Annotated in this window: 61 protein-coding genes and 1 riboswitch (2 of these 62 only partly in view); of the genes, 8 read left to right on the top strand and 53 right to left on the bottom strand. The window is 36.1% G+C overall.

The features are described 5' to 3' along the window. The 6 genes from scpA to lpdA form a co-directional block, all read right to left on the bottom strand. On the bottom strand, nt 1–142 hold the 5' portion of the coding sequence (scpA, locus tag MHB75_RS06225) for a methylmalonyl-CoA mutase (protein ID WP_141273383.1). 2006 nt of this gene lie to the left of the window's left edge; 142 of the gene's 2148 nt are visible here — the first part of the coding sequence; its start codon is at nt 140–142; its stop codon lies off the left edge, out of view. Next, entirely contained in the window at nt 139–1839 is a 1701-nt protein-coding gene (locus tag MHB75_RS06230) for a methylmalonyl-CoA mutase family protein (RefSeq protein WP_340996548.1), read from the bottom strand. The genes scpA and MHB75_RS06230 overlap by 4 nt, the downstream gene beginning before the upstream one ends. A 74-nt stretch (nt 1840–1913) precedes the next feature. After that, nucleotides 1914–3167 carry a dihydrolipoamide acetyltransferase family protein gene (locus MHB75_RS06235; RefSeq protein ID WP_340996549.1) on the bottom strand — a complete coding sequence of 418 codons (1254 nt, stop codon included), beginning with the start codon at nt 3165–3167 and terminating at the stop codon, nt 1914–1916. A gap of 13 nt (nt 3168–3180) precedes the next feature. After that, on the bottom strand, nt 3181–4167 hold the full coding sequence (locus MHB75_RS06240; RefSeq protein WP_340996551.1) for an alpha-ketoacid dehydrogenase subunit beta: 987 nt from the start codon (nt 4165–4167) through the stop codon (nt 3181–3183). Further along, entirely contained in the window at nt 4167–5156 is a 990-nt protein-coding gene (locus MHB75_RS06245) for a thiamine pyrophosphate-dependent dehydrogenase E1 component subunit alpha (RefSeq protein ID WP_340996552.1), read from the bottom strand. The genes MHB75_RS06240 and MHB75_RS06245 overlap by 1 nt, the downstream gene beginning before the upstream one ends. A gap of 12 nt (nt 5157–5168) precedes the next feature. Further along, nucleotides 5169–6572 (bottom strand): dihydrolipoyl dehydrogenase, encoded by a 1404-nt coding sequence (lpdA, locus tag MHB75_RS06250; RefSeq protein WP_141273373.1) that lies wholly within the window; start codon nt 6570–6572, stop codon nt 5169–5171. A gap of 465 nt (nt 6573–7037) precedes the next feature. On the opposite strand from lpdA, the gene MHB75_RS06255 reads away from it, so the two are divergent. After that, nucleotides 7038–7973 carry an IS30 family transposase gene (locus tag MHB75_RS06255; protein WP_141275137.1) on the top strand — a complete coding sequence of 312 codons (936 nt, stop codon included), beginning with the start codon at nt 7038–7040 and terminating at the stop codon, nt 7971–7973. Here the strand turns inward: MHB75_RS06255 and MHB75_RS06260 are convergent. The 19 genes from MHB75_RS06260 to aroQ all read right to left on the bottom strand — a co-directional run bounded on the left by MHB75_RS06260 (nt 7934) and on the right by aroQ (nt 25823). Further along, nucleotides 7934–8533, bottom strand: a complete 600-nt coding sequence (locus tag MHB75_RS06260; protein WP_340996556.1) for a glycerophosphodiester phosphodiesterase — start codon at nt 8531–8533, stop codon at nt 7934–7936. The two genes, MHB75_RS06255 and MHB75_RS06260, sit on opposite strands and share 40 nt — an antisense overlap. Further along, nucleotides 8526–10094, bottom strand: a complete 1569-nt coding sequence (locus MHB75_RS06265) for a DUF342 domain-containing protein (RefSeq protein WP_340996559.1) — start codon at nt 10092–10094, stop codon at nt 8526–8528. The genes MHB75_RS06260 and MHB75_RS06265 overlap by 8 nt, the downstream gene beginning before the upstream one ends. A gap of 309 nt (nt 10095–10403) precedes the next feature. Further along, on the bottom strand, nt 10404–10628 hold the full coding sequence (locus tag MHB75_RS06270) for a hypothetical protein (RefSeq protein WP_141273367.1): 225 nt from the start codon (nt 10626–10628) through the stop codon (nt 10404–10406). An 83-nt stretch (nt 10629–10711) separates the two neighbouring features. Continuing rightward, nucleotides 10712–11506 (bottom strand): sporulation transcription factor Spo0A, encoded by a 795-nt coding sequence (gene spo0A, locus MHB75_RS06275; RefSeq protein WP_087680241.1) that lies wholly within the window; start codon nt 11504–11506, stop codon nt 10712–10714. A 237-nt stretch (nt 11507–11743) separates the two neighbouring features. Next, entirely contained in the window at nt 11744–13438 is a 1695-nt protein-coding gene (recN, locus tag MHB75_RS06280; protein WP_340996563.1) for a DNA repair protein RecN, read from the bottom strand. Nucleotides 13439–13476: 38 nt separating this feature from the next. Beyond that, nucleotides 13477–13926 carry a transcriptional regulator AhrC/ArgR gene (gene ahrC / locus MHB75_RS06285; RefSeq protein WP_068452987.1) on the bottom strand — a complete coding sequence of 150 codons (450 nt, stop codon included), beginning with the start codon at nt 13924–13926 and terminating at the stop codon, nt 13477–13479. 183 nt (nt 13927–14109) lie between these two features. Beyond that, nucleotides 14110–14931, bottom strand: a complete 822-nt coding sequence (locus MHB75_RS06290) for a TlyA family RNA methyltransferase (RefSeq protein WP_068452984.1) — start codon at nt 14929–14931, stop codon at nt 14110–14112. Continuing rightward, nucleotides 14931–16835: a 1-deoxy-D-xylulose-5-phosphate synthase gene (gene dxs / locus MHB75_RS06295; protein ID WP_336663602.1), complete on the bottom strand. Its 1905-nt coding sequence runs from the start codon at nt 16833–16835 to the stop codon at nt 14931–14933. Before dxs ends, MHB75_RS06290 begins: the two co-directional genes overlap by 1 nt. 98 nt (nt 16836–16933) lie before the next feature. Next, nucleotides 16934–17818: a polyprenyl synthetase family protein gene (locus tag MHB75_RS06300; protein ID WP_141273359.1), complete on the bottom strand. Its 885-nt coding sequence runs from the start codon at nt 17816–17818 to the stop codon at nt 16934–16936. 3 nt (nt 17819–17821) lie between these two features. Beyond that, the gene (locus tag MHB75_RS06305; RefSeq protein WP_141273357.1) at nt 17822–18055 is read right to left on the bottom strand and encodes an exodeoxyribonuclease VII small subunit; all 234 of its coding nucleotides are present in this window, start codon (nt 18053–18055) and stop codon (nt 17822–17824) included. Beyond that, nucleotides 18052–19401 (bottom strand): exodeoxyribonuclease VII large subunit, encoded by a 1350-nt coding sequence (gene xseA / locus MHB75_RS06310; protein ID WP_340996571.1) that lies wholly within the window; start codon nt 19399–19401, stop codon nt 18052–18054. The genes MHB75_RS06305 and xseA overlap by 4 nt, the downstream gene beginning before the upstream one ends. A gap of 134 nt (nt 19402–19535) precedes the next feature. Further along, a complete protein-coding gene (folD, locus tag MHB75_RS06315; RefSeq protein WP_141273353.1) occupies nt 19536–20387 on the bottom strand; it encodes a bifunctional methylenetetrahydrofolate dehydrogenase/methenyltetrahydrofolate cyclohydrolase FolD in 852 nt (283 codons plus the stop codon). Nucleotides 20388–20469: 82 nt separating this feature from the next. Next, nucleotides 20470–20844, bottom strand: a complete 375-nt coding sequence (gene nusB / locus MHB75_RS06320; RefSeq protein WP_068452972.1) for a transcription antitermination factor NusB — start codon at nt 20842–20844, stop codon at nt 20470–20472. Nucleotides 20845–21101: 257 nt separating this feature from the next. Further along, the gene (locus MHB75_RS06325; RefSeq protein ID WP_340996574.1) at nt 21102–21509 is read right to left on the bottom strand and encodes an Asp23/Gls24 family envelope stress response protein; all 408 of its coding nucleotides are present in this window, start codon (nt 21507–21509) and stop codon (nt 21102–21104) included. A gap of 21 nt (nt 21510–21530) precedes the next feature. After that, complete coding sequence (gene accC, locus MHB75_RS06330; RefSeq protein ID WP_141273349.1) at nt 21531–22883, bottom strand: acetyl-CoA carboxylase biotin carboxylase subunit; 1353 nt, start codon at nt 22881–22883, stop codon at nt 21531–21533. Nucleotides 22884–22895: 12 nt separating this feature from the next. Then, the gene (gene accB, locus MHB75_RS06335; protein ID WP_141273347.1) at nt 22896–23399 is read right to left on the bottom strand and encodes an acetyl-CoA carboxylase biotin carboxyl carrier protein; all 504 of its coding nucleotides are present in this window, start codon (nt 23397–23399) and stop codon (nt 22896–22898) included. 336 nt (nt 23400–23735) lie between these two features. After that, nucleotides 23736–24293, bottom strand: a complete 558-nt coding sequence (efp, locus tag MHB75_RS06340; protein ID WP_068452963.1) for an elongation factor P — start codon at nt 24291–24293, stop codon at nt 23736–23738. A gap of 24 nt (nt 24294–24317) precedes the next feature. Beyond that, entirely contained in the window at nt 24318–25379 is a 1062-nt protein-coding gene (locus tag MHB75_RS06345) for a M24 family metallopeptidase (RefSeq protein WP_141273345.1), read from the bottom strand. Next, the gene (gene aroQ / locus MHB75_RS06350) at nt 25380–25823 is read right to left on the bottom strand and encodes a type II 3-dehydroquinate dehydratase (RefSeq protein WP_141273343.1); all 444 of its coding nucleotides are present in this window, start codon (nt 25821–25823) and stop codon (nt 25380–25382) included. A gap of 216 nt (nt 25824–26039) precedes the next feature. Here aroQ and MHB75_RS06355 point away from each other — a divergent pair, with 216 nt between their 5' ends. Beyond that, on the top strand, nt 26040–26939 hold the full coding sequence (locus MHB75_RS06355; protein WP_141273434.1) for a DUF1385 domain-containing protein: 900 nt from the start codon (nt 26040–26042) through the stop codon (nt 26937–26939). 76 nt (nt 26940–27015) lie between these two features. Continuing rightward, complete coding sequence (locus MHB75_RS06360) at nt 27016–27150, top strand: hypothetical protein (protein ID WP_340996577.1); 135 nt, start codon at nt 27016–27018, stop codon at nt 27148–27150. A gap of 88 nt (nt 27151–27238) precedes the next feature. On the opposite strand, the gene MHB75_RS06365 is transcribed toward MHB75_RS06360, so the two are convergent. Further along, a complete protein-coding gene (locus MHB75_RS06365) occupies nt 27239–27580 on the bottom strand; it encodes a hypothetical protein (RefSeq protein ID WP_141273341.1) in 342 nt (113 codons plus the stop codon). 132 nt (nt 27581–27712) lie between these two features. Continuing rightward, complete coding sequence (locus tag MHB75_RS06370; RefSeq protein ID WP_285215105.1) at nt 27713–28546, bottom strand: lipoate--protein ligase family protein; 834 nt, start codon at nt 28544–28546, stop codon at nt 27713–27715. Nucleotides 28547–28695: 149 nt separating this feature from the next. Here MHB75_RS06370 and MHB75_RS06375 point away from each other — a divergent pair, with 149 nt between their 5' ends. Together MHB75_RS06375 and MHB75_RS06380 are read left to right on the top strand one after the other, a co-directional pair. Continuing rightward, complete coding sequence (locus MHB75_RS06375; RefSeq protein ID WP_340996582.1) at nt 28696–29082, top strand: rhodanese-like domain-containing protein; 387 nt, start codon at nt 28696–28698, stop codon at nt 29080–29082. A 101-nt stretch (nt 29083–29183) separates the two neighbouring features. Continuing rightward, nucleotides 29184–30455 (top strand): AAA family ATPase, encoded by a 1272-nt coding sequence (locus MHB75_RS06380; protein WP_141273339.1) that lies wholly within the window; start codon nt 29184–29186, stop codon nt 30453–30455. A 48-nt stretch (nt 30456–30503) separates the two neighbouring features. On the opposite strand, the gene MHB75_RS06385 is transcribed toward MHB75_RS06380, so the two are convergent. The 15 genes from MHB75_RS06385 to comGA all read right to left on the bottom strand — a co-directional run bounded on the left by MHB75_RS06385 (nt 30504) and on the right by comGA (nt 45292). Next, on the bottom strand, nt 30504–31991 hold the full coding sequence (locus MHB75_RS06385; protein WP_340996583.1) for a phytoene desaturase family protein: 1488 nt from the start codon (nt 31989–31991) through the stop codon (nt 30504–30506). Between the two features lies 1 nt (nt 31992). Next, nucleotides 31993–32712 (bottom strand): hypothetical protein, encoded by a 720-nt coding sequence (locus tag MHB75_RS06390; RefSeq protein ID WP_340996585.1) that lies wholly within the window; start codon nt 32710–32712, stop codon nt 31993–31995. A gap of 15 nt (nt 32713–32727) precedes the next feature. Next, nucleotides 32728–33441, bottom strand: a complete 714-nt coding sequence (locus MHB75_RS06395) for a hypothetical protein (protein ID WP_340996586.1) — start codon at nt 33439–33441, stop codon at nt 32728–32730. Nucleotides 33442–33453: 12 nt separating this feature from the next. Continuing rightward, the gene (locus MHB75_RS06400) at nt 33454–36459 is read right to left on the bottom strand and encodes a hypothetical protein (protein WP_340996587.1); all 3006 of its coding nucleotides are present in this window, start codon (nt 36457–36459) and stop codon (nt 33454–33456) included. Between the two features lie 136 nt (nt 36460–36595). Continuing rightward, entirely contained in the window at nt 36596–38056 is a 1461-nt protein-coding gene (gcvPB, locus tag MHB75_RS06405) for an aminomethyl-transferring glycine dehydrogenase subunit GcvPB (protein ID WP_141273328.1), read from the bottom strand. After that, the gene (gene gcvPA / locus MHB75_RS06410; RefSeq protein ID WP_340996589.1) at nt 38049–39416 is read right to left on the bottom strand and encodes an aminomethyl-transferring glycine dehydrogenase subunit GcvPA; all 1368 of its coding nucleotides are present in this window, start codon (nt 39414–39416) and stop codon (nt 38049–38051) included. The genes gcvPB and gcvPA overlap by 8 nt, the downstream gene beginning before the upstream one ends. Before the next feature lie 24 nt (nt 39417–39440). Next, nucleotides 39441–40544, bottom strand: a complete 1104-nt coding sequence (gene gcvT, locus MHB75_RS06415; RefSeq protein WP_068452923.1) for a glycine cleavage system aminomethyltransferase GcvT — start codon at nt 40542–40544, stop codon at nt 39441–39443. Nucleotides 40545–40682: 138 nt separating this feature from the next. Continuing rightward, nucleotides 40683–40780, bottom strand: a riboswitch (glycine riboswitch). A gap of 156 nt (nt 40781–40936) precedes the next feature. Beyond that, complete coding sequence (locus MHB75_RS06420) at nt 40937–41449, bottom strand: shikimate kinase (RefSeq protein WP_068452920.1); 513 nt, start codon at nt 41447–41449, stop codon at nt 40937–40939. Between the two features lie 130 nt (nt 41450–41579). Continuing rightward, nucleotides 41580–41765 (bottom strand): hypothetical protein, encoded by a 186-nt coding sequence (locus MHB75_RS06425; protein WP_340996594.1) that lies wholly within the window; start codon nt 41763–41765, stop codon nt 41580–41582. Beyond that, entirely contained in the window at nt 41746–42204 is a 459-nt protein-coding gene (locus MHB75_RS06430) for a competence type IV pilus minor pilin ComGF (protein ID WP_340996596.1), read from the bottom strand. Before MHB75_RS06430 ends, MHB75_RS06425 begins: the two co-directional genes overlap by 20 nt. Further along, entirely contained in the window at nt 42186–42410 is a 225-nt protein-coding gene (locus MHB75_RS06435) for a hypothetical protein (RefSeq protein ID WP_340996598.1), read from the bottom strand. The genes MHB75_RS06430 and MHB75_RS06435 overlap by 19 nt, the downstream gene beginning before the upstream one ends. Before the next feature lie 76 nt (nt 42411–42486). Beyond that, on the bottom strand, nt 42487–42936 hold the full coding sequence (gene comGD / locus MHB75_RS06440) for a competence type IV pilus minor pilin ComGD (protein WP_340996600.1): 450 nt from the start codon (nt 42934–42936) through the stop codon (nt 42487–42489). Then, nucleotides 42908–43228, bottom strand: a complete 321-nt coding sequence (gene comGC / locus MHB75_RS06445; RefSeq protein ID WP_087680460.1) for a competence type IV pilus major pilin ComGC — start codon at nt 43226–43228, stop codon at nt 42908–42910. The genes comGD and comGC overlap by 29 nt, the downstream gene beginning before the upstream one ends. 17 nt (nt 43229–43245) lie before the next feature. Then, nucleotides 43246–44286, bottom strand: a complete 1041-nt coding sequence (gene comGB, locus MHB75_RS06450) for a competence type IV pilus assembly protein ComGB (RefSeq protein WP_340996602.1) — start codon at nt 44284–44286, stop codon at nt 43246–43248. Continuing rightward, the gene (gene comGA / locus MHB75_RS06455; RefSeq protein WP_340996604.1) at nt 44270–45292 is read right to left on the bottom strand and encodes a competence type IV pilus ATPase ComGA; all 1023 of its coding nucleotides are present in this window, start codon (nt 45290–45292) and stop codon (nt 44270–44272) included. Before comGA ends, comGB begins: the two co-directional genes overlap by 17 nt. Before the next feature lie 269 nt (nt 45293–45561). On the opposite strand from comGA, the gene MHB75_RS06460 reads away from it, so the two are divergent. Next, entirely contained in the window at nt 45562–46269 is a 708-nt protein-coding gene (locus MHB75_RS06460) for a helix-turn-helix transcriptional regulator (RefSeq protein ID WP_141273310.1), read from the top strand. Nucleotides 46270–46336: 67 nt separating this feature from the next. On the opposite strand, the gene MHB75_RS06465 is transcribed toward MHB75_RS06460, so the two are convergent. From MHB75_RS06465 to rpmG, 5 genes are all read right to left on the bottom strand, one after another. Further along, a complete protein-coding gene (locus MHB75_RS06465) occupies nt 46337–46975 on the bottom strand; it encodes an MBL fold metallo-hydrolase (protein WP_340996607.1) in 639 nt (212 codons plus the stop codon). A 71-nt stretch (nt 46976–47046) separates the two neighbouring features. Next, entirely contained in the window at nt 47047–48930 is a 1884-nt protein-coding gene (locus MHB75_RS06470; RefSeq protein ID WP_340996608.1) for an LTA synthase family protein, read from the bottom strand. Between the two features lie 97 nt (nt 48931–49027). Continuing rightward, the gene (locus MHB75_RS06475) at nt 49028–49237 is read right to left on the bottom strand and encodes a YqgQ family protein (protein WP_340996610.1); all 210 of its coding nucleotides are present in this window, start codon (nt 49235–49237) and stop codon (nt 49028–49030) included. A gap of 6 nt (nt 49238–49243) precedes the next feature. Beyond that, nucleotides 49244–49837 carry a 5-formyltetrahydrofolate cyclo-ligase gene (locus MHB75_RS06480; RefSeq protein WP_445666998.1) on the bottom strand — a complete coding sequence of 198 codons (594 nt, stop codon included), beginning with the start codon at nt 49835–49837 and terminating at the stop codon, nt 49244–49246. Between the two features lie 55 nt (nt 49838–49892). Then, the gene (gene rpmG / locus MHB75_RS06485) at nt 49893–50042 is read right to left on the bottom strand and encodes a 50S ribosomal protein L33 (RefSeq protein ID WP_068452731.1); all 150 of its coding nucleotides are present in this window, start codon (nt 50040–50042) and stop codon (nt 49893–49895) included. A gap of 165 nt (nt 50043–50207) precedes the next feature. Here rpmG and MHB75_RS06490 point away from each other — a divergent pair, with 165 nt between their 5' ends. Together MHB75_RS06490 and MHB75_RS06495 are read left to right on the top strand one after the other, a co-directional pair. Continuing rightward, nucleotides 50208–50573: a hypothetical protein gene (locus MHB75_RS06490; RefSeq protein ID WP_141273302.1), complete on the top strand. Its 366-nt coding sequence runs from the start codon at nt 50208–50210 to the stop codon at nt 50571–50573. Continuing rightward, complete coding sequence (locus MHB75_RS06495; protein WP_087680261.1) at nt 50570–51019, top strand: hypothetical protein; 450 nt, start codon at nt 50570–50572, stop codon at nt 51017–51019. Before MHB75_RS06490 ends, MHB75_RS06495 begins: the two co-directional genes overlap by 4 nt. Before the next feature lie 72 nt (nt 51020–51091). Here MHB75_RS06495 and phoU read toward each other — a convergent pair whose 3' ends face one another. From phoU to MHB75_RS06525, 6 genes are all read right to left on the bottom strand, one after another. Next, complete coding sequence (phoU, locus tag MHB75_RS06500; RefSeq protein WP_068452719.1) at nt 51092–51751, bottom strand: phosphate signaling complex protein PhoU; 660 nt, start codon at nt 51749–51751, stop codon at nt 51092–51094. A gap of 13 nt (nt 51752–51764) precedes the next feature. Continuing rightward, nucleotides 51765–52565, bottom strand: coding sequence for a phosphate ABC transporter ATP-binding protein PstB (pstB, locus tag MHB75_RS06505; protein ID WP_141273430.1), 801 nt, complete (start codon nt 52563–52565; stop codon nt 51765–51767). A 46-nt stretch (nt 52566–52611) separates the two neighbouring features. Then, nucleotides 52612–53490, bottom strand: a complete 879-nt coding sequence (gene pstA / locus MHB75_RS06510) for a phosphate ABC transporter permease PstA (RefSeq protein ID WP_141273298.1) — start codon at nt 53488–53490, stop codon at nt 52612–52614. Next, nucleotides 53490–54395, bottom strand: coding sequence for a phosphate ABC transporter permease subunit PstC (gene pstC, locus MHB75_RS06515; RefSeq protein ID WP_068457305.1), 906 nt, complete (start codon nt 54393–54395; stop codon nt 53490–53492). The genes pstA and pstC overlap by 1 nt, the downstream gene beginning before the upstream one ends. A gap of 129 nt (nt 54396–54524) precedes the next feature. Continuing rightward, on the bottom strand, nt 54525–55499 hold the full coding sequence (locus MHB75_RS06520; protein ID WP_340996618.1) for a PstS family phosphate ABC transporter substrate-binding protein: 975 nt from the start codon (nt 55497–55499) through the stop codon (nt 54525–54527). A gap of 191 nt (nt 55500–55690) precedes the next feature. Then, nucleotides 55691–57671 carry the 3' portion of a peptidoglycan D,D-transpeptidase FtsI family protein gene (locus MHB75_RS06525; RefSeq protein WP_340996619.1) on the bottom strand. The gene runs 89 nt beyond the window's last position, so 1981 of the gene's 2070 nt are visible here — the last part of the coding sequence; its start codon lies beyond the right edge, outside the window — the gene reads right to left on this strand; its stop codon occupies nt 55691–55693.

The raw sequence follows: 57671 nt of genomic DNA on the forward strand, positions 1-57671 counted from the left end.
GTAAACCTTCATTATCTACAGCTGTATAAACAGGTTTTACAGGAATTTCTTCATTCGTCATAAATGTTTCTTGCGTCGTTTCAAATGGTTCTTTCGTTAATACTTCATCGATGTCAATTTTGTGGAATGTTGGATTGCTCATCGTTGAACCTCCTTCATGCTTGCGTGAACAGTTGTTAGTTTTTCATAAATATTTAACCCTGCAAAGATATAACCATTTAAGCCTTTTTCCGTCCAGTTCGCATCAAACTTACCCGCCACATCAAAGATGACGTGTTCAGGTTTTGCAGCAAGTAATGCTTCCATAACTGCTTTTGTATCTTCATCTGTTGCTGAAAGGACAACATAGTCTGCTGTTGTTGTCGTTAACATATGCACGATTTCTGTTAAATCGGCTGTTGGTTCTGTTACTTCTGGTACGATACCAGCCGTTGCTAACACGCCTTTTACAAAGTCTGTACGTGGTTTTGTCGTTTTTAGCTCACCGTATGTTAAAATTTGTGCCTTCATCGGATGTTCTTTGAATGTCACACGTAACTCTTCAAATGGCTGTGCTAAACGATTTACTTCGACAAATGTTTCAGCAGGTACTTCTTCTGTTGCATCTGCATAATTATTTGTACCAACTAATACCGTTTTACGCTTTTTCACTTTTTCAATGCGTTCAGACCATGAAGCTTGAAGATCCGCTTCAATCATCTCGCTTGCTGCCTCGTAGCCACCTGCTTCTTCAATTTTCAAGAAGTAAGCCCATGCTTCTTTTACAAGGTCATGTGTTAATGTTTCGATAAAGTATGAACCACCTGAAGGGTCGATTACTTTCGTTACTTGTGATTCTTCTTTAATCACAAGTGCAACATTTCGTGCAATACGAACCGATTGATTCGTTGGTGCAGTTAAAATGTTATGTGGATGAACTGTTAGTAAGTCTGCTCCACCGATTACTGCTGAAAACGCTTCATTTCCAGCGCGCAGTAAATTCACGTAAACGTCTAACTTCGAAAATGAACGAAGTGATGTTTCCGTAGCGATATGAACTGGTTGTGGTGTCTCAACACCGTACGCTTTTGCAAACGCTTTCCATAATACTCTGAAAGCACGGATTTTAGCAATTGCCATAAAGAAGTGTGTATCTAATGCAAATGAAGCGAAGAACTTCTTCTCTACTTCTTCAAAAGAAGCACCTTTCATGAATTCTGCTGCTTGTGCAAGTGCAATCGCTAATTCTTGTATAGATGTTGCACCTTCATAATGTGCTGATAATACATTCGCATTGAATGTACGAACATTCGGAAAATCAGGTAAGTCAATTGGTTGTGTTGATTGTACATAACCTACTTGTTCTTTATTTGTGATGAATTCGAACACACCAAGTACAGCTTCATCTTCTATATTTAAACGGAATGGGTGAGCTGATAGTAATGCACCTAATTGCTTTAATGCATCTTCTGTCCACTCAAATGCTACCTTTCCAACTGTTACATATTGATTTCCACGTTGAAGCGCATCTTTTGCTTGTGCGATGAATGCCTCAATATTCTCACCATAGGCTGCCTGTGCTACCCCAAAAGCACCTTCAACTTTCATTGTGCGAATCGTCGAAATTTGTTCCTCCAGTTTACCATCAATCTTTTCAAACAAACTCTCTCTTGTGTAGAGTGGCTCGAGTGTAATCCCCTCGATTGTTTTAGTCAACAAAGATTCAAATGGTTTACCTTTTAATGCTCCTTCTGCTGCTTTTTTCCAGTCAGCATAAGTTGCTTGTTCAAATGTTACTTCTCTCATGTTTGTCATATGGACGCGTTGACGCTTCCCCCCTTCAATGATTCTATCTTCCATTTTACACAAGAAAAGGTGAACGGAAAAGTAAAAAAAAATCAGAAAACCGCAACAATTCGGTTTTCTGACTTTTTCTAATAAACAGAAGTGCTTGAAATCGTCATATTTTCTAGCAATTCTTTAACACGAGCTAGAAACTTCCCGCAAATCATTCCATCTAAAACTCGATGATCTAAAGATAGACATAAATTCACCATATCGCGTGCAGCGAACATACCATCGCCTATAATGACAGGTCGTTTCACAATCGATTCCACTTGTAAAATTGCTGCTTGTGGTGCATTAATAATTCCTGCTGAATGAACAGAACCAAATGAACCCGTATTATTTACCGTAAATGTTCCACCTGACATATCCTTTACATTCAACTGTTTTTTACGTCCTTTTTCAGCTAAAATCGCAATTTGACTTGCAATGCCTGCAATGGACAATTGGTCACAGTTTTGGATAACTGGAACGAATAACTCATCATCTGAAGCCACTGCAATCGACATATTAATTGCTTTCTTCTGAACGATTGTATCGCCTTTCCAAACAGAATTAAGCATTGGATATTCTTTCAACGCTTGTGCAACTGCTTTTACGAAAAAAGCAAAATACGTTAAATTATATCCTTCTTGCTCTTTGAATTGCTTCTTATGTGCATTACGTAATTTAACTAATTCTGTTACATCCACTTCAATGGTCATCCAAGCATGTGGAATTTGCGTCACGCTATCTACCATACGTTTCGCAATTGTCTTACGAATCGAAGATACCGGAATAATCACATCACCATTTTCTTCTGGAATTGCCTCTTTTACTTGTGTATCACGTGTTGTTGGTTTTTCTTCATGCGTTAATTGTGACGAAATAATGCCCGATTCAATCTCACGCAACACGTCTTTACGTGTTACACGTCCACCTGCACCTGTTCCTTCTATTAAATCAATATTCAAATGATATTCATCAATTAGTCTTCCAACAACAGGTGACACGCGCTTTTTCTGATCAGCTGAGCGTTTCGGAGCTGATTGTGGTGCTGCTGCTACAGATTTAGTTGTTTCTGATGAAGATGACGGTGACTCAGCAGGTGTTGCTACTTCTCCATGTGCAACAACAATCGAACATACGACTTCACCAACTGCAACAGTCTCACCCTCAGGAACCAAAATCTCTTGAATCGTTCCTGATAATTGAGAAGGAAGATCAGCAGTTACTTTATCTGTCGTTAATTCTGCAATGGAATCATACTGTTCAACTGTATCGCCTGGCTTTACTAACCAGCGGTCGATTGTTCCTTCTGTAACACTTTCACCGAGTTGGGGCATTTTAATATACTCTAACATGTATTCTTCCTCCTTAGAATGCAGCTAATTCGACAATTGCTGCTTCGATTTGGTCTGGTGTTACCATGAAATCTTTTTCTAAAGACTGTGCATACGGCATCGATGGGGCATCAGGTGCTGCCAGTCGCTTAATTGGAGCGTCTAAATCAAATAGACAATGTTCTGCAACAATCGCTGCGACTTCTCCAATAATACTTCCTTCTTTATTATCTTCTGTAATTAATAAGACTTTACCTGTTTTACGTGCTGCTTCAATAATCGATTCTTGATCGAGTGGATAGATTGTGCGTAAATCGAGAACATGTACAGAGATATCTTGTTCCTCTTGTAACTCTTCTGCCACCTTTAATGTTTGGTCGACCATTAAACCATATGTGATAACTGTTAAATCCTCACCACTGCGTTTCACGTCAGCTTTACCGATTGGCACAACATAATCTTCATTTGGCACTTCACCTTTAAGTAGGCGATATGCTTTTTTATGTTCGAAATAAAGAACTGGATCTGGGTCGCGAATCGCTGCTTTTAAAAGTCCTTTTGCATCTGCTGGGTTTGAAGGAACAACAATTTTTAAACCTGGTTGATTAGCAAAAATCGCCTCTACTGATTGCGAGTGATATAAACCACCATGTACCCCGCCGCCAAATGGTGCACGAACAACTAATGGACAACTCCAATCATTATTTGAACGATAACGCATTTTAGCTGCTTCTGAAATAATTTGGTTGACTGCTGGTAAAATGAAATCTGCAAACTGCATTTCTGCAATTGGTTTCATACCATACATTGCCGCTCCCACTGCTACACCTGCAATAGCTGACTCTGCTAATGGTGTATCTAAAACGCGGTCTTCACCGAATTCATCGTAAAGACCATCTGTTGCACGAAACACCCCGCCCTTTTTCCCAACATCTTCACCTAGTACAAATACATTTTCATCTCGCTGCATTTCTTCGCGCATCGCTTCATTAATTGCTTCAATATAGGAAATCGTTCTCATTATAGCTTCTCCCCTTCCGCATAGACATAACGTAGATTATCTTCTACTGAACCATATGGTGCTTGTTCTGCATACGTAGTCGCTTCATTAATCTCACGTTTTAATGTCGCTTCCATTTCTGCTTTTAATTCTTCTGTTAACAGTCCTTGTTCCACTAGATACTGCTCATAATGATGTAAACCATCTTTTTGTTTATCATCTTCTAATTCTTCTGTCGTACGATAAATACGGTGATCATCATCTGATGAATGAGGCGTCAATCGTTGGCAAAGCGCTTCAATCAATGCTGGCCTACCTGATTCACGTGCTTTTTTCACAGCAATATACGTAGCGATTGGATCTGTACCGTCCACTACCTCACCTGGCATATTATAACTTGTTGCTCGTTGTGCGACTGTTGCACTCGCTACTTGACGATTATATGGTGTTGAAATCGCATACTGATTATTTTCTACGAATGTAATAACCGGAAGTTGATGAACACCGATAAAGTTCAATCCTTCATGGAAATCACCTTGATTGGATGAACCTTCACCCAGTGAAACAAATGTGTAAAAGTCATCTCTCTTCATACGTCCTGCTAGTGCGACACCTGCTGCATGTACAACTTGTGTTGTAACAGGCGAAGAACCTGATAAAATACGATTTTTACGTTGTCCCCAGTGCGCTTGCATTTGACGACCACCTGAGTTTGGATCTTCTGCTTTCGCAAAAGCATTTAACATAACATCTTGAATTGTCATTCCAGCTTCTAATACCACACCTAAATCGCGGTAATACGGTGCTAAATAATCCTTCGTTAAATCAAGTGCATATGCAGCGCCGATTTGTGCAGCTTCTTGTCCTTGACACGAAATAACAAATGGAATTTTACCTGAACGGTTTAATAACCATAAGCGTTCATCGACACGTCTTGCGCGCAACATACTGAAATAAATATCTAATGCTTGTTGATCTGTTAAATTTGCTTCTTTATGTGAAACTGTCATAATCAAAACCTCCTAGTAATGAATTGCTTCGTTTTTAATTGCTAATGCGACTTCTTGCATCACTTCACTCACACTTGGATGCGGATGTACCGTATGTCCAATTTCAAATGATGAAGCATCTAGATTAAAGGCTAAACTTGATTCAGCGATTAATTCTGTTACATGGTCACCAATTAAATGAACGCCTAGTACATCATCTGTTTCTTCATCTACAATCATCTTCGCAAAACCGAAATCATCACCATTAACCAGTGCTTTTGCATTTGCTTTTAATGGGAATTTTTTGACGACAACTTTGTTAAACTGTTCTTTTGCTTGTTTTTCATTTAATCCAATATGGGCAATCTCCGGATAGCTATAAACACAACTTGGCATATGCACGACACGTGTATCTGGTTTTAATCCCGCCATATGTTCAACTGCATGAATGGCTTCATGAGATGCTACATGTGCTAATTGAATACCACCAATTACGTCGCCTGCTGCATAGATATGTGCTTCTTTTGTTTGCATATATTTATTCACCTTAATAAACTGCTGTTCTAACTGGATATCTGTATTTTCTAATCCAATTTGTTCTGTAATTGCTTGTCGACCAATTGCGACTAGCACTTTTTCGAATGTTTTTACTTCTTCATTCACATGGAATATCACTTGTTCATCTGTTGCTTCCACATTTGAAATTTTCGCATTTGTCACAACTTGAATGCCACGTTTTTCAAAATTTTTCACAAGTTCTTTCGCTACTTCTTCATCTTCTGAAGGTAGAATACGCTCAAATGCTTCATAGATTGTAATCTTTACACCTAAATCATGTAACATAGATGCCCATTCAATTCCGATTACACCGCCACCAACAATTGCCATATTCTTTGGTAATGTATCAAGTAGAACTAAATCATCTGAACTTAAAATCGTCGTATGATTAAATGGCATAGACGGTAGTGTGCGTGGTTTCGAGCCTGTACAAATCAATAAATTTTTCGGTACGAGCATATCATTTTCAAGATCTTCACCATATTCCACTGATACAGTTCCAGGAAGTGGTGAAAAAATAGAAGGACCTAATATGCGACCTGTACCTGTATATACATCAATCTTCCCTTTTTTCATTAATGCTTGAATACCTGCTTCTAATTGTGCGACTACAGCATTTTTCCTTTCATGTGCGATATGATAATTGAATCCATACGATGTTAATTCGATTCCGAAATCGTGCGCTTTTTTAAGAGAACGTAATTGTTCGGCACTCTTTAATAGCGCTTTTGTCGGGATACAACCTTTATGTAAACAGGTTCCACCTAGTTTTTCTTTTTCGACAATCGCCACTTTTAACTTTAATTGCGCTGCACGAATGGCTGCCACATATCCCGCAGGTCCGCCGCCCAAAATGACTAAATCGTATTCATTTGCCATCTGTCATACCTCCATAAAATCACTATTTTTACTTCTTGTCACAACTGCTTTTTTATCATTTTAGGTCAAATACCTTCACTATCTGTTATATCATAATAATACTTATTCTTCCTATCATAAATGTCATATGACATGATATGACATTTATAATATACTTGATAAAAAACATTCTTACTTGTATTTGCGTTTAATTTTTTATCATTATCCGCTCTTAAATTGTCAGAAAATTGTGTTTAAATACTTATTTTTTCTATTTTACACACATATTTTCTTCTTTGTTCTAATTCTAACTAAAAACTGTGTTCTTGACAATTATTAACTTTATTTTGTGATATCACTAGCGTTGCATTAAAATAGACGAATTGTAATATTAAGCGCAACACCTATAAGTCAAAATGAAAGAAGCTCATAACGACCTCGTATACAATGTTAGTTACCACACCAAACATAGAAGGAGGAATCGTTATGAGCTACACTCATCTTACCATATCTGAACGTTCGAAAATAGAAACTTATCTTGAATTAGGTTACTCCATCCGTGCGATTGCCAAGCGAATCCATCGGGCCCCTTCTACAATTTCTAGAGAGCTACGTCGCCATCAAAACTGTACGGCTGAAGAAGCCCAAATACGCTATCAGGTAAATAAATCAAACTGTGGTGCTAAGCGTAAGTTAACGGACGATTTAAAAAAAGCTGTTCAAGAAAAGTTGGGGAAAACGTGGTCGCCTGAACAAATCGTCGGTCGCTTATATGCAGGAAAGCTGAGTTTTAAAAGCATTTATCGCTGGATTTATGAGGGCTTACTCGAGGTACCTTTAACGATGCTTCGGCAAAAAGGAAAACGACGAAAGCTTCGTGAAACAAGAGGTCGCTTCAATATTGGTACCCCTATTTCTAAACGACCACTAGAAGTTCGGAAACGGGAGACATTTGGACATTGGGAATTAGATACCGTTGTTTCTGGACGTGGGAAAGCAAAGGGCTGCGTGGCTACATTTATTGAGCGTAAAACACGTTGGTATTTCGGTGTATTAATTCCCAATCGTTCTGCGGCTTCGATGGAGACGGCAGTAAAACGGTTACACAAACAATTACCTGAAGGTGCCATTCAAACAGCGACAACGGATCGCGGGAAAGAATTCAGCTGTTACAAAGTTCTCGAACAGGACTTAAATATTCAAGTTTACTTTGCGGATGCCTACTCGTCTTGGCAACGTGGCAGTAACGAAAATAGTAATGGTCTTTTACGAGAATTCTTCCCGAAGAAAACAAATTTCGATCACGTAACTGAAAAAGAGATGGAGCAAGCGCTTCAACTTATCAATAATCGCCCAAGAAAATGTCTTGGATGGAAAACAGCCTACGAGGCGTTTGAAGAAGAACTGTTGCACTTAATTTGACAAACTATCTTATAGAAAAAATGCTTATTCACATGTAATGCATCAATCCAAGGTAAATCATTTAAGCGCGTCCAATCAAATTTGCGTTTCGGAATAAACGCTACTTCTGCTGTTGGATTCATTACCTTTACTTGTTGTAACACTTCTAGATGAAAAGAGGAGTAATGTACACTTGATAAATGTTGCGTCTTTTTTACAACAATCTCAAGATCAGCAGTTCGTCCGATAAACGATTCTTTGAGTTCAATATTCATTGGTACTTTATTTGGGATAGCCCATGCTAATAATTCTGAAAATGTATTAATACAATGACGACTTCGCTTAATCTTCTGACTTCTTATTTCGTTAAGTGTACAATCGTTTACGCATTTAGAAATACCTAACATTCGTTTTAAATTAAGATCATGTGTAACAATTGCAATACGATCTTTCGTCAGTTGTAAATCAAACTCAATTCCATCTGCTGCAGTTTGTATCATGGCCTCCTTCATCGCCTCTAATGTATTTTCTGGTTCACATTTTGTCCAACCACGATGTGCATAAATAGGCAATCTATACATTCAATTCTCCATTCTCCATTTTAAATACACCATTTGTACGTGTTTTTAACATAGATGAACGTTTACCAATCTTAATAATCGTTCCTTCAAATGCTATTTTTGTTACTTCCACACATTCTTTTTCAATCTCACTTAATTGTTTTAAAATGGTTTGAATTTCATAATTCAACTGGATTACAACTGATTTTTTTAATTCATATTTATATTTTGTATCTTCAAATACTTCTAGTTGTTGTGCATTCATCTGTTTCGTTAATGGTTGTAATTGAATGACACGACTTTCAAGCACACCCATCTCTTGTTCAATTTCTTTTATTTTCCCTGCTTTATAGCGTACTTCACCCATTTTTTCTTTCTGGTCAATGGTATAAATAATTAACTCTGTACGTCTTTCGTGTTGATTTCCAGCGATTGCTGTATGGATATACGATGTCGCTTCTGTCACACCACCAATAATTTTCCCATTCACACCGTCTAAACGTACAATTCTTCCTGATAAATTTGAACCTATTGCATACATTTCGATACAAATTTCATTTTCAGCATAAATCGTTGCTTCATTCGCATGTTTTAAAAAGACACTTCCACCTGCTCGAATGACTGTTTTTGAATGACCAAATACACCACCACGAATATAAATATCGCCGCCTGTTGATTCAATCGAGTCAGCGCCAGATACGCCTTCTTTTGCTTCAATCGAAATATCACCTGTTGCTTTTACTGAATAGCCTGGTAAAACAGTTCCCTTAATTGCAATAGAACCATTAAACACAATATTACCAGTTTCTACACCAATATCTGTTTTAATTTCGAGATGTTGTAAAATACTAATCAGACCGTTTGAATCATCCAATACACCTGCTGTTTTAGAACGGATAATAATCTTTCCGTTTTCTTCACTTTCATAAACAGATTCTGGATTATATTTTAAAATAAGGTCTTTCCCTGCTTTTGCGGGAATCTCTTTTCCCAATACATTCATACCCGGTATTCCTTCAGATGCCGGTATTTTCTCACCTAGCCAAGCGTCTTTTTCAATTTCAAAAATAAAGTTCATATCGGAAAAATCTGCTCGACCATCTAAACCAATTTTTGGTCTGCGCGTTGGATTTTGAAAATACGTGATTTTTGCATCTACACCATCTTCAGGCTCTTTCCCTTCCGCAATCACATGTTTTTTCTTCTCAAGTTCTTCCCATAAGATTCGTTTCAGACCGTACTCAATCCCAATAGATGCAGCAATTTCTTTAATTTTAAGATTCAATTCATCTTCAGAGTTACTAATTTTTTTCGGATCTTCGTAAAATAAAATATTAGCAGTCATTGCATCTTTTGAGATTTGAATATCCATTTCAGGTAATAAAACACCTATTTCTACAAAATCACCATTCTGTTGATTGAAGAGGTTTTTTAATTCCATAAAGTTTGTCAGTTTAATTCGTGGAAATTCTTTTAACAAAGTCTCAAAATCCTTCATTGTATAATGTTCTTGATGTTTTTTCACAAAAACTTTATTGTCTCTTGAGATAATTTCCATATGCTGATCTTTATAAAGTTCCATGTTTTTCACCCTCTCCTTGTGTAAAAGTCTGTATGCTTAATATCGTGCATTTATCTAACTTCTAAAGACCTTTACACTAGAATATTTCTATATGCTTATCTGTTTTTTTATTTTTTTCAAATTTAGTTTTATTTGACTAAATAGTCCTATTTTTTCACTATTCTTATTGGTTATTATTATCCAAATGTAGTCTGTACCTATTTTTCGTATATAATAACATAGAAAAACCTAACTATCTTTATCATACCCACCTCGCAAAAAACTAATACATTTTTCACGACTCTTTCTGAAAAATGAATGCTTTTAGACCTATATTTGAGATGTTTGATTTTTCTTATCTTGTATTTTCTCTATAGCCTCTTTACTAATCATTGAAAGAACAGGTATAGCTAATAAAAAGACATTTGCACCCCAAACCCATAGAAAAAGTGTTGTAAGTACTATAACAAAACCAAGATATATCCCTAAAGAATGATGCTTCCATATACTATACAAAAGTACCATTAAACCTACTAGCGAACTAATATAAAACATATCTCTCCTCTTTCCTTACTTATATTCACAAAAAAAAGCAAACAGTTCTAATTGAACGAGCTGCTGCTTTTTCATAAGATGACTTATACTTCTACTAATTCTTCGCGTAACTTTTCTGCGACCATGGCGATGAACTCTGAATTCGTTGGTTTTTGTTTCATATGGTGTGAGGTGTAACCGAATAGCTTGGATACGGCGTCATGATTGCCACGTCCCCACGCAATCTCAATACTATTTCGGATGGCACGTTCTACACGTGTTGGTTTTGTTTCAAATATTTCTGCAATAGCTGGATACAACGCTTTTGTAATTGAACTTAATAAATCTGGATTATTATAGACTAATTGAATAGCTTCACGAATATAGCCATATCCCTTTACATGAGCTGGTACACCTATTTCCTTAATGATAGATGTAATACGTGCATCTAATGTATGCTTATCTGATGTCTCAGGTAAATCAATTTCAATAATTTCACGTGCTTTTGTTTGTTTCATTTTTGCACGTTCTGCACATTGAATAATCTTCGACTCTAAACGATCCATCTCAAAAGGTTTTAACATAAAGTAAGCAGCACCAAAGTCACTCGCTTGTTTCATAACATCTTCTTGTCCAAAAGCTGTTAACATAATCACTTCAATCGTTTTCCATTGCTCATTTTTATGTATCTCTTCTAAAACAGCTAAACCATCTAAGTGAGGCATAATAATATCTAAAATTAGCACATCAGGGATTTCTTCCTCCAGCATTTTTAAGCACTGTTTACCATTTGAAGCAGTATGAATTACTTGTATTCCTTCATTTTTTTGCAAGTATTTTTCTAATGTGGCTACAAGTTCGCGGTTGTCATCTGCAATGGCTACCTTAATCTGCGTCATCTTTTTTCCTCCTTAGGTTTTCACTCAACATTTCACAATGCATTTATTGTATCAAAATTCATTTCAAAACAAAATGTCATTACCCATTTTCTTATAAAACAATTGTTTTATTTTCATGTAATTTATATGTATTATAACACTTTTTTCGCGTGTTGAATGAAACTTTTGTTTATTTTTCAGATAAAAAAGACATTGTAAACAATTCATTCGTACTTGTTTACAATGTCTTAATAGTAGTTATATGATACGGCGTTGTTTATGTTCTTCTGCAATTTCAACTAGTTCTTTTGCATGTTGGAATGTTTTTTCCGTCACGACTTCACCTGACATCATACGACTAATCTCGTCAATTCGATCATCTTCTACTAATTCACATAACGATGTGAATGTACGATTATCTTCTTCTTGTTTCTGAATATAGTAATGATGATCAGCCATCGCCGCCACTTGTGGTAAGTGCGAAATACAAAGCACTTGTGAATTTACAGAGATTAGTGAAATTTTATCCGCAATAGCTTGCGCTACACGGCCACTTACGCCTGTATCAACCTCATCAAAAATGATGGACGTAATTCCCATTGTAGATGAAAAGATGGTTTTAAGAGCAATCATAATACGCGATAGCTCACCACCAGACGCAATTTTCGTCAGTGGCTTTGGTGGCTCCCCTACATTCGTTGAAATATAGAAGATAACTTCATCGCTACCCATCGCATCAAATGTATGTGACGGTGTGATTTGCACAATCAGTGTTGCACGTTCCATATACAACTCTTGTAATTGCGTCATAATCTTCTCAGCTAATTGAACACCATATTCTTTACGGATAACTGTTAGCCTTTCTGCTTGTTCAGCTAGTTGCTTTTCTAAGTCTTTTAAGCGTTTTTCATTCTTTTGGATATTTTCATCGCTATTTTCAAGCGTCTCTAGCTCTTTACCAATTTGATTGCGATACGCTAAAATATCCGCTAAACTATGTCCGTATTTTCGCTTCATATTTTGAATAAGTGCGAGGCGTTGCTCTACTTCATTTAATCTTTCTGGATCAAATTCCATCTCATCTAAAATATTCTTTAATGAAAAAGCAGCTTCCTGTAAAACATAGAACGCGTCTGATACGGCCATAGATTGTTCTTTGAACTGTTCATCTACATTCGCAACATCTTCTAAATCAGACATCGCTTGCCCAATCCAATCAAGCCCTTTAGATTCACCAAGAATGGCTTCATGTGCGTGAGAACTACCTTCAAAGATTTTATGGAAGTTATTTAAACGACGACGCTCTTCCATTAATTCATTTTCTTCATTCTCTTTAAACTTACATGCATCAATCTCTTTAATTTGGAATGCGTATAAATCAATTTTTTGAGCGATTTGCTGTTCACCAAGCGATAGTGCTGCTAATTCGCTTTTCAATGTACGATATTGTTCATATAGCGATGCATATCGCTCTTTTTCTCCGATTATCGCATCACCCGCAAATTGATCGAGTAAATGGATATGCTGTTTATCGTCCATTAATTCTTGTGATTCATGTTGCCCATGAATATCAATCAATGTCGAACCCACTTCACGTAACATATTCAGTGGCATCATTTTACCGTTTACACGACAAACACTCTTTCCTGTATCGTTTAGGTCGCGACGCAAAATAATGATACCTTCATCAATTTCAATTCCTAACTCTTTACACTTATCATAAGCAGGATGCGGTTCTTCAGGCAACGTAAAAAGGCCCTCAAGCTCTGCCTTTTTAGCACCATGGCGAATAAACTCTTGAGAACCTCTCCCCCCTGCTAAAAGTTGTACCGCATCAATGATGATTGACTTACCCGCACCTGTTTCGCCTGTTAATACAGTTAATCCTTCTTGAAATTCGACGGTTAATGCATCAATGATGGCAAAATTCTTTATGGATAATTCTTTTAACACGATGTGTCACACCCCTCAATACTTCTCTCTAGCAGTTCTTATAACATCTCTAGTAAACGATTTTTCACTACTTCACGCATTGATTCTTCACGACATAAAATCATGATTGTATCATCTCCACAGATTGTACCTAAAATTTCCGTCCAATCTAAGTGATCTAATAATGAGCCAATCGCATGTGCGTTGCCTGGTAATGTCTTCATAACGAGGAAATGACTTGCCCCATCAATCGATACAAAAGCATCTGCTAACGCACGATGTAGTTTTTGTACAGGATTAAAACGTTGGTCTGCTGGTAAGCTATATTTATAACGTCCATCTTGTAATGGTACTTTGATTAGATGTAATTCTTTAATGTCACGTGAGATTGTTGCTTGTGTCACGTTATAGCCTGCTTCTTTTAATAAGTCGACTAGTTCATCTTGTGTCTCAATTTCTCGATTCGCAATCATATCACGAATACGAATATGTCTTTGACTTTTATTCATATCATTCACCTCTATGCATATTTATGCCTGTCAACCTAAAGTTATCATCTATTCAATGAAATAACAAGAAAAAACGAATCTTTTATCTATTTTCTTCTTCTTTTATTTAGGCATTTATTCATGGAAAAACACCTTCAAAGAACCTTCTGATTCTCTGAAAGTGTTTTTCGATTTTTAGCTACTTTATTTTAATTGTGCATGTGCTTCTTTTACAACTGCTTGTAAATCACACGAACGTTCTAATTCTTCAGTAGTATGCGGATTGTAAAGATGGAATAAGAATTCGATATTTCCTTCTCCACCTGTAATTGGTGAATAAGAAGCATCTTTTAAAACAAACCCTAGTTCCTCTGCGAAATCCGCTACTTTTTCAAGTACTTCTAAATGAATTTTCGCATCGCGTACGACACCTTTTTTACCGACATTTTCTTTACCTGCTTCGAATTGTGGTTTAACAAGAGCCATCACATCGCCACCAGGCATCAATAATGTTTTTAATACAGGTAAAATTAGTTCGAGTGAAATGAATGATACATCGATTGTTGCCACTTCTGGTAAACCCTCGACTAAATCAGGTGCAGTTACGTAACGGAAATTGGTTTTCTCCATTACCGTAACGCGTTCATCTGAACGAATCTTCCAAGCGAGTTGATTTGAACCAACATCTAAAGCGTAACAATGACGCGCGCCGTTCTGTAACGCACAATCTGTAAAACCACCTGTTGAAGAACCGATATCTAGCATCAGTTTTCCTTCCACCGTAAAGTCGAAAATCTCAAGTGCTTTTTCTAACTTTAGACCACCACGACTGACATATTTCAGTTGTTGACCTTTAATTGTTAAATCTTGGTCTGCTGGTATTTTCTCTCCTGCTTTATCGACGCGAACTTCTTTAGAGAAAACTTGTCCCGCCATAATTAAACGTTTTGCTTTTTCACGTGTTTCACACATACCGCGTTGAACGAGTAAAATATCTACGCGCTCTTTTTGTACTTTGTCTGCCATTATGATTTTAGACCTTCTTGTTCTCTTTTTTGATGTACGAGCTTTGTAATACGTTTCTCAGCTTCTTCTGCTGTTAAATGAATGTCTCGCATTAATAAATCTACGCTTCCATGTTCGATGAATTCATCTGGAATACCCATACGTTCTGTTTGATTTGTGTCATAGCCATGATCATTCGCAAACTCTAATACAGCACTACCAAATCCACCTTGTAGCATCGATTCCTCAATTGTTAAAACAGGGCGACCTGTTTGATAAATGCGATGTAGCATTTCCTCATCCATTGGTTTAATGAAGCGAGCATTGACAATTTCAACTGAAATACCTTGTTCGGCTAATTTTTCTGCTGCTGCTTCTGCCATTGGAATTGTTGTACCAAATGTTAGAATCGTTGCATCCGTTCCTGCTTTTAATACTTCCCAACTACCGATTGGTAACGTTTTTAATTCTTCATCCATTGGAACACCTAAACCATTACCACGTGGATAGCGTAAGCAAATTGGGCCCTCATCGTATGCTAAAGCTGTTTGCACCATATGTTGACCTTCATTTTCATCTTTCGGCATCATAATGACAATGTTTGGCATTGAGCGAAGGAAATTAATGTCGAATACACCTTGATGTGTTTCGCCATCTGCTCCAACTAAACCTGAACGGTCAATTCCAACGAATACATTTAAGTTTTGACGACAAATATCATGTAACATTTGATCGTATGCACGTTGTAAAAATGTCGAGTATATTGATAAGAACGGTTTTGAACCTTCTGCTGCCATCCCTGCTGCCATCGTTGTTGCATGTTGCTCTGCAATACCAACATCAAAGAAGCGTTTCGGGAATTCCTTCGCAAATCCTTCTAATTTCGAACCAACTGGCATCGCAGGTGTAATCGTTACAACACGATCATCTTCGCGCGCAATACGTGTTACAGTATCTGCAATTAGTTTTGACCAACCTGGTGCTGTAACAGACGATTTAACAAAATCTCCTGTTTCCATTTTGTAAGGACCCGTACCATGCCAATTTCCGATTTTATCATTTTCTGCTGGTGAATAGCCCTTACCTTTTTTCGTAATCACATGAACGATTACAGGACCTTCAGTACGTTTCGCATTTAATAATGTTGACTCAAGTGCTTCAAAATCGTGACCGTCAATCGGTCCTAAGTAAGTAAAACCTAATTCTTCAAAGAACATGCCTGGTACCACTAAATATTTCAAACCATCTTTTACACGCTCTGCTGTTGAAGCTAAACGTCCACCTACTGCTGGAATACGTTTTAATAAACCTTCAAAATCATCTTTTGCACGATTATAAGGTGTGGCTGTACGCATACGAGACAGCATATTGTGTAAAGCGCCTACATTCGGTGCAATTGACATCTCATTATCATTTAAAATAACGGTCATATTTGTTTTTTCATGTCCGATATGATTCAGTGCTTCAAGTGCCATTCCACCTGTTAATGCACCATCGCCAATAATCGGAACGACATGATTATGTTTTCCTTGAACATCACGTGCAGCTGCCATGCCCATAGCCGCTGACAGAGAAGTTGAACTATGACCAGTCTCCCACACATCATGCTCACTCTCATTACGTTTTGGGAAACCACATAAACCTTTATACTGACGTAACGTATCGAATTGATCCGCACGACCTGTTAAAATTTTGTGCACATATGCTTGATGCCCAACATCAAATAAGAACTTGTCTTGCGGGCTATTAAATACTCGATGTAGCGCAATTGTTAATTCAACTACACCTAGATTTGGTCCAATATGTCCACCTGTTACAGAACACTTTTCAACTAAAAATTTGCGAATATCAACCGCTAAATCTTGCAATTGTTTTTTATTCAAATTTTTCAGAAAGGATGGACTAGATATTGTGTTTAAATCCACCACCATCACACACCTTTACTTTTATCATTGATTTTACTCACACGACTTTTTTCACTATTATAACAGTCATTAAGTCGAACAGAAAGTATTTAAACTAATTACTTGTTACGATTTATAATATAGTCTGTTAAATCTGCTAAATATTTACTATTCGATGGTATTTTCTCTAAACATGCATGTGCTTTTGCTGCATGTTCTGCTAATTTTTCTTTAGCTCCGTCTAATGTTAAGAGTGCTGGATACGTACTTTTTTCACTCGCTACATCTTTCCCAGCTGTTTTTCCTAATTCTTCTGTTGTGCCCTCGATATCTAAAATATCATCTTTAATTTGAAATGCGAGTCCAATATGGTAAGCATATTCGACAAATAAGTTGCGTTGTTCTTGTGTTGCATCTGCTAAAATCGCACCTGCTTCAATACTAAAACGTAAAATGGCACCTGTTTTATTTTCATGAACACGTACTAATTCATCTAAAGTAAGTTGACGCTTTTCTCCTTCAATATCAAGTACTTGTCCGCCAACCATTCCCTCTGCTCCAGCCGTTTCACTTAGAAGACGAATTAATTCTACTTTTTGTTCAGCTGACACATTTTTTAAGCGCGCTAAAATGCCAAATGGTAGTGTATTCAGTGCATCACCTGCTAAAATCGCTGCTGCTTCACCAAATACTTTATGATTCGTCGGTTTACCACGTCTGAAATCATCATTATCCATACTTGGTAAATCGTCATGGATTAGCGAATATGTATGAATCATTTCTACCGCTGCCCCTACTGTATACCCCGCTTTTGTTGGTTTATTTAGATAATCCAGTACTGCAATCACAAAAAGTGGTCTTACACGTTTTCCACCAGCTTTTAAAGAATATAACATTGCTTCTTTTAATGAAGTGGGTGCTGTTAAATCTTCTACAAATTCGTACATATGCGATTCAATGATTGGTAATTGTTCTTCCATAAATGTTTTTAGTGTACTTGTCATTGTTTATTCCGCCTCTTTCTGTAAATTTAACTCCGTTTCATTTCCGTTTTGATCCATCATTTTTACCAATTGCTGTTCTGCTTTTTCAAGTTGTGTATGACAGCTTTGTGACAATTTCATCCCTTCTTGGTATAAAGAGATGGCATCTTCTAATGGAACATCACCTTTTTCAAGTGAGCGAACAATTTCTTCTAATTGTTCAATCGATTCAGCGAATGATGGTTGTTTTTTTGTCATGTGGACTCCTCCTCTTTTTGAATGGACTGCACAATCGTTTGAACACGACCGTCTGTAAATTGAAGGTCTATTTTTTGTCCTTCCTCTATTGAATCTACCGATTTTACAACTTTTTGATTGTCATAAACAATTGCATATCCGCGTGTCATAATGGATAAAGGGTTTAACATTTCAAGTGTATGAACAGCTGCCGTAAAACGTTGTCGTTCTTGCTGTAATTTTTGAGCGATTGCTCTCGTTAATATTTGTTGCATCGATTCAATACGCTTCTTTTCATATACAATCTCTTTTAAAGGATTATAAATTTGAAGTTTTTGTTCAAGATGTTGCCACTTATAACGTTGCTGCTCCATTGCTTGTACAGTTGCACGTTGCATACGATCATCTAATTGTGCCAATTGTTCAACAAAAGGACGATATAAGCGCTCAGGATATAGCATAGGGTATGCGGACTGCACACGTGTCAAACGAGCACGTTCATGCTTTAATTGTGCTTGTGTCTGTTGAATAAGACGTGTACGGAGTGATTCAACATGCTGTAGTAATTCGAAACGGTCTGGGACAGCCATCTTCGCTGCGCCTGTTGGTGTCGGTGCACGTAAATCCGCTACATAATCCGCAATCGTTGTATCTGTTTCATGCCCAACCGCACTAATAATAGGAATACGACTTTCAAAAATAGCTTGCGCGACCACTTCCTCATTAAATGCCCACAAATCTTCAATCGAACCGCCACCTCGTCCAATAATAAGTGTGTCGATATTCCCTTGCTGATTCGCTAAAGCGATAGCTTGTGCAATATCATTCGCAGCTACTTTTCCTTGAACAGCAGTTGGAATAACTACTACCTCAGCAATTGGATAGTGTCTTTTTAGTGTGGACAAAATATCTCGAATTGCTGCACCTGTCTTTGCTGTAATAACCCCTATTCTTTTAGGGAATTTGGGAATCGGCTGTTTAAATTCTGATTTAAAATAACCACGTGCTGCCAACTCTTTTTTCAATTGTTCATATGCTACATGTAGACTCCCAACACCGTCTGGTTGCATCTCTTTCGCGTACATTTGATAGCGTCCTGCCACTTCATAGACATTCACATCTCCACGAATCAGCACATTCATACCATTTTCAGGTTTGAAAGCAAGTTGTTTCGCCTGCATCTTATACATGACACTTTGAATTTGTGCGTGTGCATCTTTTAACGTGAAATAAATATGCCCTGAACTATGTAGTTTCACATTGGACAGTTCACCTTTTACATATACTTCACGCAAATGAGGATCCGCTTCAAATTTCCGCTTAATATATTTGGTCAATGCTTGCACAGATAAATAATGAATGACCATTAATTCATCTCCTCTAAGGATGTGTTTCCTCTACACATTTTTTGACGTTATGATTCGCCCATAAAAAAAACTGCTTTTCCGCAGAAAAACAGCTTTCTGTCTATTCTATTTTACCTTAATCAGCTTCATTTGTCTTATGCTAGCTTTGTTTTTGCTGATTGAACTGTGTTATACATTAACATTGTGATTGTCATTGGACCAACGCCGCCTGGAACAGGAGTAATTGCAGATGTTTTTTCAACAACTGAATCAAAATCAACATCTCCGCATAGGTGATTATTTTCATCGCGATTCATACCGACATCAATAACCACTACACCTTCTTTAATGTAATCGGCTGTAATCATTTTCGCACGTCCGATTGCTACAACTAAAATATCTGCTTGCTTTGTCATTTCTTGAAGATTTTTTGTTTTCGAGTGACAATATGTCACTGTTGCATCATGTTGTAATAGTAGTTGCCCCATTGGTACACCAACAATATGACTACGCCCAATAACTACTGCATGTTTACCAGCAACTTCAATATTTGAATATTCGAGTAACTTCATAATACCATGTGGTGTACATGGTAAAAAAGTTTCTTGTCCTAGAAGCATTTTCCCAACACTATTTGGATGGAAACCATCTACATCTTTTAATGGAGAAATGGTTTCGATTACTTTTTGTTCATTGATTTGTTTTGGTAATGGCAGCTGGACTAGAATACCATCAATTTCAGATGCTTCATTTAATTGTTTGATTTGCGCTAGTAAATCTTCTTCTGTTGTATCTTCTGGTAATTTAATAAGCTTCGAATAAATTCCTAAGTCTTTACAAGCTTTTTCTTTGTTTGCTACATATGTATGTGACGCAGGATCCTCACCTACTAGAATCACTGCTAATCCTGGTGTAATTCCTTTTGCAATTAAATCTTGTACTTCTTTTTGAATACCTGTACGAATTGTGTTACTGATTTCTTTTCCGTTAATTAGTTGACTTGACATTTTCTACACTCCCGAATTCAGCTTTGATGCGTCAACAGGGTGTTAGGAAGAGCAAAACCCTTCCGTCTGTCCTATTAACGATCTAGTATTTTGATAATACGCCGTTTACGAATTTACCTGACTTCTCGTCACCAAAGACTTTAGAAATCTCAACTGCTTCATTGATAACAACGTTGTTTGGTGTTTCTGGCATATACATTAATTCAAAAGCTGCTAAACGTAAAATTGTTCTTTCAATTTTCGCTAAGCGGCTTAATGACCAATTTTCTAATTTACTTTCTAATGATGCATCAATTTCTTCTAAGTGATTCTGTGTACCGTATACTAATTCTTCAAAGAATGCCGATGATTTTTCTTCTGCAAGTGTATGCTCGATTGCATCCTCTACAGTTAATTCAGTATTCTCTAGTTGAAAAAGTGTTTGTAACGCTTTTTCACGCGCTTCACGTCGCTTCATTCTTAATAACTCCTTTTAAATAGCTGTCTTATTTCACTTGTTAGCTATAACAATTATTTTCATATGAAGTTTATTTTATCACACTTTCCCTTGTCATCATACGCTTTACGACAAGTTTTAAAAAATCTGTCTTTTTCGTGCGAACAAAAATATAAGCGAACGTTTATAATAAACATTATATAAAACGTTCGTTTTTATGTCAAACTAAAAAATAAAGCGTTTTGAGGAAAATCCTCAAAACACTTATTTATAGGGCTTTATTCAACTTTTGAATTTGCAGCTTGATCAAACTGAATACCCGTAATATGAACATTCACTTCTTTTATTTGAAGTTCTGTCATATTTTCAATCGATTCACGAATTTGACGCTGTACTTCTCTGGCAACACGCGCAACGGACGCACCATATTGCACAAAACAATATACACCAACGATTAGACCGTCTTCTGTCCATTCTGTTTTGATCCCTTTGCCATGAACTTTCTTGCCGAATTTTTCTACAACGCCTGATGCAAAAGAGCCTCTCGTTCCCGAAATACCTTCTACTTCATTTGTCGCAATTCCTGCAATCACTTCAATTACTTCAGGTGCTACTTCAACCTTTCCAAGCGCCTCTTTTCCTTGCGGTGTCGGTTGTTGTAAAGATTGAATGTTTTGTTCTGTCATTGAATTTGCCCCTCTCATTTCTTAAGAATTAATAACGTCGTTTTCTTCTAGGAATTTCGTATTGAATTTACCTGATTTGAAAACTTCGTTACTCATTAATTTTTCATGGAAAGGAATTGTCGTATGGATACCAGGACCCTCAACAACAAACTCACCTAATGCACGCTTCATTTTTGCAATTGCTTCTTCACGCGTATCTGCATGAACAATCAATTTTGCAACCATCGAATCGTAATATGGTGGAATTGAATAGCCTGGGTACATAGCAGAATCAATACGAACACCGATACCACCTGGTGCTACATACGTGTCTACTTTACCTGCTGAAGGCATGAAGTTTTTGTAAGGGTTCTCTGCGTTAATACGACATTCAATTGCCCATCCATTTAATTTCACGTCTTCTTGTTTATAAGCTAATTCTTCACCAGATGCAACTTTTAACTGTTGCGCAACTAGGTCGATTCCTGTAATCGCTTCTGTTACAGGGTGTTCTACTTGGATACGGGTATTCATCTCCATGAAGTAGAATTTATCTTCACGGTAGTCATAAATAAATTCACAAGTACCCGCACCGCGATATGAACACGCTTGCGCTGCTTTAACTGCCGCTGCACCCATTTCCGCACGACGTTCTTCCGAAAGTGCTGGAGATGGCGCTTCTTCAACTAGTTTTTGCATACGGCGTTGCACTGTACAATCACGTTCACCTAAATGGATTACGTTACCGTAGTTATCAGCTAATACTTGAATTTCACAGTGACGGAAATATTCAATGAATTTCTCAAGGTATACACCTGGATTACCAAATGCAGCTGCTGCTTCATTTTGTGTAATTTCGATACCTTTTACAAGATCTTCTTCCGTACGTGCGACACGAATACCTTTACCGCCACCACCGGCAGTAGCTTTAATAATAACTGGATATCCAATTTCTGCAGCCCACTCTTTACCTGTTTCGATATCAGGAACAATTCCTGTACCTGGAACAAGTGGCACCCCTGCTGCTTCCATTGTATCACGCGCTACGTCTTTAATACCCATTACTTTAATTGCATCTGAAGTTGGTCCAATAAATGTAATACCTGCATCTTCACAAGCTTCTGCGAAGGCAGCATTTTCAGCTAAGAAACCATATCCAGGGTGAATTCCATCACAACCTGTTTTTTCTGCTACCGCTAAAATACGGTCAATTTTTAAGTAACTATCTGCAGAAAACTTCGGTCCGATACAATATGCTTCGTCCGCTAATTGAACATGTAATGCTTCAGCATCTGCTTCTGAGTAAACAGCAACAGATTGAATATCTAATTCTTTACAAGCACGAATGATACGTACTGCAATCTCACCACGGTTTGCAATTAGTACTTTTTTCATTAGTAGCCCCCCTTACGCTTCTTTAACTAGGAATAGAGGTTGGCCGTATTCCACTAATTCACCATTCTCAACAAGAATCTCAACGATTTCACCAGTTACTTCTGCTTCGATTTCGTTGAATAACTTCATTGCTTCAACGATACAAACGATTGACTCTTCGCTCACTTGATCGCCTACTTTTACGAATGCAGGTGATTCTGGGTTTGGAGAAGAGTAGAATGTACCAACCATTGGAGAAGTGATTTTATGTAGATTTGCATCTGCCACAACTTCTTTTTTCTCAGCTTTTGGTGCTTCTGGAGCTTTTGGAGCCTCTACTACTGGTGCAGGAGTTGCTGCTTTCGGTGCTTCTACTACTGGTGCAGCTTGAACTGCTACAGGAGCTTGCGCTACAACTGTTTGACCGTTGTGCTTTTTAAGTTTTAATTTTGTGTCATCTTGCTCGAATACAAATTCATCCACTGAAGATGAATCCACTAATTTAATAATCTCACGAATTTCTTGAATTTTTAACATACTTTAACTCCCCTTACTTGTGTGTATTATAATACACATATTATTTTATCGCTTTTTTCAAACTTTTGAAACGTTTTATTGAAAAATAGCAATTTCTATATTTATAGTAGATAAATTCCGTTTGAAATACAATCTTTTTTTACGAATTAAGTAAAACCTTGAAGTGTTAACCATAAATAAAATATTGTAAACGATTACACTATTTAGACATTTAGAGTGAACACCTTCTGTACTAGCACAGTTAAAGTACTTAGTAATTACGACTTATATTATTAGTAGGTACTAAATTATTTTAAAAGAAAAACCTCTCTCGAAAAGAGAGGTTAATCCTTATGATTATGCACGTGAAACGTATGAACCATCTTCTGTGTTGATAATTAATTTATCACCTTCGTTTACGAAGAATGGTACGTTTACAACAAGACCTGTTTGCATTGTTGCTGGTTTTGAACCACCTGTTGCTGTATCACCTTTAATTCCTGGTTCAGTAGCAGTTACTTCAAGCACCACAGTGTTCGGTAAAGATACACCTAGTACTTCACCTTCGAATGATACAATTTGTACTTCCATGTTTTCAAGGATATACTTTAATTCATACTCTAATTGAGATTCTGGTAGTTCGATTTGTTCATATGTTTCCATATCCATGAATGCGTGTTGATCACCAGATGCATATAAATATTGCATTTTACGGTTATCGATTTGTGCTTTTTCTACCTTTTCTCCTGCACGGAATGTTTTTTCAGTTACGTTACCATTACGTAAGTTACGTAATTTTGAACGCACGAATGCAGCACCTTTACCTGGTTTTACGTGTTGGAACTCGATTACGCGGTAAAGGTTACCGTCTACCTGGATTGTTAATCCTGTTTTAAAATCGTTTACTGAAATCATGTTTCTTTTCCTCCAAATACTAATTTATAAAATAATTAACTCTTTAGGCGCATGCGTCAATACGTCATTCCCATCTGCTGTAATCAGCACATCATCTTCAATGCGTACGCCACCAATACCTGGTAAATAGATTCCTGGTTCACAAGTTACAGTCATCCCAGCCTCTAATCGATGATTGGAGCGATGAGATAAGCCTGGTCCTTCATGTACCTCTAAACCTATTCCATGACCTGCAGAGTGACCAAATGCTTCTCCATAGCCATGCGAACGAATCACATCGCGTACAACCGCATCTGCTTCCACACCCGTCATTCCCGGCTTAAAGGTTTTGACACCCACCAACTGGGCTTCTAAAACAATTTCGTAAACCTCTTTTAATTGTTGCGATGGCTGGCCGACTGCTACTGTACGTGTTGTATCCGACACATACCCATTATATAACGCACCATAGTCTAAAGTGACAAACTCGCCCTTCTCAATTATTTTATCAGTTGCTACGCCATGTGGCAATGCCGAGCGAACACCTGATGCAACAATCGTATCGAATGAAGAAGAGGTCGCTCCTGATTTACGCATAAAGAACTCCAACTCATTCGCGATTTCAAGCTCAGTTACACCCGGACGAATTTGCGGTAGAATATGCTCAAATGCTGCATCTACAATGTCACAAGCGACTTTTATTATTCTAATTTCTTCAGGCGTCTTAATCAAGCGGATTTTTTCAATCACATCTGCAAGACCAACTAAATTCTTCGTAATAAATTTCTCATATAATAAGAACTGTGCATACGTAATATGTTCTTTTTCAAAACCAAGTGTTTGAATGTTTAAATTACGTACATATGATGCAATTTCTTCTACTAAAGTTGCTTTATGTTGGACGGCACGAAAATCGGTAACTTCTCTTTCAGCTTGCTCAATGTACCGAAAATCAGTAATAAACAATGCCTCGCTCTTTGTTACGAGCGCAATACCTGTTGAACCTGTAAAACCTGTCATATAGCGTACATTGTATGGATTCGTAATTAAAAAACCATCTACTTTTTGTGAAGCGATTAATGCACGTAACTTTTCTAAACGATTCATTTATTTTTGCCCCTTTTGTTTCGATAAGAACGTGCGTAGTGCCGCTTCATATCCATATAAGCCTAAACCACTAATTTGCCCTACACAAACAGGCGCTAAATAGGAGTGATGACGGAAAGCTTCTCTCTGATGAATATTTGAAATATGCACTTCAATCACAGGTACTTCTACACTTGCAATGGCATCACGAAGCGCAACACTTGTATGTGTATAAGCACCTGGATTAAAAATAATACCGTCTACTTTGCCGTCCTCTGCTTCATAAATCCAATCGATTAACTCACCCTCATGATTCGATTGCTTTAATTCAATTGTCGCTCCTTCAGCAGCTGCTACTTCTGATAAACGTAACTCAAGATCCGCAAGTGTCTCATATCCGTAAATTGCTGGTTCACGTTTACCAAGACGATTTAGATTTGGACCATTTAAACATAAGTAATGCATGAAAAATCTCCCCTTTTTCCTAATTGTTTGTATTCATTCTATCATATATTTCGTAAGGCGTAGGTTTTTCAACGGTGTAAAGGATTTTTCTAGAGTTTATCATCATTTTTTAGTACAATTGAAGAAGTTTTAATCTTATACATAGAGAGCGGTGTGAAATTGAATCAAGAAAAAAATACAACTGTATATGGTGGTCAAGCGCTCGTTGAAGGTGTCATGATGGGTGGTGGACAACATACGGTTTCTGCAATTCGTCGAAACGATGGGTCGATTGATTACTATTACGCTAAGCGCGTAAAAAATCCAACGTATCAAAAAATGAAGAAAATTCCTTTTATTAGAGGCATTGTTGCACTGATTGAATCAGCTGCAAACGGGTCGAAACACCTACAGTTTGCGAGTGATCGATATGATGTAACACCTGGGGAAGAATTGTCAAAAGAAGAAAAAGAAAAGAACATGTCGAAGTTACAGCTTTGGCTCGGTGTAGCAGCGATCGGAATTCTTTCTTTCTTATTCGGAAAGTTTATTTTCACACTCATTCCAATTTTTCTAGCAAATAGTTTAAAAAGTATTTTCCCTAGTGACACGGCACAAATTCTAGTAGAGAGTGGCTTTAAACTTATTCTACTCGTATCCTATATTTATCTCGTATCACTAACACCGATTATTAAGCGGGTTTTTCAATACCATGGCTCTGAACATAAAGTCATTAATTGTTATGAAAATGGCCTAGAACTAACCGTTGAAAATGTACAAAAGCAATCTCGCTTACATTATCGCTGCGGCTCAAGTTTTATGCTGTTTACCGTATTTGTCGCGATGGTTCTTTATTTCTTTGTACCAACGGATCCACTTTGGTTACGATTAGTAGACCGCATTTTATTAATACCTGTCGTACTTGGTATCTCTTTTGAAGTATTACAAGCGACAAATGCTTGCCGTGATATTCCTATACTACGCTTTTTAGGATATCCAGGTTTATGGTTACAACTTTTAACAACAAAAGAACCACAAGATGATCAAGTAGAAGTGGCAATTGCTTCATTTAAAAAATTAAAAGAAGTAGAACAAAATCCTGAAATTATCCAAACAATGAATCAAGATTCGAATTAATTAAAATGAGGTGTTTATTATGAGGAAACTCGGCTTTAATATGCTCTTTTTCTGTGTTATTGCTCTTGTGCTTTATATGATGGATGTCGTAAGTGGAAAAATCATTTTATACGTGCTAGTACCTATTCTACTTCTATTCATGTTAGTGACCGCACTCCAAACATATAAAGTCTATAAGAGATTACTTGAAGAACAAAAGCAATCACGCTAAATCAATTAAACACCTTAGACGAATCAACAAAAAAAGGTCGTAACGTACGTGTATCAAACACGCAATGTTACGACCTTTTTAGTTAGCTCTATTTTTTCATGCGACGTAGCATATATGTAATCCCATACCCTGCACCGAATAAAGCAAAGTAATACACACCATAAATCGTATTATCTCCACCAATGACAACGAAGAAAATAATAATGAATGCAATCAATGAAATCCCGATTGCCGGAATCACTGAATAGTGATGAATTGCACAAGATACACCTTGTATAATAAATGTAATCGGATACACAATAATCAATGATAAACTAAAAATCGCTAGGTTTTCTTTATCTGTACCGAATGCACCAAACATCGTTAAGGCACTAATTGAAAACATCGCAAAAGCAGGCAAGAAATAGGCTGCCAACTTGTTCAAATTCAACTTTATTCACTCCTTTATTTCTACGTTTTTTATCATACCATAATCTATTTCATGAGAAGAATAATTGCTGTAAAAAAGCGTATGATTGATAGAAAAAAATCGCACTATACAGCACGATTTTTTCCTTCTATATTAATATTTATCGTTCCATTCAGTTGAACGGTATTTTGTTTCGGCTAATTGTTCTACAAATTGTTGCTGTTCGGCTGTTAATTCGTATGGTACTAATTCAATATCAAGCGCTTCTTGGAATCCATTATAGAATGCTTCGATACACTCTTGAACTGTTACAGTTCGATTGGCTAAACTATTAATACTTACGGCTTTTTCAGGTAATTTATGACGCATACGTTCACGCGCTTCATCACTTTTAAATTTAAAAACAGATAGTAATTTTTCTGCATCTAAATCGATTAAAATGGCACCATGTTGTAAAATAACACCTTCTTGACGTGTTTGCGCGCTACCTGCCACTTTTTTTCCTTCTACTACTAACTCATACCAACTCGGCGCATCAAAACATACAGCACTTTTCGGTTTTGCAAGTGCCTCTTTTTGCTCATTGGTTTCAGGTATTGAGAAATAAGCATCTAAACCGAGATTTTGGAAGCCCTTTAGTAAGCCTTCACTCAGTACACGATATGCTTCCGTTACCGTCTTTGGCATGTTTGGATAGTTTTCAGATACGATGATACTATATGTAAGCTCATGTTCATGTAAAACGGCACGCCCCCCTGTTGGTCGACGAACAAATCCTAAATTCAACTTCTCTAATTGTTCGAAATCGATATCTCTCTTTGCTTTTTGGAAATATCCAACAGATAATGTCGCTGGGTTCCATTCATAAAAACGAATCATCGGCGGTAGCTTTTCTTCAGCATGCCAATGTAATAACGCCTCGTCTAAAGCCATATTATACGCAGGATCACATGGTCCTGAATTGATGAAATACCATTGTTTTGTCACTTATATCTCTCCCTTCCAATCTTAGCCTACTCATTTTATCAAACAATTAAGGTAATTACTATACAATTCCTCTTTTACCACGGAACAGCATAGACGAATTTGATTCATTCTCTTATAATAGTATTGTAGAAAGAAAGGGGAATTTACTCGTGGGCTGGTTATACAGTATTATCATTATTTTAGTCGTGCTTGTCGCGTTCATTTTGATTAATGGTTTCCGTTCAAAAAGAGCTGTAACAACACTATCTGAAGAAGATTTCAAGGCGGGATACCGCAAAGCGCAACTAATCGATGTGCGTGAGAAAAAAGAATTTGAAGATGGTCATATTTTAGGTGCGCGTAACCTACCATCTACACAACTTCGTACACGCTACAAAGAATTGCGTCAAGACATTCCAATTTACTTGTACTGTGACAATGCAGGTCGTAGTGCACGTGCAGCACTTTTCTTAAAAGGTAAAGGATACAAAAACCTTTATCAACTTGAAGGCGGCTTCAAAAAATGGTCTGGTAAAGTAAAATATTCACGTAAATAATGTATAAAGAGATTTTGGCAAAATTGTCAAAGTCTCTTTTTTGATTTACTTTTAACTTTTATGTTAAAATATTGATGTATTTCTTTTATTAGGAGGAGTTTGTGATTTATTCTTATTTATATCCATTTACTGAAGATGTTTCAAAAGAGTTACCGAACTATGCAGAATATGCTTCGTTCTTTAAACGTATTACACATATTTTAAATGAGCGCATTGAAACAACATGGCGACCATTAAAATTAGTTTTAAATAATTCTCAGTTCGATCAACACATTATCGAATTAATGCACAAAGACTTATTAAAATTCGAAGTTCTTACCTATTTATATGAAGCAGAACCAACCTATAATTTAGAACCATTATCGTGGTTGCAACAAGATGATGCACTGCATGAATTTATCACACTTGATAATAAACTCATTTATTACCCTGATTATGAAGTAGCTATTGCGCCAGCAACACTATTTTGTGAGGACTCATGGCGAGAAGAAGAAATCTGTTACTTCGCTCCGTCTTCTGAACATATGAAGAAATTCATTGATGGTGTGAATAAACAATTGCGTAATGTGCTTATGTCTCAAGTATCATATTTAGTCGATACAGACGATGGTTTACGCCGTAGTAATTTAGGCGAATATGGCGATATTTCACGCGAAGATGTATTTTTAGATGAGCAATTAAAGCGTAATATTTTCCGTTCAATTGATGAATTCTTTAAAGATGATGGACAGTTTTATAAGCACTACAACATTCCATATAAGCGTGGTATTTTATTATATGGTTCACCAGGTAATGGAAAAACAACACTTGTAAAGTCAATTACTGGTTCTGTCGATGCACCTGTTGTTTATTGGCAGATTACGGAGCATACAGACAGTGAATCGATTCAAGAAGTATTCCGTTTAGTTAGCTCACTGTCTCCTGCAATTCTTGTCATTGAAGATATTGAATCAATGCCTGAATACGCACGCTCTGTCTTTTTAAACGCTTTAGACGGTGCACAGTCGCGTCATGGTGTATTCGTCATTGGGACAACAAATTATCCTGAACGCATTGATCCTGCTCTAATTAATCGTGCTGGACGTTTTGACCGAGCTTACGAAATTAAAAATCCAAACAAAGAAATGCGCCTGCATTATTTACAAAATCTTGATCAACAGCACATCTTCACAGAGGAGCAACTTCAACATGCTGCAAAATTATCGAAAAAATTATCGATGTCTCAATTGAATGAATTCTATATTTCTGTAGCACTTAACTGGCACTATGATCAAGAGTTAAACTACGAAGAAGTCATTACAGACCTTCAAAAACAACGTAAAAATACGGAACGAAATGAATGGGAAGAAGACGAACATACAATCGGATTTTAATCTATACAAAAACTGCTGAATGATGCATTAAGCCATTCAGCAGTTTTTTTAAATTAATGGATTTTCACGTGCTTCCTCAATAATACTCGTAGCAAGATGAATGCCATTTTTCAAAGCTTCTGTTGAGCCTGCCGGATGACTCGTATCAACTAATGTAAAATATAGCCCTTGGATTTCATCACTTTTAACAGTTGGACGAATGTAGGCAGCCGCGAACGTTTTCGAAATAGCTCCATGTATGCCACCTTTCGTTGAATTGAATCGATTTTTTAAATCTTTGGATGTCCAGACTTTTTCTTCTACAATCGATTCTTCTAAATCAAAACCGTATTTTTTCAATTCGCTCACTAAATAATGCCGGTAAGAAGCAATACTCGCCCGATAAGAAGTCGAATATAAATCAGTTGTTGGAATTGACACCATCAGCACTAAACAATCACCCGATTTAAAACGCTCAGGCTCTTGAAAAGCAGGATTATAAATATAAATGGTCGGATTTTCAGCAAATTCTCCATTTAAAATTTGTTCTACTTCTCTTTCCACGTCACTTGAAAATAAAACAGTATGTGTTTTTAAGTTCGTATAGCGATCTAATCCAAGTAGTAAAACAAATTGAGATAAATTACTTTCTTCTGTTATAATGAATTTTTCTTTTTCATTCACAACTGTAAAATCAGATAAGAGCGTATCACTATTTAATAGTTGCGCACTACTAATTAATACATAGTCTGATTCAATACTCAGATTTTCGTTAATTTGGATACCTTCTACTTGATTATTTTTCAAATGTATTTTTGTAATTTCTTTTTCAGTATAAATTTTAACTCCTAATTCGATAGCTAGCTTTTTTAATGCACAAGGTATCTCCCTTATTCCACCTTTCACATAAAAGACATCTGCCGTTAGTATAGGGTATAGAAAAGCAGCAAAAAATGCAGGTGTAGACCTCACTAACATTTCACCACGATTTGCGTATTTCGCAAGTAATTGAATAATTTGTTCATTCTCAAAATATTTACGTAAAAAGCGGTCCAAACTTTGAAAAGGACGTAATTTTAAAATCAAATTACGAATAGGAATCTTTACTAATTTTGACCAATTTGTAATTTGTAAATTCATTGATAATTCATTCACTTCAAAATATAGTCGTTTTATTTCTGCTAAAAAATCGTGATAATTTTCAGCACCTGTAGAATCTATTTTTTTTAATTGTTCAATCATTTCTTCTACATTTGTAGAAAGGCAAAAATTATCGCCATTTTCAAAATAGACGTGTGTATGATGTGTTAAAATTTCCAAATCAAGATAATCTTCTATATTTTTTCCTGCTAGTAGAAAGATACTTTCGAGTAGTTCTGGAATCGTAAAAAAAGTTGGGCCAAACTCAAAAAGATGATCTTCAAACTGTAATGCTGTAAAATTCCCACCTACTTTTTTACTTTTTTCATAGATGGTAACCTCGAAACCTTCTTTCGCAAGTAGAATGGACGCTGTTAGTCCACTTAACCCCGCCCCAATAATCGATACTTTTTTCATATCAGCTGCCCTCCTCTACTTTTGTTTTTGAAACGACGATAATGCTCATCATGATAAAAAAAGCAACAACACTGGTTTCCCAAAGACCTACGCGTAAAGCGACGATGATTGGTATACTCATAATCGAAACAAAAACTCCAATCATATAATTCTGCAATGTGATCGAATACTTAACAAGCCAAATCATTTCTAAAAACAATAAGATGATATAATAAATAATTGAAAACCCAATAATAATAAAGTACCCACTTAATTGAATTTCAAAATGATAGTATGAAAAATCACCTATATAATAGCGATTAAACAATGCGAAAATTGGAATGATAAAAAAATGTATAACAATAATGATAAAAAAGCTAAAAACCATGCGCATAGCGAGAGGCATTTGATATGTAAAAGCTTGTATGATTGCAATACTCACAAGCCATAAACTAGCAATTGCCATATATAATAACTGTTCATATGCACCACCACTTTTGATGAAAGGAAGAAGGCTTCCGTAAGACATAATACTATATACTGAAAGCCATACAAATAAAGCATATAACAGTCCTTTTTTAACACCAAATAATGTACTAAAGTAAAGTGTTGCGATGATGGCTGCACATAATAACATTAATAATAACATCCACCAGTCTCTTTTAGAAAGAATTGGAAGCATAATGAGCAGTAGAACGATTAAATTTACAATATAAAAAATAATAAATACATTCTTTCTCATTATACTTCTCTCCTTTTAAGTTAAACGAACAAACTGACTCGCTAGTGGATTCCAAATAGAATACGTTTCAGTCCCTTGATCACGACTTAATAAACAGACTTCTTGAACAGATAATACTTTATTCGTTGTATTCATTTCGTAAACAACATCTTCAATTTGAATCGCTTCATACTGACTGCTTAATGATTCTCCTGTTACTTTTGTATAAAATGATTGAATACATCCTTTTTCCAAAAACGAATGAGAGAAATCCATTCTTTGTTGTTTACTTACTGCTGGATGAATCAAGTGCTCACGAGGTAAGAATTGATTGACTTCTTCAATCCATTGATCTGTCACAGGTTCCCAATAACAAGTAAAGGTTTTGATATAGTGTTGTAAAGAAGCACAGCCATCAATTGCACTCTCTTTACCTAAATCTGTTAATTCATACTGTTCTTGATTTACAATGATTGCCCCGTCTGCTAGTAACAACGCAATATTTTCTCGTAAATCCTCCTCTTGAAAACCAAGCATATCTTGTAACAAATCTTCATTTAATGATGATAGCGCTAAAAAACGAAGAATTTGTTCGGCGAAAATCGAATACTTTTTTTTCGCTTGAAAATGAATTGTCACTTGATATGCATTAATCGGAAGTTCGTATGGTGTAATTTTTTGAATACTATATAAATCTGCCATTTGTTTTTCAGTTAATAATTCATACATCATGTCTAGTGTATATTTCATCTAGTTACCTCCTTACACAGATAATTGGTCTTGTTCACAGTCGATTACATAAGGTTTTTCTACTTGTTCATAAATCGCTACATAATCTTTAAGAGGGTTCATCTGTAAATGTTCATAAATCTCTTGTCTTTCTATATAACTAAAACCTTGTAAACGTAGATTTTGTTCAAACATCTCTAAATCTACTAAAGAGCGCTCACTTAAATCTGTCGTAACAAAAGCTATATGCCTATGTTGTTGACATAGTAATAACATATCCAACCAAGTATATTGAACATCTTCAAACAAGAAGAGATCGCTTGATTGTTTCGAATGAAGTTCTGCTGTAAAACGCAAACGACTTTTTTGTGTAATCAATTGATACCAACGTCCTTCATATTCTTCTAAAGTTAATTGATTTCGCCATACTTGTATTGCATGTTGCTGTTCTAGATGACGTGTTTTATTCATTGCTTTTCTTTCAATATCTACTTGGATTTTTTGCGCTTCTTTAAATAATACTTGGTGATGTGCTTTGAAAATTTTCAATTGTTGTTGTAATTCTTCTTGTTGCATATGAATAACGTGATTTGCCTGATTGAATTGTTCAATTACCACTTTTGAATTTACAATATCATGCTGTAACAAATCCATCTGTATGTTCATTTCTTCTTTGTTTTTAATCACAACTGCTGTTTTTTCTTCGTATTGAGATGCTAAAGATGAACCATACGTTTCTGCTTCTTCTACCATGCGCTCATGTTCTTCAAGTACATCATACTTCGATAATAATTCCGTTTTATATTGTTTCCGAGCACTTTCTAAATCCTCTAACGTATCATATTGCTGACTACGACCAGAAGTTGTTTGTTTACTTATCTTCACGGTTTTACGCATGGCTGAAATATCTTGATTCGCTGTTTCGATGACGCCTTCATATTCTTTTTTTGCTTGTTCTAAACGATTAATAAAATCATCCATTTTTGTTTGTAGCATGCGCATATCTTGGTCAAAACGAAATTCAATACGTTCCGCATAATCTAGTTGTATCATTAATTTCTGTTCTAGTTTTTCTTTTTCTTGTTCCATACCTGCTAAAGCATATGTTAATTTACGGACACTTTCCACAACTTGTTCTTTCCAACGATTTTTTGCTTTGTAGTTAATCCCTAATGATAGTGGTTTATTATCGAGTAAACCCAGTAATTGTGTTAATTGATCTTCTGCATAATGACGATCATAATATGCGTTCGGCTCATCTGGAATCACGAATAAAATTCCAACCTTTTTCAATTCATCTTCTACATATGGTAACTGGTCATTTAAACGCTCTTCAACTGCTTCAATACCATTAAATTTTTCTAAATAAATTTGGGTTAATTCTGCATAAGAACTTGCAAATTGTAAATCCATTGGGATATCTAAAAATTCAGCAGTTTTTTTAATTTTTTGAATTAATGCTTGAACATGCTCTACTTGTTGCTTTGTCAAAAATAATTGATGTTCTGTTATCATGTCTTCCACATATTTTTTTCCAGTATGCTGATCTGTTTGAATACATTCAATTTTAAGTTCACAATCTCGGATAATTATTTGTGAACTTTCGATTTTTTTCACTGCTTCAATATTATCTGTATAAGAAGGAATTTCTTGATTAAAAATTAACCATTCTTGCTCTAAATCTTGATAATACTGAATTTTCTCTTCTTTTTCGCGTTGTAAATCTTTTACACGCTGCTGTTGCTCATGCCATGCATCTTCTAATTCAAAACGTTCTTGCATTAATTGATTATTTTTAAAAGCTAATCGTTCTTGTTCTTGTTCATATTGTGTGATAGCTTCTTGCATTTGGGTGATTTTTTGAAGATTTTTTTCTTCTTCTTCTTTTAAATACTGCTGTGTTTGTTCAACGCTACTTACATATTGCATATTTTGTTGTAACTTTTCATTATAGTGAATCAACGCTTTTTGCTGTATTTTTTCTTCACGTTCACTTAATGCATTCGATAATGTCGTGATTTCTACTGTATTTTTTTCAATCAATGGTGTTTTTACATATTGAATTGCCTCGTCTGCTCGACCATCTGCATGAATCGGTAGTAAATGAACATATTTTTCAGATAGTTTTTGTGCCAAATCATATTGATGAATCGATAAAGTCAATTGTTCATGACTATCAACAAGTTGATTCACTATATGTTGAATACCTTGTTCTAGATCATCTTTCATCATCGTAAGGCCTGAAAAGTTGGTTTGGGTATGGTATGGGTTTAATAGTGGATGGTGAATTTGGGGACAATGTAGATGTGCATCGTATATAGCTCGCAAACGTCCTCGTAGAATGAGTAATTCATTATATTCTTTTTCTTTGTATAAATAAACTGTATCAATTGAATCACCAAAAACAACTGTTGCATCTTGTAAAAATAGACGATTTTCTTCTACATTCATCTCAGCACATCGAGCAATTTTTTCGAATTGAGCTCCAATACGCTTCCATACTTCTTGACCTTTTTGTTGCTTCGAAGTGAGAGGTGTTTCATATAGCGTAATCGTTAAAACTTCTTGTGCTTTTTCAATTGAAGCGACACTATACGGATAATGAGCTTGTTCCATTAAATAATCAATATATGTTGACCAACTATCTAACTTCTTTAAAATACGTTGCTCGCTTTCACTAGAAGGTAATGTATAAAAAGCTGTCCAAAACTCTGAAGATAGCGTACTTTTTGATTCATTCAAATGAAGGTCGATTAATAGATAGGTATCATCTATAGGCAGTTCACACTGGATTGTTGCATCTATAATTTCAAAAACTGTTACACTCGCTTTTACAAGTAATTGTATCGGATGTTGTGATGCGTGATGTTGTATAAATACACCTAAAAAATGAGCATCTTGTGTTACTTGTGGGTAGCGTATAACTTTTGCTTCTCCTTCAAAATCTTTCAATAACATGTCGACTGTTTGTCCATCTTCTAGCAATTGTGATGGATTGTTTTGATCCAATTGCCATTCTGCTTTTACTTTTTCCATCATCAGCACATCGCTCCTTTATTTCAATTCTCTGTTCAATCTATACCCTCTCCGTTCTAAATTTAACAATATTATCAAAAGTCGAACACTTTTATACAAAATAAAAGAAGCTAAGGATATCTCCCTAGCTTCTTTGTACTTATGCTTTTTGATAGCGTAATACAGGGTTACGTGCAGCACGTGTTTCATCTAGACGGTTAATGACCGTTGTATGTGGTGCTTCCTGTACGATTTCCGGATTTTCTTCTGTTTCTTTTGCAATTTGAATCATTGCATCACAGAATTCATCTAATGTTTCTTTTGATTCTGTTTCAGTTGGCTCAATCATCAATGCTTCTTCCACATTTAATGGGAAGTAAGTTGTTGGTGGGTGGTAGCCAAAGTCTAATAGACGTTTTGCGATATCAAGTGTACGTACACCTAGTTTCTTTTGACGACTCGCACTTAATACAAACTCATGTTTACAGTGTTGTTTATATGGAAGTTCAAAGTATGGCTCTAAGCGACGCATCATATAGTTCGCATTTACAACTGCTTGTTCAGTTACAGCTTTTAAGCCGTCTGGGCCCATTGTACGAATGTAAGTGTAAGCTCGTACATTAATACCGAAGTTACCATAGTAAGGTTTTACGCGACCAATTGTTTGTGGACGATTGTAGTCAAACGCAAATCCTTCGTCTGTTTTAACTAATACAGGGGTTGGTAAGAATGGAATTAAGTCTGCTTTTACGCCTACAGGACCTGAACCAGGACCACCGCCACCATGTGGACCAGTGAATGTTTTGTGTAAGTTTAGGTGTACACAGTCAAAGCCCATATCTCCCGGACGCGCTTTAGACATTACAGCATTTAAGTTAGCACCATCATAGTAAACTTTACCACCTACTGAGTGAATGATATCTGCAATTTCAAGGATATCTTCTTCAAATAGACCAAGTGTGTTAGGATTTGTTAACATAAGTGCTGCTGTATCGTCGCCCACTTTTGTTTTTAAATCTTCTAAATCGACAAGACCATTTTCAGCTGTTTTGACTGTAACTGTATCAAAACCCGCAACTGCAGCAGAAGCTGGGTTTGTACCATGCGCTGAGTCTGGAACAAGTACTTTTGTACGTTGTACATCACCATTTGCTTCGTGGAATGCACGAATCATCATTAATGCTGTCCACTCACCATGTGCTCCAGCTGCTGGTTGAAGCGTTACTTCATCCATACCTGTAATCTCTACAAGATGTTCTTGTAAATCATACATTAACTCCATTGCACCTTGAACAGTTGACTCATCTTGTAATGGATGGATGTTTGCAAATCCTGAGAAACGCGCAACAGCTTCATTAATTTTCGGATTGTACTTCATCGTACAAGAACCAAGTGGATAGAATCCTGAGTCTACACCATGGTTACGATTTGATAATGCTGTATAGTGACGCATAATATCTAATTCTGATAGCTCTGGTAATTCAGCTGCTTCTTCACGAATTAATGAAGAAGGAAGGATCTCTGATAAATCTACTTCTGGTACATCTAGTTCTGTTAAGCTATATCCTGTACGACCTTCTTTTGAAAGTTCGAATACTAATGGTTGATTATCCTTATGCATGTTGAGCCTCCATTTCTGCAACAACTGCGCTCGTTTCAGCGACTAATTCGTCGATTTCTTCTTTTGAGCGTTGTTCTGTTACACAAATTAATGAATGATTTGCTAAATTTTCATTTACGCGTTTCAAATCAAAACCACCGATGATGTGTTTTTCAAATAATGCTTTATTTAATTCTGTTACATCTACTTTTGTATTTACAACGATTTCGTTGAAATGAGCACCTTTAAACGTTACATCGAAGCCTGCTTTTTCAAACGCATCTTTTGCATAGTGTGTTTTCAAAATATTTTGTTTCGCCATTTCTTGCATACCTTTTTTGCCAAGCGCTGTCATCGCTACAGAAGCAGCTAATGCATTTAAGGCTTGGTTCGAACAAATATTTGAAGTCGCTTTTTCACGACGAATGTGCTGCTCACGTGCTTGTAATGTTAATACATAACCACGACGACCTTCTAAATCAACTGTTTCCCCTACTAAACGACCTGGTACTTTACGCATTAACTTTGTTGTTGTTGCGAAGAAACCACAGTGTGGGCCACCAAACGCTTCAGAAATACCGAATGGCTGTGCATCACCAACTGTAATATCTGCACCTAATTTACCTGGAGGTGTTAGGATTGCAAGTGATAATGGGTTAGATGATACAACTGATAAACCTTTTACTGCATGAATTAGTTCTGATACTTTACCTAAATCTTCTACTTGACCATAGAAGTTTGGATATTGAACTAATACAGCAGCTGTTTGATCATCGATTAATGATTCAAGAGCTTCCATATCTGTTACACCATCTTTAGCAGGAACAGTTACTACCTCAATCGATTGACCGTATGCATATGTTGTAACAACGTCTTTTGAAATTGGGTTTACTGTATCAGAAACTAAGATTTTTTTACGGCGTGTATGTGCAGCAGCTAACATACCAGCTTCTGCTAATGCTGTTCCGCCGTCATACATTGACGAGTTTGCTAAATCCATACCTGTTAATTCAGCAATCATTGTTTGGAATTCAAAAATAGCTTGTAATTCACCTTGTGAAATTTCTGGTTGGTAAGGTGTATAAGCTGTATAGAATTCTGAACGTGAAATTACATGGTCCACAATAACTGGTTTGTAGTGGTCATAAACACCTGCACCTAAGAATGACGTATATTCGTCATGGCTCGCATTTTTCTTTGCTAACGCTGATAATTCTTTTAATAAAGCTGTTTCAGATTTAGCTGGTTTAATATTATACTCACCTTTAAAACGAACTTTTTCCGGAATATCGGCAAATAATTCAGCTACAGATGAAACGCCAATAACGTCTAACATTTCTTTTTGATCTTGTTCCGTCATTGGTAAATAACGATGCTTCATAGGTAAAAACCTCTCTTTATTGTTTTATTTTGAACGCTTATAGAATGGTGTTGCGACAACAGATACTTTACTACGACGATTACGCACTTCAATTTCTAGTTCTGTCCCTAATTCAGCAAATTTTGCGTCAATTAAAGCTAAACCAACATTACGTTTTGTCATTGGTAATTGTGTACCAGTTGTTACCTCACCGATTTCTTGATCACCTGCGAATACTTTGTACCCATGGCGGGGAATCCCTTTATCAATCATTTCAATCCCAACACTTTTACGTGATACGCCTTGCTCTTTTTGCGCTGCTAATGCTGCTTTCCCAACAAAATCTTCTTCTTTGTTTAATTTCACAACGAAGTTAATTCCTGCTTCAAGCGGTGAAATTGAATCAGATAATTCTTGACCATAAAGTGGTAGACAAGCCTCGAAACGTAATGTATCACGACTACCTAGACCACATGGGATGACACCTTTGTCTTTTCCAGCTTCTAAAATGGCATTCCATTGTTCTACAACGGCATCATTTGAAGCGTAGATTTCAAAACCATCTTCACCTGTATAACCTGTTCTTGAGATAATTGACTTATGTCCTGCTACTTCTACATCTGATTGTAAATGGAAAGGCTTAATTGCACTTAAATCAGCTGTTGTTAATGTTTGAAGTACTTCTTCTGCAAGTGGCCCTTGCAGAGCGATTAATGCAAAATCATCTGAAGCGTTTGTAATTTCCACACCATCGATTTTATGTTCTAACATCCATGCGAAGTCTTTTTCAATATTTGCGGCATTGACAACTAATAGGTATTCTTCTTCATCCAAACGATAGATTAGTAAATCATCCACAACACCACCGTTTTCATAGCACATTGTTGTGTATTGTGTTTGGTTTACTTTTAGCTTCGATACATCATTTGTTACAAGTTGTTGTAAATAAGCTAAACTTTCTGAACCTTTTACGAAAATCTCACCCATGTGTGATACATCGAAAAGGCCCGCTTTTGTTCTTACAGCTTCGTGTTCTTCTTTAATTGATGAAAATTGTACCGGTAGATCCCATCCACCGAAATCAATTGTTTTGCCACCATATTGAGTATATGTATCAAATAATGGTGTTCTTTTTAATGCGTTTGCCATTGTGTAACCCCCTTTATTTCATAAAAAAAGACAGAGAAATCCTGTTTATTTAGGATTTCTCTGTCCTTGCACCTGAAAGTTTGACCAATAATGGCTTTCCCCTTTGGTGGCTGCACGAAGCAGCGCTCTCCAGAGTTGCGTCCTGTACGAGTCTTTTTGCCTGAGAGATTCATAGTGATTTCTCACTACTTGCTCCTTCGGCGACGTAACTTTACGTTCTCTCCCCGTACATTCACCCGCGCGAGTTTTATCTCGATCGATTCGTTTGTAAGTATTGTCAATGTATTATAACAGGCTTTCTTGCATATATCCTAACATTAAAACCTCATACTCCGCAATATTTTTATTGGGAAACTTTAAAAAACGAATATTATTTTACGATAAACATCAAATCATTCGCCTTTTAAACGATTCACTTGAAATCCCGCGTACTCCACAATCTGTCTCAGTGTTCTGTTTTCTGTTTTGATTGTAATGTGAGCTGCTTGCTTATATGCTTTTCTTCTTTCATGGTATAACTGCTCTAATTCTTCTTTTGTCGAGCGCTGTACAATAGGGCGATTTTTGTCACGATGTATTCGTTTCCAAATATCCGGAAATGTAGCATCTAAAAATAGGACGAGTCCTGTTTCACGCATAATTTTACGATTTTCTGGATTAACCGCTACACCGCCACCTGTTGAAATAATACAATATTCATCGCGAAATGTACGTAAGAAATCGGTTTCGATTTGTCGAAAATAATCTTCACCATGTGTTTCGAAAATTTCTGGAATCGTCATCTTCTCTCGTCGAACAATTTCGTGGTCCATATCATAGTAAGGTAATTTTAAATAAAAGCTTAGGCGACGACCGATTGCGCTTTTACCGCTACCCATATAACCCACTAAGTAAATCTTTCGCATCTTTTCACCTTCTCCAGTTACGACTCACACAACCTTTTAACCGTTAACTCATTTTTTATATAGTAGCATGAACGTGGCGTGATTCCAATAACTGTCGACTAATCCGCTTAGATTTTTATAGAAAAATAAGCTAATCTTGCTTTTTTGTGTATATTTGTTGAATTTCACTGATGGTTTGCTGCTCTAACTCTTCATACAAAAGCATATTCGTCTCATATGATTGAAATAACGTTAATACATAACTCGAAATAAATAAAAGTAAAATAAAGAGTATAGGTAACATAAAGCCTTGCTCATTATTTAAGCGATACAACAAAAGTTCTCCTCCTTATCGCGTCGTTTCCCATTTTACATTGAATTGTGAAAAGCTCTTTTTCTAAAGAAAAATGAACTTTTGTAACAGCGACTAATTTAATATCTGTTCCGTCTCCTAATCCATATGTTTTGATAATACGATTTTTAGAAAAACGATATGTGGATAAATACTTTTTCTCTGGATTCGTTTCATTTGCTTGTTCTAATTGAATTTCTTCGTCATTCACTACATAAATCGCTTCGGATTTTTGTAAATCCGCTCTAAACTCACTCATAAATACTTCAAACTCTGCTGTATTTGTTCCAATCATAAATTCTTTAGTCTTCTCATACCATGGAATGATGAGTGGTATGGTTGCTGCGACCATACAGAGGCACAGTAGTTGTAGTAGTGCTTCTAACAGTGTGTAGCCAGATTGATCTACTTGTACTTTACACATGAAGATTTTCGCTCCTCTTTGTATAAGTAGGTTGTACATACTTGTTGCGCAGCAATTGTCCATTGATAAAAACTACGGTCTACTTGTATTTCTCCCTGTACTTGATGAGGGTTTTTCAAATATATTTTTGTTGCTTCATAGTTTACATGCATAGCATGTAAACTCATTCGCCGCTTTTGCATTTGATCATATAAATCATTTGTCATTGGAATGAGCGTTAAAAAAATACAACTAAAAAAGAATAACGCTAGCATCACTTCCATCATGGAAAATCCATTTTGATTATTTGACCGTGATACGACCCGATCCCAGATAAACATAGACATCTTGTTCGCCTCCAAAATATAGAAAAGTAATCCTACCCACATACGATGCATTGCCATTTTCGTTAAAGCCGATTTTATAGAGTGTCGACCCTCTCTTTATTTTCATACTACTTGGCATCGTTCGAACAAAAATCTTTTTATTGGTCTCTCTTTTTTTAGCTGAATATAAATGCGTCCTTTCATCAAAAATTAAATCCATTTTCACATGATGATTTTTAGCATATTGCTGAATGTAAACTGCGTCACTGACAAGTTGCTCAAAGAAAAAGCGTGTTTCTTTTTCTTGAATGCCTTTCGTACCATAAATAAGCGCAATGCTAGCTACAATTCCGGTCATCATAAGAACGAGCAACATCTCAACAAATGTAAAACCTTGCTCACTGCGGTGCATTCGACTTAACTTCACCTTGTTCAATCGTCACTTCATATGCCTTACAGCTTTTTTCTTTTGACCCTTCCTTTAAATAATGTTCTGCTTCAAGCACTTCAATCGTTGTTGGATATATGCCTTTATCAATTTTATATGCTTCTACTTGCCCTTGAACCATCTTCACGTAAGCATTGCACCCTTTGTCATCGACAGTTTGGAAATGTTTCGTAATATTAGGGATCGCAATCAAAATGAGTACTGTGATGATAAATAGTACAATCAACATCTCAATCAGAGTAAAACCATTTTTCTTTTCTTTTTCTTCTATTTTCACTGTTGTTCCTCCTATACATAATCAATCATTTTATACATAGGTAGCATAATCGAAATGTATGCACCCAAAATACAAATAGCGATAATCCCAAAAAGAATGGGTTGCATAAACTTTAAAACTTGTTCTACTCGCTCACCCATTCGTTCATTCATAAACTCATTCAATATTTGAAGCTCTTTACCAAGATTCCCACCTTGTTCTCCATGTACGACAAAAGCATAAAACTCTTTATGTACATATGGATTCAATGAGATCGCCACGGATAAAGATTCCCCCTGTGCAATCTCATTTAGTAAATCCTGTGCAATATATGCAATCATTTTTTGATGTGATTGAGTGGCTAATAAATGTAAAGAAGCTTGTAATGTAAAACCAGCCTCTAGTAGAGAACCTAATTCAAAAGCAATCTGCTTTGTTAATTGCAAACGCAACACTTGATTCACAATCGGAATTTTAAAATATAAAAGTAACTTTTCTCCTGTTTTCTTTTGCTTGGTATAACGTAAAAACAAAAGAACTGTTATCACAATGACAATGACAAAACCAATTAAATAATCTGGTAAATGTAATAGAATTTTAGAGATGGTTAACTGAATTTGATTCGTTTGCTGCTTTTGTAACATCATCGCTTCCATATTTGGCAAGAAAAAAGTACGAAAGCAGATGAATAGGACGACTAGAAAAACAAATAAGAATAGTGGATAGGATACTAATTTTAAAACTTGTTCTTTATTCCCTGCTTCTTTATTCATCATTTGTGCAATCATTTGTAAGGCATTCACTGTCGTACCACTTTGTTCTGCCACATATAATGAGATAATATATTGTTCTGAAATCCCTATCATGCGTAAAATATCGCAAAGACCCTTCCCTTCAAGTAAACTCATATGAATGCGTTCTTCAATTTGATTTATATGCGCTAAATGATGTGGAATTAACATACGTAATGAATCATTCAATGAATAACCTTCTTGTAAGAGCGTACTTAATTTAGCTAAAAATTTCGGCTGATCTCTTCGTAATAAGATTGCTTTTTTACGTTGTAAGAACATTGGGTAGGATTCCCCCATCCTCGATACCGCGCATCATTTTATATCGAATGGTCTCTTGCAGAGGCAATTGATAATTTTGCTGTTGTTTTAATGCGTTAAACGCGTCTTGTAAATGTGTTGCATCTAAAAATTCATACAAAGCTTTTAGCGGTTGCTGTTCTGTATTTTCCACAACTAATTGTTGGGTCGTAATAGATAAAATCGTTTGCTCTAATTCATCTTTTGAAATACCTAAATCGAGTAAACGGTGCAAGCAACCAAAACTATTTTTCGCATGAATTGTAGAGATAACAAGGTGACCTGTAAGAGCCGCTTCAATGGCAATTTTCGCTGTTTCTTGATCACGAATCTCGCCAATCATAATAACATCAGGAGAATGCCTTAAAATCGCTTTTAAACCCGCAGAGTACGTTACACCTGAACGTTCATTTACTTGAATTTGTAACATATTCTGTTGTTGACTCTCTACTGGATCCTCTAACGAAATAACATGCTTCGAAAGTTGTTTTGAGCAGTATTGTAAAAGTGCATACATCGTTGTCGATTTACCACAACCTGTTGGACCACAAAATAAGACAATTCCCTGTTTCGCTTGTACAATCTGTTCTAAATGTTTCGCTGCTTCTATTTGCAGTACGATGTCTTGTAATGGCTTTGCTACATTTTGAATCATTAATCGTACAACCATGCTTTCTTTCATCGTAGAAGAAGGCAATGTTGATACACGACAAGCAATTTGCTTTTGTTCTGTAATGTATTCAAATGATCCACTTTGCGGGCGTCTTTTTTCTGAGATATCTAGTACCGATTGGTATTTAAAATGCGAAATCATTTTTTCTCCTAATGTTAATGGAATCTCACCTGCTGCAATCAAACGGTTATATTTTCTGAAAAATAGCTGATAATGTTCTCTCGTCGGTAACATGTGTAAATCCGAGGCTTCTAGTTCTAGTGCTTGATTCAATAATTGCATACACTTTTTTTCAATCAAACTTTCTAGTTCCATTCATTCCACTCCTTTCATTTTTTATTAGTATGCTCTTTTGTTCTCACATATTTCAAAAGTAGATTTTCTGAAAACATAGGTAGAAAAAATGATGTTTTAACAAAATAACTGTTCTTTTTGAATATTTTAATAAAATAGCTTTTTGCTTGATTGTGTTTCTAAAAAACTTGATATTATACAAATAAATATAAAAGGTTGCTTATTTTACTGATTGTTCACTGTTTTTCCTTTATAATGGAAGTACTATGTATCGGAGGTGCGTGACAACTATGCAAAACTCTTTAAAAATCACGAGTACACTTGCGGATGAAACACGTTTTTCAATTTATCAATATATGTTACAAGAGAAAGAAAACTTCACTGTACAAAATATTGCTGACAAATTTAATATTCATCCGAATGTAGCTCGTCTGCATTTAACTAAACTAAGTGAAATTAACGTAATTTCTGCTGAATACGAAAAAACAGGTAAAGGCGGTCGTCCAGGACGTATTTACCGCGCAGTTGAAAACGGCATTTCACTATCTTTCCCAAAACGTAATTATGAAGAATTACTCGATTGGGTACTTGAAATCCTAGATGAATTAGGTCCTGAAGCTTTAGAAGTTGGGACGCGTATTTGTTATCAAAAAGGACAAACTGAGATTCGCCATATGCTTCAAGAACAAAAAACAGAGGCATCACTTTTAACATTCGATGAAAAAGTAGATTGCATCACAAAAGCAGCTTCTTTAATCGGTTATATCCCTCTTGTTAAACAAGAAGAAGGTCAAGAAGAACGTTCAATTCGTTTTGCTGTTTATAATTGCCCTTACCATAACGAGATTGATCAACATTCAGAAACAGTTTGTGCGCTGCATGAGTCATTCTTAAAGGGACAATTTGATTATCTATTTGAAGTAGATGAATTTGTTAAACTTGAAAATATGATAGATGGTTGCAAGTACTGTTCATATCGTATTCAAACGAATGGTTAACAAAAAGAGGAAGAAGCTAAAATGCTTCTTCCTCTTTTTATAAAAAACGTTGAATGATTTTTACTATTTAAAATCCATTTAAAAATGGGTTTTGATCAATTTCCTCACCGACAGTTGTTGGCTCATCATGCCCCGGATAAATTACTGTTTCTTCCTCTAATGATAATAGATGCTCATGAATACTCTTTAATAATAATTTAGAATCGCCACCAATTAAATCCGTGCGTCCTACACTACGCTTAAATAGTGTGTCCCCTACTACAGCAAAACCATCTTGTTCAAAAATCAAACTTATACTACCTGGTGAATGTCCTGGCGTATGTACCACGTCAAATTGGAAGCTCCCAATTGTCGTTGCTTTTTCTGCTTCTAAAAAGGCATCTGCTGGACGAATAGAATAATCTGGTAATTGCGGATATTTTCCTGAACCATTTAACTCAGGGTTACCTAACCACTCTTTTTCTTTTTTATGCATATAAACTGGAATATGAAAGGCATCACGTAAATCATCTACTGCACCGATATGATCAAAGTGTGCATGTGTTAATACGATTGCTTGCGGTTTTAAATTCGCCTTACGAACTTCACGAATCAAAAATTCTCCTTCTTCTCCTGGATCGACAATTAGACATTCACGCGCGGCATTCGCAATAATATAACAGTTCGTTTGAACAGGTCCTAATGCATATTTTCTAATATTTAACATCTTCTTCACCTCTTTGTTATTATAACGTAATTTTAGAAGTTCTCGCATGAAAAAAGCAAAACAGAGCAAATCTACTCTGTGATTTGCCCTGTCTGTTTATCATAAAATCGAAGTAAGTCTCCATTAATAACTTGGTCGGATACTTCTAATTTACGATTTGCTTGTTTAATATATTTTTCATATGGTTGCGTGTTTTGAATTGGTTTACCTGTCTGTGCATCATAAAATGTTTCTGCTGCATAGACAACGTGGTCTGTCACAAAACGTCCATCTCGAAAGACCGTAAAGTTTTGATGTTCTTTCGATAATAAATCTTGTCCAAATTGTACATCTTGTGTGGTATTCAATCCAAGTAAATGCAGAATCGTTGGGCGAATATCTAATTCTCCAGCTACTTCATGCATTACTTTCCCTTTATTTGAGCCTGGAATATGGATAAAAAACGGAACGCGCTGTAATTTTGCTGCATCATACGGTGTAATCGCATCTTTACCTAAATACTTCGCCATCGCTTTATTATGATTATCTGAAATACCATAATGATCGCCATACATCACAATAATAGAATTATCGTATAAGCCACTCTGTTTGAGGCGCTGGAATAACACTTTTACTGCTTCATCTGTGTAACGTGCTGTCTGGAAATAGCGATCTACCGTTTCATCACCAGAATCATATGGTTTAATATACTGATCTTCCTCATCTGATGTGAATGGGAAATGATTCGATAACGTCAACATTCTTGTATAGAATGGTTGTGGTAAATCTTCCATCAACTTAACAGACTGCTCCATAAAGGGAATATCTTTTAAGCCCCAGTTTGCTGAGTTCTTCTCTGTCACATTATATGATGCTACATCAAAAAACTTTTTAATATGTAGCGATTCATACATTAAATCACGATTCCAAAAGCTTTTATTATTTGCATGCATAACAGATGTATAATAACCTATGTCATTCAAACGACTCGCCATTGATCCAAATGTATTACCTGCATTCGTAAAGAACACTGCACCTCGCCCGGTCCCGTACATTGAATTCTCTACAATAAATTCTGCATCGGATGTTTTACCTAAACCAGTTTGATGATAAAACTCATCAAAATAAAATGTATCAGGGTCTTTGGTTAACTCATTTAAAAAAGGTGTAATGGTTTGTCCTTTCACTTGATTGTTAATGACAAAGTTTTGCATGGATTCAAGTGAAATAATAATGACATTTCGATCTTTCGCTAATCCAAAATATGAGGGATTCGGTTCTGCTTGATTCGATTTTACATAGTTCGATACTTCTGTTAACTCACTACCATCTGCTAGTACACGTTGTGCATGTGATTTTGATTGGACGAAAGCATCATATAAATGATAGTCAAATGTACCAATACTTTTCACAAGAATTTCGCGATCAAAACTGCGCGTTAATAATTGCGGTCGTTCAATTTCAGCTAATCCTAAGTTGAAACATAAAACCGCCACACTGAAAATAAAATACGTACGGCGTTCTTCTTTTTTAATCAATTGGAACTCTTTGGCGCTCTGTATTTTTTTCAATGTAATATAGATAATGAGAAAACCAGTTGCGTACCAAATATCTTTCAGACTAATCAATGTCGTGATTGAATTACCTAAATCACCAAAATTACTCGTTTGAAAGAGAACAGGTAATGTAATAAAGTCGCTATAAAAACGATAAAATACAACATTTCCATAGAGAACAAATGTTAAAATTCCACTTCCAATAAGGTAATAGCGATTTCGCTTTTTAGCCGTTTTAAAAAATAATGCCACGCCAAAAATTAATAATAAAAACGGTAATGGATTAATGAATAAAATAATTTCTTGAAGTAGATTTTCGACTTTTAAATCAAAACTCGTTTTATATGTAAGATATGTTTGAATCCACATAGTGCACACTACAACAAGTAACGCTGTATATTTTCCACTTTTCTGAATCATGTTCCCACCTTCTTTCATTTTATATTCTTTACCTTTTTTAAAAAAAATAAAACAACCCTACAAATGCACGATTGATTTGTAGGACTGCATACATGACTTAAAAATCACCGCGCTGTTGTTTAATACGTGTTTCTTCCATTCGGAGTATATGACGTGCTACTTGGTAATCTCGAATCGGTAGAATACCCGCCTTATATAATTCTTGTAAGTCCTCTGCCATTAAGTGCAAATCACCAATTGGATCTTTTGTATAAATAATGGTACCAAATTTTTTTAAATATTGTCGAATATCATATACGTTTTCCATAGTGTTCTATTGTTCTTCCCTTCGAGCCTCTTTACAGGAGATGATGTGTTCTTCCGTAATTATTTTCCCTACAGGTAAATCATACGCATCTGTCGGTACTTTTTCAACTATCTGCATGTCAAATGCCATCGCAATAACAATGCGATTATATTGTGCTAAGTAGCGATCATAGTAACCCCCACCATAACCAATGCGATATCCACTTCGATCAAATACAATACCTGGGGCGATAATGACATCAATTTCCTCGGCATGTACTTGTTTTGTCTTAGAAGGAATCGGTTCTTTTAAATCCATATAAACGGTTTCTAGCTGTTCTTCATTGTCAAAGATGTAAAATGTCATGGTGCGTGTTTTCGGGTCGCAGCGAGGTACTGCAACCTTTTTATTCATCTTCCATAAAGCTTCAATTAAATGCATGGTATCCACTTCTGGAAAGTTTGAAATCGTGACGGCAATGGTTTGTGCATTTTTTATTTCGTCTAAATTAATCACTTTATTATGTATCATCCACGATTTTTTTTTATGTTCCTCTTGAGATAGTGCTACAAGCTTTGTTCTGACATCAGTTCTAAACTTCTTTTTATCCAATGAAATCACCCTGCCTTATTAAAATGGAAAAGCCAAAACCTACAATAGGTTTTGGCAATGAGCATTACTTCGTTTCGCGATGAAGTGTCATCTTTTGTTCACGAGAGCAATATTTGTTCAATTCAAGACGTTCTGGATTGTTACGTTTGTTTTTCTTTGAAATGTAGTTACGATCGCCACATTCAGTGCAAGCTAATGTAATATTAACGCGCATGGTTACCCCTCCCACTCTATATACAGAATAAAATGTCTTAGTGAGCATGATTTATACGACTAAACCATTATAACACAAATGTCTAAAAAATCTACTATCATTTCTATATAGAAATGCATATGTTACAATAAGTTAAAAATAACTACATTTTATGGAGGAAGATTGATGGATTTATCCGTTATTTTAATGGGAGTAGGTATTCTCATTGTCATCATTTCATTTTTTACAGGTAATTCAAAAAAACGAACTGAAAAAGAATTAGAAGAATTATCGATGTCTTTTTATCAAGAAAACAATCAATTAAAACGTCGTTTAAAAATAATTGAAGAAGAATTAATGTTATCTCAAAAAAATATGTCGCCAATACCTAAAAAAATGGCTCCTTCTGCTTCTCATGTGAATCAAATTTTAGTGAGCCAAGTTCTTGCATTACATAACCAAGGCTTTAATCTTCAAGAAATTGCAAAACGCTCTTCGCTTGATTATGATCAAATCGCTACCATCTTACAAAACGAGGTGACGAAGCGATGAGTGTAAAGTCTGTTATTCGTACAATTGGAATTAGTATTTTTGTAGCAGGCGCAACGATGAGTTTAACACAAATGAAGCAAGAAGCAGACGGAAAAACAACACCCGCTAAAGATGAAGTCGTCGTTAAAAAAAGTGATATTAAACAGTATCAACAACAAATTACGAAACTCCAAGAAGAAAATGCTGTACTGGCTAAAAAGAAAGATGCTACTCCTTCTAAAACAAAAAAAGAAGTAAAAACCTATACGCTAGATGTTCGTTCAGGCATGGGTACTTCTGAAGTAAGTGAGGCACTTGAAAAAGCAGGTATGATTAAGAGCGCAAGTGACTTCGAAAGCTATATCATTAATGAAGGTAAAGCTTCTTCTATTCAACTGGGAAAGAACAAACTAAATTCAGAGATGTCACAAAAGGAGATTTTAACTGCAATTACAACACCAAAATAAAAAACGGAGACAAATGTATCGAAATACTTTTGTCTCCGTTTTTTTGTCGTATATTTTCATGCTCTTACTTTCTTAGCTATTCAGTTCGCGATGTGTCCCTTTTAATAAGAAGAAAAGTCCTTCAGCTAGATTCGTTGTGTAGTCACCAATTCGTTCAATCGACTTACAAATAAAGCTCAGCTGAATGATTTGTTCTAGTTTTGCACCACTTTCTTTCGCTGATTCCACTAGTTCTACAATCGCTTCACCGTAGAGTTGATCGATTTCGTCATCTCTTTTAGAGATAGCTTTCGCTAGTGGTAAATCTTCTGTTGCAAGAGCCGCTAACATATCTTCCAACATCGTTTTTGTTAATAAACGTAACTTCTCCACTTTCTCTACTGAATAATGCAGATTCGCATCTCCTAAACGAATGGTTTCTTTTGCAATATTCACCGCATGATCACCTATTCGTTCCATATCAGAAGCTGCGCTAACAATCATCATAATACGGCGTAAATCAGTTGCTACAGGTTGTTGCTTTGTAATTAAGAGAATCGCTTCATCTTGGATATGTTGCTCTAGACGATTCATAAATTGATCTTGTTCTAAAATCATCATTGCTTGATTAATGTCTTTTTCTAAAAAAGTATCGACTGATTTATCAAATGCACGAATCGCCATTTCACATAAATCAATTAATAGTTGATTTAAATCTACTAGATGTTGCTCATACTTTTCACGTACTACCATCTTCTTCTCCTCCTTATCCAAAACGGCCCGATACATAATCCTCTGTACGCTGATCTGCTGGATTCGAGAAGATTTTATCTGTTTCGTCGTACTCAATAACTTCACCATTTAAAAAGAATGCAGTTTTATCAGAAATACGTGCTGCTTGTTGCATGTTATGTGTCACGATAATAATCGAATAATCTTTTTTCAATTCCTGTACTAATTCTTCTACTTTCAAAGTAGAAATTGGATCGAGTGCAGATGTTGGTTCATCCATTAAAATAACGTCTGGTTCAATCGCTAAACAGCGTGCGATACAAATACGTTGTTGTTGACCACCTGATAGACCATACGCATTTTCATGTAGTCTGTCTTTTACCTCATCCCAAATCGCTGCACCACGTAAACTTCTCTCAACAATTTCATCTAAGATTTTACGATTTTTAATCCCATGAATACGCGGACCATACGCAATATTATCGTAGATTGATTTTGGGAATGGATTTGGCTTTTGGAATACCATGCCCACTTTTGTACGTAGTTCTTCCACTTGATACGATTTATCTAAGATATTACGATCGCGATAATGAATTTCTCCTGTTGTACGAACAGAAGGTACTAACTCAACCATACGATTTAATGTTTTCAAATACGTTGACTTCCCACAACCAGAAGGACCAATGATTGCCGTTACTTCATTTTGTTTAATGTCTAATTGAATGTCTTTCAATGCATGTTTATCGCCATACCAAAGGTTTAAATTTTCCGTCTTGTAAATACTCGCCTTCTCAGACGGTGTAATCACTTTTAAATCTTTTTTCTTTTCTTGCATTGCTTGTTCAACGATTGGTTTTTTGACCATGTTCATTGCCTCCATTTTAGTAGCGTTTTGAGAATTTATTTCGAATAATTACTGCGATTGAGTTCATAAATACGAGAACTGCCATCAATACGAGAATCCCTGCCGCTGCAACATACTGGAACTCCTCTTGTGGACGTTTTGCCCAGTCAAAGATTTGCATTGGAAGTGCTGTGAATTCACTAAAGATACTTTCAGGTAAAAAGTGAATGATTACTGGAATACCGATGACAACAAGTGGTGCTGTTTCACCGATTGCACGAGAAAGTGCTAATATCCCACCTGTTAAGATTCCTGGAATGGCTGATGGTAAAACTACTTTTAAAATCGTTTGCCATTTTGTTGCACCAATTCCATAAGAAGCTTCTCGCAATTCATTTGGAACAGCTCGAATGGCTTCCTGTGCTGCAACGATAATAACGGGTAAGATCAGAAGACTCATCGTTAATCCAGCAGCAAGTACACTTTTACCCATGCCAAGCATACGAACGAAAATGGTTAATCCAAGTAAACCAAATACGATTGATGGAACACCTGCTAAGTTTGAAATGTTCATTTGAATGAATGTTGTAATACGATTCTTTTTTGCATATTCTTCTAAATAAACTGCTGCACCAACACCTAAAATGAGTGAAACAGGTGCAACGATAGCTAGTAACCAAATTGAACCGACAAGAGCTGCTTTAATCCCTGCATTTTGTGGGAAGCGAGATGAGAAGTTATTGAAAAAATCCCAATTTAGATAACCTGTACCTTGGATAATCATGCGGTAGCCAAGAACAGCTAGAACGAGCAAGGCTAGTAATGTCGCACTTAAAAACAACATTTTATAAATTTTATTTTTAAGTAGACGTTTTGACATACGTTTGACTACCGTATCGTGATGGATGTAATTCATTAATATTCCTCCCTAAACTTTTTAGAGATATAGCCAGCTAGAAGATTCATGAGTAATGTAAAGATAAATAATGTAAAACCAACTGCATAAATTGAGTAGTAAATCGTTGTACCGTAACCTGCATCACCTGTTGATACTTGTACGATATATGCTGTCATTGTCTGAATGGAGTCGGTAATTTCCCCGTCAAACTTTGGTGTTGAACCACCTGCAAGAGATACAATCATCGTCTCACCAATCGCACGAGAGATACCAAGAACAACAGATGCTAAAATTCCTGATAGTGCTGCTGGTAAAACAACTTTTAAAGCTACTTCTAATTTCGTCGAACCAAGTGCTAATGCACCTTCACGCATCGATCTTGGCACACTTGACATCGCATCTTCTGATAAAGAAGCAATGGTTGGAAGAATCATGATCCCGACAACAATCCCTGGGCTAATCGCATTGAAGATTTTTAAACCTGGAATCACTTCTTGTAAAAGAGGTGTTACAAATGTTAATGCGAAGAAGCCGTAAACAATTGTTGGAACGCCTGCTAAAACTTCTAAAATCGGTTTGACAACACGACGTACATTATCCGATGCATATTCACTTAAATAAATGGCAGCCGCTAAACCAAGTGGTACTGCTACAACAATTGCGATGCCTGTTACTTTTAATGTACCAATAATAAGTGGCAATACACCATAACTCGGAGATGTACCTGAGAACGGAAGCCACTCTGTTCCGAGTATGTAATCGAAGAATGGGACTCTTCTAAAGAATTCAAATGTCTCAAAAATGAGCGTAAAAACAATACCAATCGTTGCTAATACAGATACAAGCGCTGTAATAAACAATAATTTAGGCATTAATTTTTCAACGAACTTTTTCATACCTTTATTTTTATGTTGTTCAATCATGCTTTGAACATTCAATTTGTCTCCTGCCTTGTTTGTAGACAACGTCTTTCACTCCTTTAAGAAAAGAGGACTGCCTATGCAACTGCTAATAGCAGGTGACTGGTAGGTCAGTCCTTCAATTGTGACACTTTATTTTTTTAGTTTTTCTACTTTTGCTAAATCTTCTTTATAAACATCTTCTGGTGCTTTTACATAACCAACTGCTTCAGCCATCGGTCCTGCATTCTTCACCATGTATTCTGTAAAGTTGTACATTACAGAATTATTTTTCACTGCTTCATTTTTCACGTAAACAAATAGTGGACGTGAAAGCGGTGTGTATTCGCCTGATTCAATTGTGTCATGCGTTGGCTCTACACCGTCAACTTTTACAACTTGTAATTTATCTTTATTCGCTACATAGTAAGCAAATCCGAAGTAACCAATTGCATTTTTATCTGATTCAACACCTTTTACAAGAACATTATCATCTTCTGATAAAGTAGCTGATTTTACGATGTCTTTCCCTTCTAAAATATCATTTACAAAGTAGTCATATGTGCCTGATTCCGTTCCTGGTGAATAATAAACAATTTTCTCGTTTGGCCATTTTGGGTTGATATCTGACCATTTTTTCTCTTTACCATCTTCTAGCCAGATCTTTTTGATTTCGTCAACAGTCGCATCTTTCAACCATGTGTTTTCTTTGTTTACAACGATTGATAAGCCGTCAAATGCGATTTTTAATTCTGTGTAGTCGATGTTCTTCTCTTTTAACTTCGCTGCTTCTTCTTCTTTGATTGGACGAGAAGCATCTGAGAAGTCTGTTTCACCATTAATGAATTTTTCAAATCCACCACCAGTACCTGACACACCAACTGATACTTGCACTTTCGGTTGTACTGCTGAATATTCTTCTACGATTGCTTCCATGATTGGTGCAACAGTTGAAGACCCATCTCCTGAAATTTTACCTTCTAGCTTCTCATTCTCACCTGCTTGTGCATCTGTTTGAGAAGTTGTTGAAGATCCTTTTGATGATTCGCTATTGCTGTTGCCGCACGCTCCTAAGATTAATGCCGAGCCTACGATTGATGTCATCATAAAGTACTTCCAGTTTTTCATTGTTTTTCCCCCTAAGCGTTCTGTTTATTATTTCTTACAACACTTACTATAAAGAATGATTATTGAGGACATATAAACGAATTGTAAGAAGGTATGTTCATTTTGTTAATGATTTGTAAACGTATGTAAAGACTGTATGTGAGAACAAAAAAACTGTACCTCTTGTTATAAAGAGATACAGCTTATAAGAACTATTGAATTTTTGTACCAATTGTTTGTTTATCTTTTTTCGTTTCTTTCTTTTTCAGCTCAAAATACTTATCAACTGACTTACGCGCGATAATATTATTGATTGGCGTATATTGTTCTGATGTTGTAATCCAAGGTACAACAACCGCATACGCTATTTGAGGATTGTCTTTCGGTGCAAAACCAACGTGTGTAACCGTTAATGTTTCTGTACCATATCGACTTTTTTGCGGTCCAAAGTATACTACCTGTGCAGTACCTGTTTTACCAGCACCATTAAATTTCGAATCTTTAAATTGACTTGCACCTGAACCTTGTGAACCATAGTACACTTTACTCATTGCATCTTTCACATGATTAATCTCTTGCTCAGAGTTATCAATTGTGTTCAATACTTTTGGTTGAATTTCTTGCTCTAAAGCACCAATTTTCTCACCATCTTGTGACGGTTCATGAATTTCTTTTAAAAGACGAGGTGCAATACGCTTACCACCATTCGCAATTGTTGAGACATACTGTGCTAATTGTAACGGTGTAAATGTATCGTACTGTCCGATTACTAAATCGAGATATTTACCACCGATTGTTTCTGGACCTTTTACACCTGTGAATTCTCCAGGTAAGTCAATGCCTGTTTCTACCCCTAAACCGAACTGTGCATAGTAACGACGTATACGATTAAAATCTTCAATTGTTGTTGGAAGTGGCCCGTTATAAATATAGGGTAATTTAGCAATTTTCATCGCGGTTTTAAACATATAAACGTTCGATGAACGTTCAATTGCAGTTGTATCGTTTAGAGAAATTGAACCACCACGGTTAAAGATAGAAGATTTCGGTCTTGTACCGACTAATTTAACAGGTGAATCAACAATGTATTCTCCTATATTAATCGCATTATAATGATAACCTGTTAATAATGTAGCTGGTTTAATAACTGAACCTACTTCATATGAACTTGTAAAGTTACCAATTGAGTAGTCCGTAATTTGTTGTTTTCCTTTATCATCTGTTTCAATCTTCTTACCTACCATTGATAGAATTTCACCTGTATTTGGATCCATCATTACAAGGAAAGCGCGATCTAATAAACTCGAAGCTCCTGTACGCTTCGCCATCATTAATTGTTCGGTTACAATCTTATCTGTTTCTTTTTGTAGCTTACTATCAATTGTTAAAACAAGATCTTTACCTGCTTTCCCTTCTTTTACAACTTTCGTATCAACTACTTTACCACTACTATCCGTATCTGATTTAACAACGGACTTTTCACCTTGCAAGATGGGTTCGTATTCTTGTTCTAAATACGACTTACCGACACGATCATTTCGTGAATAGTCACGCGCTAAGAAGTAACTTAATTTATCTTTCGGAATCCCTTCTTTTGGCGTTGTTGTGGCACCAAGAATACTTAAATCCGATTTCTTTTCACGTTGCCAATCCGTTGTTGTATTCACACCCGGTAGTTCACTTAGATGTTCAGATACAACCGCAAACTCTTCATCCGATACATTATCACTCTTAATAATTTGAGGCGATAAATTATACCCTGCAACCATTTTCGAGTAAATCGCTACAATTTGTAAATCTTTTTTTGTTAAAGAATTTAATTCTTCTTTTGTAATACGTTCACGAATGATTTGATCAATCTCATTTTGTTGGTCGCCTGCTTTTTTACCATTCTCTAAGATTTTTTTCTCTTCTTCTTTCGTGATTTTTGCTTTCGCTTCTTTCGGATGCTTAATCATCCAATAATCCAATTTATCACGCTCTGCAATACGATCTGTTTCCATCGTAATCAGTTTTGATAGCTTTTTCGCCATCTTTAACATTTCTTCTGAAGTAGTCGTTGAATACTTTGTGTACGTAATAGCATTTTTCGGCTTATTATCTACTAAAACCTTCCCATTACGGTCAAAAATGCGCCCACGTGGCACACTTGTATTCACTGTTGCTTCTTCTGTTTTTTGAAGTTGCTGAGCA

This window comes from Kurthia sp. FSL E2-0154 (assembly GCF_038003625.1).
Classification (GTDB): domain Bacteria; phylum Bacillota; class Bacilli; order Bacillales_A; family Planococcaceae; genus Kurthia; species Kurthia gibsonii.

Bases quoted from the DNA above. Each gene is read 5' to 3' on its own strand.
- MHB75_RS06230 (WP_340996548.1), bottom strand. From the start codon at position 1,839: ATGGAAGATAGAATCATTGAAGGGGGGAAGCGTCAACGCGTCCATATG.
- MHB75_RS06235 (WP_340996549.1), bottom strand. From the start codon at position 3,167: ATGTTAGAGTATATTAAAATGCCCCAACTCGGTGAAAGTGTTACAGAA.
- MHB75_RS06240 (WP_340996551.1), bottom strand. From the start codon at position 4,167: ATGAGAACGATTTCCTATATTGAAGCAATTAATGAAGCGATGCGCGAA.
- MHB75_RS06245 (WP_340996552.1), bottom strand. From the start codon at position 5,156: ATGACAGTTTCACATAAAGAAGCAAATTTAACAGATCAACAAGCATTA.
- lpdA (WP_141273373.1), bottom strand. From the start codon at position 6,572: ATGGCAAATGAATACGATTTAGTCATTTTGGGCGGCGGACCTGCGGGA.
- MHB75_RS06255 (WP_141275137.1), top strand. From the start codon at position 7,038: ATGAGCTACACTCATCTTACCATATCTGAACGTTCGAAAATAGAAACT.
- MHB75_RS06260 (WP_340996556.1), bottom strand. From the start codon at position 8,533: ATGTATAGATTGCCTATTTATGCACATCGTGGTTGGACAAAATGTGAA.
- MHB75_RS06265 (WP_340996559.1), bottom strand. From the start codon at position 10,094: ATGGAACTTTATAAAGATCAGCATATGGAAATTATCTCAAGAGACAAT.
- MHB75_RS06270 (WP_141273367.1), bottom strand. From the start codon at position 10,628: ATGTTTTATATTAGTTCGCTAGTAGGTTTAATGGTACTTTTGTATAGT.
- spo0A (WP_087680241.1), bottom strand. From the start codon at position 11,506: ATGACGCAGATTAAGGTAGCCATTGCAGATGACAACCGCGAACTTGTA.
- ahrC (WP_068452987.1), bottom strand. From the start codon at position 13,926: ATGAATAAAAGTCAAAGACATATTCGTATTCGTGATATGATTGCGAAT.
- MHB75_RS06290 (WP_068452984.1), bottom strand. From the start codon at position 14,931: ATGGCAGACAAAGTACAAAAAGAGCGCGTAGATATTTTACTCGTTCAA.
- MHB75_RS06300 (WP_141273359.1), bottom strand. From the start codon at position 17,818: ATGACAAGTACACTAAAAACATTTATGGAAGAACAATTACCAATCATT.
- MHB75_RS06305 (WP_141273357.1), bottom strand. From the start codon at position 18,055: ATGACAAAAAAACAACCATCATTCGCTGAATCGATTGAACAATTAGAA.
- xseA (WP_340996571.1), bottom strand. From the start codon at position 19,401: ATGGTCATTCATTATTTATCTGTGCAAGCATTGACCAAATATATTAAG.
- folD (WP_141273353.1), bottom strand. From the start codon at position 20,387: ATGTCAAGTCAACTAATTAACGGAAAAGAAATCAGTAACACAATTCGT.
- nusB (WP_068452972.1), bottom strand. From the start codon at position 20,844: ATGAAGCGACGTGAAGCGCGTGAAAAAGCGTTACAAACACTTTTTCAA.
- MHB75_RS06325 (WP_340996574.1), bottom strand. From the start codon at position 21,509: ATGACAGAACAAAACATTCAATCTTTACAACAACCGACACCGCAAGGA.
- accC (WP_141273349.1), bottom strand. From the start codon at position 22,883: ATGAAAAAAGTACTAATTGCAAACCGTGGTGAGATTGCAGTACGTATC.
- accB (WP_141273347.1), bottom strand. From the start codon at position 23,399: ATGTTAAAAATTCAAGAAATTCGTGAGATTATTAAATTAGTGGATTCA.
- efp (WP_068452963.1), bottom strand. From the start codon at position 24,293: ATGATTTCAGTAAACGATTTTAAAACAGGATTAACAATCCAGGTAGAC.
- MHB75_RS06345 (WP_141273345.1), bottom strand. From the start codon at position 25,379: ATGAATCGTTTAGAAAAGTTACGTGCATTAATCGCTTCACAAAAAGTA.
- aroQ (WP_141273343.1), bottom strand. From the start codon at position 25,823: ATGCATTACTTATGTTTAAATGGTCCAAATCTAAATCGTCTTGGTAAA.
- MHB75_RS06355 (WP_141273434.1), top strand. From the start codon at position 26,040: ATGATGGGTGGTGGACAACATACGGTTTCTGCAATTCGTCGAAACGAT.
- MHB75_RS06360 (WP_340996577.1), top strand. From the start codon at position 27,016: ATGATGGATGTCGTAAGTGGAAAAATCATTTTATACGTGCTAGTACCT.
- MHB75_RS06385 (WP_340996583.1), bottom strand. From the start codon at position 31,991: ATGAAAAAAGTATCGATTATTGGGGCGGGGTTAAGTGGACTAACAGCG.
- MHB75_RS06390 (WP_340996585.1), bottom strand. From the start codon at position 32,712: ATGAGAAAGAATGTATTTATTATTTTTTATATTGTAAATTTAATCGTT.
- MHB75_RS06395 (WP_340996586.1), bottom strand. From the start codon at position 33,441: ATGAAATATACACTAGACATGATGTATGAATTATTAACTGAAAAACAA.
- MHB75_RS06400 (WP_340996587.1), bottom strand. From the start codon at position 36,459: ATGATGGAAAAAGTAAAAGCAGAATGGCAATTGGATCAAAACAATCCA.
- gcvPB (WP_141273328.1), bottom strand. From the start codon at position 38,056: ATGCATAAGGATAATCAACCATTAGTATTCGAACTTTCAAAAGAAGGT.
- gcvPA (WP_340996589.1), bottom strand. From the start codon at position 39,416: ATGAAGCATCGTTATTTACCAATGACGGAACAAGATCAAAAAGAAATG.
- gcvT (WP_068452923.1), bottom strand. From the start codon at position 40,544: ATGGCAAACGCATTAAAAAGAACACCATTATTTGATACATATACTCAA.
- MHB75_RS06420 (WP_068452920.1), bottom strand. From the start codon at position 41,449: ATGCGAAAGATTTACTTAGTGGGTTATATGGGTAGCGGTAAAAGCGCA.
- MHB75_RS06430 (WP_340996596.1), bottom strand. From the start codon at position 42,204: ATGTGTAAAGTACAAGTAGATCAATCTGGCTACACACTGTTAGAAGCA.
- MHB75_RS06435 (WP_340996598.1), bottom strand. From the start codon at position 42,410: ATGACAAATGATTTATATGATCAAATGCAAAAGCGGCGAATGAGTTTA.
- comGB (WP_340996602.1), bottom strand. From the start codon at position 44,286: ATGTTCTTACAACGTAAAAAAGCAATCTTATTACGAAGAGATCAGCCG.
- comGA (WP_340996604.1), bottom strand. From the start codon at position 45,292: ATGGAACTAGAAAGTTTGATTGAAAAAAAGTGTATGCAATTATTGAAT.
- MHB75_RS06460 (WP_141273310.1), top strand. From the start codon at position 45,562: ATGCAAAACTCTTTAAAAATCACGAGTACACTTGCGGATGAAACACGT.
- MHB75_RS06465 (WP_340996607.1), bottom strand. From the start codon at position 46,975: ATGTTAAATATTAGAAAATATGCATTAGGACCTGTTCAAACGAACTGT.
- MHB75_RS06470 (WP_340996608.1), bottom strand. From the start codon at position 48,930: ATGATTCAGAAAAGTGGAAAATATACAGCGTTACTTGTTGTAGTGTGC.
- MHB75_RS06475 (WP_340996610.1), bottom strand. From the start codon at position 49,237: ATGGAAAACGTATATGATATTCGACAATATTTAAAAAAATTTGGTACC.
- rpmG (WP_068452731.1), bottom strand. From the start codon at position 50,042: ATGCGCGTTAATATTACATTAGCTTGCACTGAATGTGGCGATCGTAAC.
- MHB75_RS06490 (WP_141273302.1), top strand. From the start codon at position 50,208: ATGGATTTATCCGTTATTTTAATGGGAGTAGGTATTCTCATTGTCATC.
- MHB75_RS06495 (WP_087680261.1), top strand. From the start codon at position 50,570: ATGAGTGTAAAGTCTGTTATTCGTACAATTGGAATTAGTATTTTTGTA.
- phoU (WP_068452719.1), bottom strand. From the start codon at position 51,751: ATGGTAGTACGTGAAAAGTATGAGCAACATCTAGTAGATTTAAATCAA.
- pstB (WP_141273430.1), bottom strand. From the start codon at position 52,565: ATGCAAGAAAAGAAAAAAGATTTAAAAGTGATTACACCGTCTGAGAAG.
- pstA (WP_141273298.1), bottom strand. From the start codon at position 53,490: ATGAATTACATCCATCACGATACGGTAGTCAAACGTATGTCAAAACGT.
- pstC (WP_068457305.1), bottom strand. From the start codon at position 54,395: ATGATTGAACAACATAAAAATAAAGGTATGAAAAAGTTCGTTGAAAAA.
- MHB75_RS06520 (WP_340996618.1), bottom strand. From the start codon at position 55,499: ATGAAAAACTGGAAGTACTTTATGATGACATCAATCGTAGGCTCGGCA.